The 45999-nt window shown below is 43.1% G+C and carries 43 protein-coding genes and 1 pseudogene (1 of these 44 cut by a window edge); 26 read left to right on the forward strand and 18 right to left on the reverse strand.

The features are described from left to right. A protein-coding gene (locus tag FTU90_RS09595) for a DedA family protein (RefSeq protein ID WP_074383709.1) crosses the window boundary here: on the reverse strand, positions 1-420 show its 5' portion. It extends 219 nt beyond the left edge of the window; only the first 420 of its 639 coding nucleotides appear in the window; the start codon lies at positions 418-420; its stop codon lies beyond the left edge, outside the window. A gap of 271 nt (positions 421-691) precedes the next feature. On the opposite strand from FTU90_RS09595, the gene FTU90_RS09600 reads away from it, so the two are divergent. Further along, positions 692-1054, forward strand: a complete 363-nt coding sequence (locus FTU90_RS09600) for a NirD/YgiW/YdeI family stress tolerance protein (RefSeq protein ID WP_005173783.1) — start codon at positions 692-694, stop codon at positions 1052-1054. 191 nt (positions 1055-1245) lie between these two features. Further along, on the forward strand, positions 1246-2814 hold the full coding sequence (guaA, locus tag FTU90_RS09605) for a glutamine-hydrolyzing GMP synthase (protein ID WP_005094597.1): 1569 nt from the start codon (positions 1246-1248) through the stop codon (positions 2812-2814). A gap of 336 nt (positions 2815-3150) precedes the next feature. On the opposite strand, the gene FTU90_RS09610 is transcribed toward guaA, so the two are convergent. Beyond that, positions 3151-4500 (reverse strand): GGDEF domain-containing protein, encoded by a 1350-nt coding sequence (locus FTU90_RS09610; RefSeq protein WP_180072484.1) that lies wholly within the window; start codon positions 4498-4500, stop codon positions 3151-3153. Between the two features lie 511 nt (positions 4501-5011). On the opposite strand from FTU90_RS09610, the gene FTU90_RS09615 reads away from it, so the two are divergent. Both FTU90_RS09615 and FTU90_RS09620 read left to right on the forward strand, forming a co-directional pair. After that, positions 5012-5959, forward strand: coding sequence for a pirin family protein (locus tag FTU90_RS09615; protein WP_180072485.1), 948 nt, complete (start codon positions 5012-5014; stop codon positions 5957-5959). 163 nt (positions 5960-6122) lie between these two features. Beyond that, complete coding sequence (locus tag FTU90_RS09620) at positions 6123-6773, forward strand: glutathione S-transferase family protein (RefSeq protein ID WP_180072487.1); 651 nt, start codon at positions 6123-6125, stop codon at positions 6771-6773. A gap of 39 nt (positions 6774-6812) precedes the next feature. Here FTU90_RS09620 and phoR read toward each other — a convergent pair whose 3' ends face one another. The 3 genes from phoR to FTU90_RS09635 all read right to left on the reverse strand — a co-directional run bounded on the left by phoR (position 6813) and on the right by FTU90_RS09635 (position 9834). Next, positions 6813-8171 (reverse strand): phosphate regulon sensor histidine kinase PhoR, encoded by a 1359-nt coding sequence (phoR, locus tag FTU90_RS09625; RefSeq protein ID WP_180001344.1) that lies wholly within the window; start codon positions 8169-8171, stop codon positions 6813-6815. Positions 8172-8196: 25 nt separating this feature from the next. Further along, positions 8197-8907, reverse strand: a complete 711-nt coding sequence (gene phoB / locus FTU90_RS09630; protein ID WP_005094589.1) for a phosphate regulon transcriptional regulator PhoB — start codon at positions 8905-8907, stop codon at positions 8197-8199. 249 nt (positions 8908-9156) lie between these two features. Then, entirely contained in the window at positions 9157-9834 is a 678-nt protein-coding gene (locus tag FTU90_RS09635; RefSeq protein ID WP_005173788.1) for a TetR/AcrR family transcriptional regulator, read from the reverse strand. Between the two features lie 223 nt (positions 9835-10057). Here FTU90_RS09635 and FTU90_RS09640 point away from each other — a divergent pair, with 223 nt between their 5' ends. Then, complete coding sequence (locus FTU90_RS09640; protein ID WP_005094585.1) at positions 10058-10906, forward strand: SDR family oxidoreductase; 849 nt, start codon at positions 10058-10060, stop codon at positions 10904-10906. A 97-nt stretch (positions 10907-11003) separates the two neighbouring features. Here FTU90_RS09640 and FTU90_RS09645 read toward each other — a convergent pair whose 3' ends face one another. Together FTU90_RS09645 and FTU90_RS09650 are read right to left on the reverse strand one after the other, a co-directional pair. Beyond that, the gene (locus tag FTU90_RS09645; protein WP_180072489.1) at positions 11004-12368 is read right to left on the reverse strand and encodes an MATE family efflux transporter; all 1365 of its coding nucleotides are present in this window, start codon (positions 12366-12368) and stop codon (positions 11004-11006) included. A gap of 128 nt (positions 12369-12496) precedes the next feature. After that, positions 12497-13651 (reverse strand): methionine aminotransferase, encoded by a 1155-nt coding sequence (locus FTU90_RS09650; RefSeq protein WP_180072491.1) that lies wholly within the window; start codon positions 13649-13651, stop codon positions 12497-12499. Between the two features lie 245 nt (positions 13652-13896). Between FTU90_RS09650 and FTU90_RS09655 the strand changes: the two genes are divergently transcribed. The 3 genes from FTU90_RS09655 to FTU90_RS09665 are packed head-to-tail and all read left to right on the forward strand — an operon-like array spanning position 13897 to position 19411. Then, the gene (locus tag FTU90_RS09655; RefSeq protein ID WP_180072494.1) at positions 13897-16734 is read left to right on the forward strand and encodes a type VI secretion system Vgr family protein; all 2838 of its coding nucleotides are present in this window, start codon (positions 13897-13899) and stop codon (positions 16732-16734) included. Positions 16735-16751: 17 nt separating this feature from the next. Next, positions 16752-18710: a LysM peptidoglycan-binding domain-containing protein gene (locus tag FTU90_RS09660; protein WP_180072496.1), complete on the forward strand. Its 1959-nt coding sequence runs from the start codon at positions 16752-16754 to the stop codon at positions 18708-18710. Between the two features lie 14 nt (positions 18711-18724). Further along, complete coding sequence (locus tag FTU90_RS09665; protein ID WP_100358038.1) at positions 18725-19411, forward strand: hypothetical protein; 687 nt, start codon at positions 18725-18727, stop codon at positions 19409-19411. A 44-nt stretch (positions 19412-19455) separates the two neighbouring features. Here the strand turns inward: FTU90_RS09665 and FTU90_RS09670 are convergent, their stop codons facing one another. Beyond that, positions 19456-20376, reverse strand: coding sequence for a Dyp-type peroxidase (locus FTU90_RS09670; protein ID WP_180072498.1), 921 nt, complete (start codon positions 20374-20376; stop codon positions 19456-19458). Between the two features lie 161 nt (positions 20377-20537). Here FTU90_RS09670 and FTU90_RS09675 point away from each other — a divergent pair, with 161 nt between their 5' ends. After that, positions 20538-21158 (forward strand): LysE family transporter, encoded by a 621-nt coding sequence (locus FTU90_RS09675; protein WP_180072500.1) that lies wholly within the window; start codon positions 20538-20540, stop codon positions 21156-21158. 91 nt (positions 21159-21249) lie between these two features. After that, a complete protein-coding gene (locus FTU90_RS09680; protein WP_100535451.1) occupies positions 21250-21504 on the forward strand; it encodes a hypothetical protein in 255 nt (84 codons plus the stop codon). Here the strand turns inward: FTU90_RS09680 and FTU90_RS09685 are convergent. Genes FTU90_RS09685 through FTU90_RS09700 form a run of 4 tightly spaced genes read right to left on the reverse strand, consistent with a single transcriptional unit; the run spans position 21487 to position 24038 of the window. Next, entirely contained in the window at positions 21487-21969 is a 483-nt protein-coding gene (locus FTU90_RS09685; protein WP_005094567.1) for a DUF523 domain-containing protein, read from the reverse strand. The genes FTU90_RS09680 and FTU90_RS09685 overlap by 18 nt on opposite strands. 3 nt (positions 21970-21972) lie before the next feature. Beyond that, entirely contained in the window at positions 21973-22773 is an 801-nt protein-coding gene (gene znuB / locus FTU90_RS09690; protein ID WP_100329705.1) for a zinc ABC transporter permease subunit ZnuB, read from the reverse strand. A 3-nt stretch (positions 22774-22776) separates the two neighbouring features. Next, entirely contained in the window at positions 22777-23559 is a 783-nt protein-coding gene (gene znuC, locus FTU90_RS09695) for a zinc ABC transporter ATP-binding protein ZnuC (RefSeq protein WP_180072502.1), read from the reverse strand. Next, on the reverse strand, positions 23541-24038 hold the full coding sequence (locus FTU90_RS09700; protein ID WP_005173814.1) for a transcriptional repressor: 498 nt from the start codon (positions 24036-24038) through the stop codon (positions 23541-23543). Before FTU90_RS09700 ends, znuC begins: the two co-directional genes overlap by 19 nt. A 146-nt stretch (positions 24039-24184) precedes the next feature. Here FTU90_RS09700 and FTU90_RS09705 point away from each other — a divergent pair, with 146 nt between their 5' ends. The 12 genes from FTU90_RS09705 (at position 24185) to FTU90_RS09760 (ending at position 34743) form a co-directional block, all read left to right on the forward strand. Continuing rightward, entirely contained in the window at positions 24185-25021 is an 837-nt protein-coding gene (locus tag FTU90_RS09705; RefSeq protein WP_005094557.1) for a metal ABC transporter solute-binding protein, Zn/Mn family, read from the forward strand. Positions 25022-25195: 174 nt separating this feature from the next. Then, positions 25196-25588, forward strand: coding sequence for an ATP synthase subunit I (locus FTU90_RS09710; protein ID WP_005173819.1), 393 nt, complete (start codon positions 25196-25198; stop codon positions 25586-25588). A 110-nt stretch (positions 25589-25698) separates the two neighbouring features. After that, a complete protein-coding gene (gene atpB, locus FTU90_RS09715; RefSeq protein ID WP_005094552.1) occupies positions 25699-26574 on the forward strand; it encodes a F0F1 ATP synthase subunit A in 876 nt (291 codons plus the stop codon). Between the two features lie 85 nt (positions 26575-26659). Beyond that, positions 26660-26905: a F0F1 ATP synthase subunit C gene (gene atpE / locus FTU90_RS09720; RefSeq protein WP_000424060.1), complete on the forward strand. Its 246-nt coding sequence runs from the start codon at positions 26660-26662 to the stop codon at positions 26903-26905. 39 nt (positions 26906-26944) lie between these two features. Then, positions 26945-27415, forward strand: a complete 471-nt coding sequence (locus FTU90_RS09725) for a F0F1 ATP synthase subunit B (RefSeq protein ID WP_005173825.1) — start codon at positions 26945-26947, stop codon at positions 27413-27415. Between the two features lie 12 nt (positions 27416-27427). Beyond that, a complete protein-coding gene (locus tag FTU90_RS09730; protein ID WP_005173826.1) occupies positions 27428-27964 on the forward strand; it encodes a F0F1 ATP synthase subunit delta in 537 nt (178 codons plus the stop codon). 43 nt (positions 27965-28007) lie between these two features. Continuing rightward, a complete protein-coding gene (gene atpA, locus FTU90_RS09735) occupies positions 28008-29552 on the forward strand; it encodes a F0F1 ATP synthase subunit alpha (RefSeq protein WP_074383695.1) in 1545 nt (514 codons plus the stop codon). A gap of 89 nt (positions 29553-29641) precedes the next feature. Beyond that, complete coding sequence (gene atpG, locus FTU90_RS09740) at positions 29642-30511, forward strand: F0F1 ATP synthase subunit gamma (RefSeq protein WP_004280996.1); 870 nt, start codon at positions 29642-29644, stop codon at positions 30509-30511. A gap of 26 nt (positions 30512-30537) precedes the next feature. Beyond that, positions 30538-31932 carry a F0F1 ATP synthase subunit beta gene (gene atpD / locus FTU90_RS09745; protein WP_004280997.1) on the forward strand — a complete coding sequence of 465 codons (1395 nt, stop codon included), beginning with the start codon at positions 30538-30540 and terminating at the stop codon, positions 31930-31932. Positions 31933-31958: 26 nt separating this feature from the next. Beyond that, positions 31959-32378 carry a F0F1 ATP synthase subunit epsilon gene (locus FTU90_RS09750; protein ID WP_064096955.1) on the forward strand — a complete coding sequence of 140 codons (420 nt, stop codon included), beginning with the start codon at positions 31959-31961 and terminating at the stop codon, positions 32376-32378. Between the two features lie 134 nt (positions 32379-32512). Further along, positions 32513-32998: a DUF2846 domain-containing protein gene (locus FTU90_RS09755; protein ID WP_180072504.1), complete on the forward strand. Its 486-nt coding sequence runs from the start codon at positions 32513-32515 to the stop codon at positions 32996-32998. Positions 32999-33366: 368 nt separating this feature from the next. Continuing rightward, positions 33367-34743: an NAD-dependent succinate-semialdehyde dehydrogenase gene (locus tag FTU90_RS09760; protein WP_180072506.1), complete on the forward strand. Its 1377-nt coding sequence runs from the start codon at positions 33367-33369 to the stop codon at positions 34741-34743. A gap of 28 nt (positions 34744-34771) precedes the next feature. On the opposite strand, the gene FTU90_RS09765 is transcribed toward FTU90_RS09760, so the two are convergent. The 3 genes from FTU90_RS09765 to FTU90_RS09775 all read right to left on the reverse strand — a co-directional run bounded on the left by FTU90_RS09765 (position 34772) and on the right by FTU90_RS09775 (position 37582). Beyond that, a complete protein-coding gene (locus tag FTU90_RS09765; RefSeq protein ID WP_100535455.1) occupies positions 34772-35776 on the reverse strand; it encodes a pirin family protein in 1005 nt (334 codons plus the stop codon). A 129-nt stretch (positions 35777-35905) separates the two neighbouring features. Beyond that, entirely contained in the window at positions 35906-36508 is a 603-nt protein-coding gene (locus FTU90_RS09770; protein WP_005173841.1) for a hypothetical protein, read from the reverse strand. Positions 36509-37036: 528 nt separating this feature from the next. Further along, positions 37037-37582, reverse strand: coding sequence for a glutathione peroxidase (locus FTU90_RS09775; RefSeq protein WP_005173845.1), 546 nt, complete (start codon positions 37580-37582; stop codon positions 37037-37039). A 191-nt stretch (positions 37583-37773) separates the two neighbouring features. Between FTU90_RS09775 and FTU90_RS09780 the strand changes: the two are divergent. Then, positions 37774-38670: pseudogene (locus FTU90_RS09780) on the forward strand (DMT family transporter). Positions 38671-39111: 441 nt separating this feature from the next. Here the strand turns inward: FTU90_RS09780 and FTU90_RS09785 are convergent. The 3 genes from FTU90_RS09785 to FTU90_RS09795 all read right to left on the reverse strand — a co-directional run bounded on the left by FTU90_RS09785 (position 39112) and on the right by FTU90_RS09795 (position 42109). Next, positions 39112-39681: an L-threonylcarbamoyladenylate synthase gene (locus FTU90_RS09785; RefSeq protein ID WP_074383691.1), complete on the reverse strand. Its 570-nt coding sequence runs from the start codon at positions 39679-39681 to the stop codon at positions 39112-39114. Between the two features lie 41 nt (positions 39682-39722). Continuing rightward, complete coding sequence (gene dprA / locus FTU90_RS09790) at positions 39723-40862, reverse strand: DNA-processing protein DprA (RefSeq protein ID WP_100329712.1); 1140 nt, start codon at positions 40860-40862, stop codon at positions 39723-39725. Positions 40863-40954: 92 nt separating this feature from the next. Next, positions 40955-42109: a LysM peptidoglycan-binding domain-containing protein gene (locus FTU90_RS09795; RefSeq protein ID WP_005094531.1), complete on the reverse strand. Its 1155-nt coding sequence runs from the start codon at positions 42107-42109 to the stop codon at positions 40955-40957. A gap of 119 nt (positions 42110-42228) precedes the next feature. Here FTU90_RS09795 and def point away from each other — a divergent pair, with 119 nt between their 5' ends. From def to FTU90_RS09810, 3 genes are all read left to right on the forward strand, one after another. Beyond that, the gene (gene def / locus FTU90_RS09800; protein ID WP_005173860.1) at positions 42229-42759 is read left to right on the forward strand and encodes a peptide deformylase; all 531 of its coding nucleotides are present in this window, start codon (positions 42229-42231) and stop codon (positions 42757-42759) included. Positions 42760-42851: 92 nt separating this feature from the next. After that, complete coding sequence (locus FTU90_RS09805; protein WP_159138879.1) at positions 42852-43265, forward strand: DUF2946 family protein; 414 nt, start codon at positions 42852-42854, stop codon at positions 43263-43265. Between the two features lie 70 nt (positions 43266-43335). Further along, complete coding sequence (locus tag FTU90_RS09810; RefSeq protein ID WP_180072507.1) at positions 43336-45369, forward strand: TonB-dependent copper receptor; 2034 nt, start codon at positions 43336-43338, stop codon at positions 45367-45369. Positions 45370-45999 lie beyond the last annotated feature (630 nt).

A 45999-nucleotide genomic window follows, 5' to 3' on the forward strand; every position in this document is an offset into this window, starting at 1 on the left:
AGCGACAAAAGGTGCAAAGGTACGAGCAAAAGGCACAAAACGCGCAAAAATAATGGTTTTACCACCATGTCTGGCAAAGAATTGCTGAGTTGCCAATAAATGTTTTTTATTGATAAAGCGCGATTCAATCTCGAAAACCCGCGGCCCGATATATTTGCCAATATGGTAATTCAGGGTATCGCCCAATACTGCCGCAACAAATAAAAGCGGAATCAGTACCCAGGGATCCATCACACCTGTAGACGCTGCCAAAGCACCTGCTGCAAATAGCAAGCTGTCGCCGGGCAGGAACGGCATCACCACCAAACCTGTTTCCACAAAGATAATCAGGAAAAGAATGGCATAAATCCAGATCCCGTAATTGGTGATAAATTCAAGCAAGTGATCATCAACATGCAAGATAAAATCAATCAGTTCCATGAGCCCAGTACAAGCAAAAGTGTGCTCAAATCCTAACAGCGATCACCTATAAAGTCAGTAATAAAAGTCGACTATTTTGCGGCTTATTTTTCTGCTGTCGGGCGAATCCCTTCACTTTTAAAATAGATATATCAGCGTATAAACATATTTTTATTGGGGCTTTTTGAGCAGATGACACAAGTTCATCATGGTGTTACACAACGTCTGCGGCATCTATTTCGGCTTTCTGTTTAGATCATGGAATCATCATAAAAATAGCAGGTCAAAACACATGAAAAAATATATTCTGGCGACACTGGTTCTGGCAGCTGCCAGTCCGGCACTTTGGGCTAAATCAGATCAGGCTATTCTGGAGGAAGCAAAACAGAATGTGGTCAGTATTGCTCAGGCACATAAAATGAAAGATGAAACTGGCGTGACCTTAAGGGGGCAGATCGTCAAACAGCGTGCAGCACAAAGTGACGAATTTGAATTAAGAGATAAAACCGGCAGCATCATGATTGATGTGGATGACGACCACTGGAAAAGATTAAAACTCAAAGCAGGCGATCGGGTAGAAGTCTGGGGCGAGGTCGATACGCACCGCAACAAACCCACCGATATTGAAGTGATTCAGATTGAACGCGTGAAATAAACCATTCATTTGGCTGGAACAGGAAAGCAGCGAAACTCTGCTCTCCTGTGAACCAGTCAAAAATGAGGGCATTATTTTCTGAAATTTCTTAACTGTTTAATATTTAAACCAATTGGAATAGTGTGCTTAAACACAAGAAAAATGCTAGAATACGGCGCTTATCTTTCGTTTGCCTTTCATAGTTGTTCGTCATGACTACCAATACTCAAATTACTGAAGATCGTATCCTGATTCTGGATTTCGGTTCTCAATATAGTCAGCTCATTGCACGCCGTGTCCGTGAAGCTGGTGTATATTCTGAAATGTATGCCTATGATATGTCTGAAGAAGACATTCGTGCATTTAATCCAAACGGTATCATCTTGTCTGGTGGACCTGAGAGCGTTCACCTTGAAGGCAGCCCGCGTGCGCCACAAGTGGTATTCGAGCTCGGTGTACCGGTATTGGGTATTTGTTATGGCCTGCAAACCATGTGCGAACAGCTTGGCGGTAAAGTCGAGCCAGGTACTGTGCATGAGTTCGGTTATGCAGAAGTTGATATCGTGGTACGTGACAAGCTGATCGGTAATTTACAGGACCGTGAAAACCAGTTGCATGTCTGGATGAGTCATGGTGACAAGGTTGCCCGTATTCCAGAAGGCTTCCAGATCACTGCACAAACTCCAAGCTGTCCAATTGCGATGGTGTCTGACGAAACTCGTGGTTTCTATGGTATTCAGTTCCATCCTGAAGTGACACATACCTCTAAAGGGGCAGAATTACTGTCGAACTTCGTTCATCAAATTTGTGGTTGCCGCGGTCTATGGACGCCAGAACACATTATTGATCTACGTGTAGAACAGCTTCGCCAACAGATCGGTGATGAAAAAGTATTACTTGGTCTTTCAGGTGGTGTGGATTCATCTGTAGTGGCAGCGCTGTTGCATAAAGCGATTGGTGATCAGCTGACATGTGTGTTTGTCGACAATGGTCTGCTTCGTTTGAACGAAGGTGATCAAGTGATGCAAATGTTTGCTGACAATATGGGGATTCGTGTTATCCGTGCTGCTGCAGAAGAGCGTTTCTTGACTGCACTTGCAGGCGAAGTTGATCCTGAAGCAAAACGTAAAATTATTGGCCGTGAGTTTATTGCAGTCTTTGCTGAAGAAGCACGTAAATTAGATGGGGTAAAATTCCTGGCTCAAGGTACGATTTATCCAGACGTGATTGAATCTGCTGCAAGCAAACAGGGCAAGGCACATGTGATTAAATCGCACCACAACGTGGGTGGTTTACCAGCAGACTTGGCTTTTGAACTGGTTGAACCATTACGTGACTTGTTTAAAGATGAAGTACGTAAATTGGGTACCACTTTGGGCTTGCCACACAGCATGATTTACCGTCATCCATTCCCAGGCCCAGGTCTAGGTGTGCGTATCTTGGGTGAAGTGAAAAAAGAATATGCAGACATTTTACGTCTTGCTGATGACATTTTCATGCAGGAACTTCGTGCCAGCGGTTGGTATGACAAGACTGCTCAAGCATTTGCGGTATTCCAGCCGGTGAAATCTGTCGGTGTTGTCGGTGATGGTCGCCGTTATGCATGGGTGATTGCACTGCGTGCAGTAGAAACTGTGGACTTTATGACTGCTCGTTTCGCGCATCTTCCTTATGATCTAGTCGATAAAATCTCGACTCGTATCATGAATGAAATTAAAGATGTTTCTCGTGTTGTGTATGACGTATCGTCTAAGCCACCTGCAACTATTGAATGGGAGTAAAATCGGGATTTCTAAAAGCGATAGCTTTTAGCCGATTTTACGCCAAGAGCTATGCTCGCGGCAGTGAGGGATTTCATGAAGCACGGCTTCTTGCCTGAATTACTGCCAAGGCTATGGCTGCGCCAGTCAGTGTTTCAAGTAGCACGGCTTCTTGCCTGAATGATGCCAAGCGCTATGCACGTAGTAAATATCTGGTTGATCGGAGATATCCCGATAAAAAAAGAGCGCTTCGGTGCTCTTTTTTATGAGGATTTTTTCTTCGTGATAGAATATGCAACTTTTCCATGTAAAGTTTATAAAAATTTAAGCTTTCACTAATATTCCTGATTTCATTATTTAAAGGGCGGACCAGAACTGCTTGGTTTGATTGGCCTTTGAATGACCTTGCTGGGTCACGGGCTTAAAGGCATTCCAGGGATTGGCTGGAGCAGGTTTGGGCTTTTCCAGCATTTTGGAATGATAAACTTCAATCCGATTTCGGCCTGATTTTTTCGCCTGATATAAAGCGATATCGGCTTGCTTGATCAGCTCCTCCAGCTTTTGCGTAGGCGACTCCAGTTCTGCTATACCAATCGAAATGGTAAAACGAATGGGCTGGTTCGGTTTGGCATAAACAAATTGTTTCTGAATTGCACAACGAATTCGCTCTGCAATCACCAGACTGTCTGGCAGCTGGGTATCTTCCAAGAGAGCAATAAACTCTTCACCACCAAAACGTGCAAGTACATCGCTATGGCGCATTTCTTTACGGGTTACCTCAGCAATCAGCTGTAGCACACGATCACCGATGTCGTGGCCATAGTTGTCATTGATATTTTTAAAATGATCGACGTCAAACATCAGCAGGCAGGTGCTGGCATGTTTGGGCCATTTATGAATCGAACGTTCAGCCATATCGACAAAATGGCGACGATTATACAACTGGGTCAAATCATCGGTATGTGCCAGATTCTTTAAGGTTTGATAGTTCCACTCATCGAGTAGTGATCGCAGGAAAGAACGTCGTACATTCAGAATATTATTCCAGTTAATATAGATGCTAAAAAACCAGAGTGGACTAAAAACCACAGTAAAGATAAAGGCTTGAGAAGCAGTCATTAACTGGGTCACCCCAATCGTGATAAACAGCGCAATCAGGATAGAACAGTACACTGCTACTTTAAACTGGATCTGCACACATAGATTGGCAATCAAGATAAAGATTGCAGAGGCATAGATATAGGTAGCCACATGGGGACTGCTTGAAAGTAACAACAGGCTAATCCAGCCCGCTGCAGCCAGGGTGGTGCCAATTGGCAAAATCCTGTCCAGAATCTGAATATTCTTATTTTTTTTGAACAGGTAATAGCAGCAAACCATGGCGCCGAGTACCAGCACCACACGCATCAGGCCGGAAATAAAAAACATGTCCGGAATAATCAGAATGTCGGCAAAGAAATACAGCAGAAAAGCAATTTGAGCCAGATAGTTAATTTGACGCAAGTTATGATGAGTATTGGTATAGACATAGTCATGGAAATATTGCTGAAATTGGCCAGGAATACGCGCCTGAGTATCGGTCAGCGCTTGTTCAATCAGCTGACGGTTCTGCAGGTCACACTCAGACAGTTTTAGTGATTTATCGGTCATCGAATTTTGAAAAGATATATTCGCTGCTGAATATATATTCTCATTTTTAGAAGACATGTCCATGGTCCGGTATTATTGTTCTAGGTGCCTATTATGCCGTGACTGGGTGAAAAATAACCTCCCTATAATTGGGTATCTGACATAAATTTAAAGTTAAAACGTAACAAAATTTATGTTTATTAAATGCAGAAAAGTTATTGAAATCACTAAAAAATAATTTTTATCCGCTAAAATTTTCTAAATTATGTTATTCGTTTCACGTGAAACATAAGGTAATTAGACCAGTCTGGTTGAGGTCAGTTCGAGTTCATATCTGGCAGCCTATACTTAAGCATTTAGCTGTTTATTTTCAGGTTTTGGCAGGGTGACATTTTAGATTGTATACGCAATGCAGGAGTATAGCGGTTCACTGCAGGAGCGTTTTATACGTATCTAAATATTTCCAGAGATAGATTTTGTATGGAGACCCTGTACATTGTCCTGAAGAGAGACATCTTGCAGCAGTCCAAGGGAAGCATGTCTTAAATAAGCCAAGATCTGGAATAAAAATGCCGAGGTGAGCTCAGCCATGTCGAACAATAGTGATATTGAACTGTCCAATTCGGATGATTGTGAAAAGTATATTAACCAGTTTATTCAGGAATTTCCTTTACGCCGTGCCGAAATCGGGCAGGGTACGGTGATTAAACGTGCCTTGCCTAGCCGGCATAAACGTATGATTGGTGCCTGGTGTTTTCTGGATCACGCCGGTCCGGCCAGCTTTCCTCAAGGTGATGGGCTGGATGTTGGGCCACATCCGCATATTGGTCTGCAGACCTTTACCTGGATGCTCAAAGGCACCATGATGCACAATGACAGTCTGGGAAATCAGCAGCTGATTCGGCCTAAACAGGTCAATCTGATGACCTCGGGCTATGGTATTTCACATACTGAGGTTTCACCGGAAAGTGAAACCCATATGCATGCGGCGCAGTTATGGATTGCCTTGCCGGATGACAAGATCAATATGGCGCCGGGTTTTGAGCATTATTCCGAATTGCCAGTGGTACATGATCAAGGCATTGAGTTTACCGTGCTGGTGGGCGAATATTTAAAAACAGCATCGCCGGTTAGAGTGCATAGTGAACTGCTGGGCGTAGATCTGTATGCCGCTGAAAGTACAACTGCGCGCTTGCCCCTGAATCCGAAATTTGAATATGGTTTTATGGTGCTTGAAGGTACAGCCAGTATCAATGGACATGAGCTGACCGAAGATAATATGCTGATTCTGGAGCCGGGCTTGGCGCAGGTCAATGCTGAAATTCATGCCGGAAGCCGGGTGTTATTAATTGGTGGAGAGCCATTTGAAAGTCCGATTTTACTGTGGTGGAATCTGGTCGGGCGGACTACCGAGGAACTTAAAATCGCACGGGAACAGTGGATCGAAGGGCATGAGCGTTTCGGTTCCATTCCTGCTTATGACGGGCCACGTTTAGAAGCTCCAGCATTTCCCGACCGGATGCGTGCCTCCAGATAAATGATCAAAATGACAGGGGGGGATGGAACCCTGTCGGATTTGAACTAAAAATCGTGAATTTGCAATCGAGGGAACATATCATTACAGTCATCAAAACATGAGCTACATTCCGCTGCTTTTTGCTATGCTCAGTGAGCAACAACAATAAAATCATGAGTCTAATATGCGTGTCTTACATCATCTCGAACAATCACGATCATTTCGTATTCTCTGGGCCATGGAAGAATTAGGGCTGGATTACGAGGTTAAATATTATCAGCGCCAGCCTAATCTTTCTGCGCCTGCTGCCTTAAAACAGATTCATCCCTTAGGTAAGGCACCAATTCTGGTCGATCAGGAGCAGGTACTGGCTGAATCTGCAGCGATTCTGGAATATTTACAGGAAAGCTATGATGAACAGCAGCAGTTTCGACCTCAGGATGCGGCCAATAAGGCCCAGTACCGTTACTGGATGCATTATGCTGAAGGTTCGTTAATGCCGTTATTTGTGATGCAGCTGGTGATGACCACCGTGCCTAAACGTACCACCTTGCTGATTCGACCTGTGGCCAAGAAAATCTGTGAGGGAGTGAAAAAGCAGTTTGTACAGAGCCGCTTAAAAGATCATATCCAGTTTCTGGAAAGCTATTTGAGCGAGCATGATTATTTTGCCGGGCATTTCAGTTTTGCCGATATTCAGATGAGTTTTCCTTTGGAGGCCATGCAAAGTCGTACCGGTCAAAGTTATCCTGCGATTCAGGCCTACCTGAAACGGGTATCACAACGTGCTGCCTATGCGCGGGCACTGGCGAAAGAGAAACAGATCGCATCCTGAATAAAAAAGCTGCCGATGGCAGCTTTTTTAATAGGAATATTAGTCTGGAAAACTGAGGCGTTCTTTGGGGAAAATTACCTTAAAAGTAGAGCCCTGGTTTTCCTTGGATTCGATTTCCAGATGTGCCTGATGCTGCATTAATACATGTTTCACAATCGCCAGTCCCAGACCGGTACCACCAGTACGCCGGCTACGGTCTGAATCAATGCGGTAAAACCGTTCAGTCAGACGTGGCAGGTGTTTGGGGTCGATCCCGATGCCGTTATCCTGCACTACAAAATAAGCCGATTCGCCGTCATCATGCCAGCCCATGGTGATGGTGCCACCTTTGGGGGTGTATTTGATCGCATTGGTGATCAGGTTGCTAAAGGCACTGGCCAGTTCCATGTCGGAGCCAATCAGATCACAGTGACTGTCAATATCCAGATTCAGGGTGTGGCCATAATCAATATTATAGGCCTGTGCATCATCAAACAGCTGGTTCATCAGACTCGGCATTTCAATGATCTGGTTTTTGGCAATATTCTTGTCATTTTCCAGACGTGACAGCAGCAGCAGGTCATTGACCAGGGCATTCATGCGTCGGGTCTGCGATTGCATCTGGTCAAAGGCGCGTTTCCAGCGTGGATTGATGTCTTCCTGATCGGTAAAGGTTTCAATATAGCCGCTGAGTACGGTCAAAGGCGTCCGTAATTCATGTGAAATATTGTCGACAAAATCTTTACGCATCTGTTCCAGATTATGCATCCGGGTCACATCATAAGCCACCAGTACCCGACTTTCTCCGCCAAAACGGGTCATTTTGACCTGAACATAATGGTCTTCAAACAGTGAAGAACGCATTTTCAGGCCATCCGGGGATTCATCAATATGATGATAATATTCAATAAAACTTGGTTGACGCAATAAGGTTAAAATATTGCGGCGACGGTCATCACTGGAAATGCCGAGTAGCCGTTCGGCCGCCGGATTCCACCATTCAATCTGCTGGTTTTCATCAATCAGTACCACGGCTTCTTGCAAGGCCACCAGTGAAGACTGGGCGCGATCGATCAGCTCGACCATTTCAGCCTGAACAATGCGTTCCTGACGCTGGGCGCGGTAGACATTGAATAACAGTGCGCCCCAAATTCCGCCAATATTCGGTGGAACATCATAAGGGCGATTGGAAATCCATTCATTGACCAGATATAAAGAGCGCATCTGGGTGCTAAAGAACGCCACAAAGGCAATGACGATACAAATCCAGAAATACCCAATCCCAAAACCGATAAGGCTGGCGATGATCAGGAAAAAAGCCAGTAAGCGTAAATCCTGTTTGGCAAAATCCCATAAACTGCTGTAACGGATTCTTTTGTGCTCACGTGCCAGTTCGGGGACAGGGTAGGGTTCATACATAAAACAAGATTTACCTTAAAAGACGTTAACCTAAAGCCACATCTGCACGGGTTGAAAAACGGTAACCGGTTCCACGTACGGTTTGTACATAGCGGTTTGCGCCATAAGGTTCCAGCACTTTGCGCAAACGGCGTATATGGACGTCAATAGTGCGGTCTTCAATATAGACGTTGCCGCCCCAAACCTGATCCAGCAATTGCGCACGGGTATAGGCACGTTCCGGATGGGTCATAAAGAACGCCAATAGACGGTATTCAGTTGGCCCCATTTCCAGAATTTTATCGCCAAAATTAACCCGCTGACTGACCGGATCCAGAATCAGGCCATTGGCATCAATGGTTTTTTCACCGCTGAGTGCATTGGCACGGCGCAGGACAGCTTTAATGCGTGACACCAGTTCCCGGGTCGAGAACGGCTTGGTCATGTAATCATCGGCACCGGCATCCAGACCTTGTACTTTGTGGTCTTCTTCACCGCGTGCGGTCAGCATGATCACCGGAATTTCTGACAGGCTTTCATCACGTTTCAGACGACGACATAGATCTACACCGCTGATCCCGCCCGGCATCATCCAGTCCAGCAAAATCAGTGCCGGACGCTGATCCACAATCATCTGATGAGCCTGCTTGGCATCTTCGGCCTGTAAGCATTGAAAACCGGCCATATCCAGAGAGGTATGGATCATTTCCCGAATCGGGAGTTCGTCATCGACGATTAATATGTAGTCATCTTTCACAACGCAATACCCTATTTCATGTAAACGGTGAACCGTTTTATATTTATGACAGGCTTATTACAAAGACTAATTATGACAGTATCATTGCAGAAAGGGAAAAACTGCTGAAATTCGCAAAGATTTGTGACAATTTTAGTAAAGAAACTTGTTAAAAAATCATAAATTAATTTTACTTTTATCGATGCTTCAGCAGAAACCTGCAATCTGTTTTAGAATGCAGAAAATCTGATTAAACCTTCGATTTAACAGCTATTTTTTGTCGGAAAATGACTCTAATAGTGCCAAAAATACCACACTGCACGATGATAAAACTTCCTCCAATGACTGCTTGAATCCGCTCATGACCCAGCGAATAGCAATTTGGGTGACATAGCCATTTAACCCGGTTGACACCAGTGAAATTTCCTGCTCACTACGATTTAACTGCGGCATCATTAACATGACAAAGGCATGAATCATGCGGTCGAAGCGCGACATGGTTTCATGAATGGTGGCCTGATTATGCAACTCCTGTACCAGCATGGCATCAATATAAATGATCCGTGCCATACGCGGATTGTCACGCAAGGTGCTAAGCAGGGCAGTCAGACCCGCTTCAATCATTTTTTTCGGATCAGTGGATGCCTGCATCATGGCCTGCATGACATTCTGTTGCAGTTCATCAATCAGTTTTAAAAAGATGGTCTGAAACAGGTGCTCACTTTTTTTAAAAGATTCATAAAAATAACGTTCGGTCAGTTTGGCTTCATTGCAGATATCTTTTACGGTTACTGAAAAAAAGCCATGGCTGCCATAAGCTTCAATGCCGGCTTCAATCAGCTTTTCACGACGTACCTGCTGTCGCTCAGCCATCGACAGGCCTTTAAACTGACGTTCCTTGCTTTTGGGTGGTCGTGATGGTGCTGCTGCATTGATTGAATCGGTCATAAGGCCTGGCTACTCATCTGCATGAAGATTTTGAATATCTTAGCAATAAATCACGCTTTGACCTATGTCGAAATTCAGCAGAGGAATTTGGCCGCTAAGGACATCGGATAATTATTGACAATCTATATTGTCAAAATTATATTGAGGATCTGTGCTAACTCCTGAAACAACAGAGCAAGATCCTGCTGTCATGGAAGAGCAGTTATTTACATAAGGAAATTCAATGAAAAATTTTAAGAATAAAGTCGCTGCCATTACCGGTGCCGGTTCAGGGATCGGTCAGCAACTGGCAGTTTTGCTGGCACAGCAAGGCTGTCATCTGGCACTAAGTGATATTAATGAACAGGGACTGGCACAAACGGTTGAATTGTTGCAGGGCAGTGATGTTCGGGTGACGAGTCAAAAAGTCAACGTGGCCAAGCTACAAGAGGTACGCAACTGGGCAGCACAGGTGGAGCAGGATCATGGCAGTGTCAATATGATCTTTAACAATGCCGGCGTGGCACTTGGCTGCACCGTAGAAGGTGCGAGCTATGAAGATCTGGAATGGATCGTCGACATTAATTTCTGGGGCGTGGTGTATGGCACCAAAGAATTTTTGCCTTTAATCAAGAAAACCGGCGATGGTCATGTGATTAATATTTCCAGTCTGTTTGGTTTAACCGCGCAGCCGACCCAGTCGGCATATAACGCGACCAAGTTTGCAGTGCGTGGTTTTACCGAATCCTTGCGTCAGGAACTTGATCTGCAAAATTGCGGTGTGAGTGCACTTTGTGTACATCCGGGGGGAATCCGTACCAATATTGCCAATGCTGCGAAAATGAATGACAGTATGCTGACCTTGGGCATGAATCCGGAAAAAGCCGCCCGTAATTTTAATAAACTGCTGCGTTGCCCGCCAGTAGAAGCCGCTCGTCAGATTCTGGAGGCGGTACAGAAAGACAAACGCCGTTTATTAATTGGTAACGATGCCAAAGCTGTTGATTTGATTCAACGGATCTTGCCAAGCGGCTATCAGCATGTCACTGCACTGGCAAGCCAATTCGGCAAAAAGAAGAAAAAATCTGCTTAAATCATTGGATATTAAACCCGCAAAAGCGGGTTTTTAATCTTTTATTGTAGATCAGGAGTGAGTTGCTGTAAGGCTGTAGGCATGTAAAATAATGAAGCTAAACCAATATTTTAATGGTTTTTTTCTTCCAGACCAACTGATAATACAGTCCCTGCAAAATACACATGCTGACAAAGGCCAATGCATAGGCATACCAGATCCCTTCCAGCCCCCACCACCGGCTAAACAGATAAGCGGCAGGAACTTCAATACAGAGAATTGCAAAAATATTGATCAGCATCGGTGCAGTTACCGTACCACTTGAACGCATAATTGACGCAAAAATGGCGCTGGCACCAAAGAATAAAATAGACCAAAGCACAATGAATAAAAGTTGCTGACCCAGCACCACGACCTGAGGATCAGTAATAAACAGTGCCATTAAATATTTTGAGAACAGATAGGCCAAAACTACCAAACTGCCAGTAAACAGAATATTCATACTGAGTGCAGTCCGTGTGACTTTATTCAGTAAATCGGATTTTCCTGCACCAATCGCTTGTGCACCAAACACAGAAGCTGCAATCGCAATCGACAGAGCAGGAAACTGGATATAATTTAACACCTGGTTGACCGCACCATAGGCAGCCGTTGCTTCTGCGCCATAGCGGTTGACCAAGCCGACAATCACCAGACCGGCGACAGAAGTCGTGATCATCTGTATTCCAGTCGGAACGCCCAGACTTAAAATAATTTTGCTTAATTTAGGCTGATGGCGGATATGTTTTAATAATGCCCAGTCGAGCCTGAGCGGATGTTGTTTATAATTTAAATACAGGACTAGAAACAACAATACGGCCAGATTACCCAAAATGGTGGCAATTGCCGGCGAGATAATACCCATTTGGGGAAAGCCAAAATATCCGGCAATTAATATCGGGGTGACTACCAAGCCCACGCCAATGGTGAGTGCGGAAGCAAACAGCGGTGTGGTGCTGTCGCCTACACCGCGCAAGATAGAGGTATAAATAATATAAATAAAAATTAGGGGACTACCTGCCAGCATCCATTGCACATAGGGCAAGGATAAATGCATCACCTCCGGATCTGTACCGAGCACCAAGAGGATATTTTCGGCAAAAATCACACCAAACAGCGCGATCAAGCTTCCGCCAATCAAGGTCATAAATAAAGTTGAACCGACCACACAGCGCACTTTTTCGATATTTTTTGCGCCCCAAGCCTGTCCAATAAGTACAGTAGAACCGGCAGATAAGCCAATGACAAAAGCCATCAAACAAAACAGGATCGGGAAAAATACCGCAACCGCAGCAATGGCATTGACTCCCAGCATTTGCCCGACAAAAACCGTATTAATCGTGCCTGAAAGGCTTTGCAGGATGTTGGTTGCAATTAATGGCAACAGAAATACCAGAAAGGCCTTCCATAAATTCTGTTGTTGGATCAGTGATTGCTGTGCCATGCCCTATCCTGTTATTGATTTTTCATCTATTTAATTATGTCGCTATTATTGAATAAAGCAGAAATAAAGGCCTTAGCTTTTAAGTAACTAAGGCATTTATTTTATAAGAATTTTAGTTAAAATTTGAATTAAACCTTTGAAAGAATTTGACCTGCCTGAATCAGGGTCTGTTCTTTTTTTGCAAAACAGAACCTGAGCAGGCGTAAATCGGCAGGCGCTTGCTGGTAGAACACAGAGACTGGAATTGCCACGATCCCGTGTTGCTCTGCCAGAAAATGACACATCTCTACATCATTTAAATCAGGCCGGATAGCCGAATAATCGAGATTCTGGAAATAAGTTCCTTGAGAGGGCGTCCATTTAAAACGTGATGTTTCTATTGATGAATTAAATAGATCACGTTTGTTTTGATAGAACCGGGAAAGTTCGCGTATATGTTCAGGATGCTGTTGCATGTATTCCGCCAAAGCCACCTGAATCGGAGTCACGCCACAGAAGCTGGCAAACTGATAAATCTGTCTGAACATTTTCATGAGTGGCGGTGCCGCAATACAAAAACCGGTTTTCCAGCCGGTGACATGAAAGGTTTTACCAAAAGAACCAATCACGAAGCTACGCTCGCGCAGTTCAGGAAATGACCAGGCTGAATGGTGCTGAACGCCGTCAAAAACCAGATGTTCATAGACTTCATCGGATAACACCACAATATTGCGCTCACGGATCAGCTCAATCAGATGCTGCCAGTCTGCTCTTGACCAGACACTACCGCTGGGATTATGTGGGGTATTGACCACTATCATGCGGGTATGGTCATTGATGGCATCTTTCACCTGATTCCAGTCCACAGAAAACTCTGGATGCTGTAATGCAATATGTACGGGCGTTGCACCAGCCAGCTGTACTGCAGGTGCATAACTGTCATAGCTCGGATCGAAAATAATCACTTCATCACCCGCACGAACTGTGGCCTGAATCGCACAAAAAATCGCAATTGTGGCGCCGGAAGTAATCGTGATCTCTTCTAGCGGGGCAATGCTCAATTGATCGCGCTGTTGATACAGATCGGCCACCAGACCACGCAATATCGGCAAGCCATCTCCAGGTGCATACTGGTTAAATCCGTCACGACTGGCTCGGCTCAAAGCCTCAATCAATGCCGGTGGCGCAGGAAAGTCTGGAAATCCCTGTGAAAGGTTCAATGCGCCGAGTCTTCGTGCCAGGGCCGACATGGTGCTAAAAATCGTGATGCCTAGATCAGGCAGTTTAGAGGGGAATTTCAGCATGTCCTTGGCCTTGAAAATAAGATTGAATCCAGTGTAGCAGCAAGTTCTACTCTGGATAATCAGAAAATTCTGAAATATTTGGCATTATTTTTACCTCTATTTTTCAGAGATTTATTGAATAGGTGCAATTGAATTACTGAAAATCAAATGCCTAATTATGTGAAATGCACACCGAGCTGGACGAAATGGACAACTTTTCCTAGAATTTGCTCCACAATAATAATGCTTAAAACTATAACTATAAAATGCCAAAACATATTCATCTGCTGCTGGAGCAACTTGGGCTGAACCGGCAGCATCGTGCGCTGCATCTGCAGTTTTCACATCTGCTCTTAAATCATCAGGTCCTGATTCAGCGGATTGATGGCCAGCATCAGATTAATCAGGGTCTGCAGGCAGAACTGATCTGCCTTTCTACGCAGGCCAATCTTGCTTTAAAGCAATTTATAGGCTGTCAGGTGGCAGTAGATCAGGTAACAGATCGTGGCGAACTTTTTCGAACCAGTGGCATTATTACCGCAGCCAGTCAGGGACACAGCGACGGTGCCTTGAGTCTGTATAAACTGACCATGCAGGATGCTACTGCACTCTGGCACAAACGCCGTAATAGTCGGGTGTTTATGAATAAGAGCGTGCGCGAAATCAGTGAAATATTATTTAGTGAATGGCAAAGTAGAAGTGCATTATTTGCAGCCAGTCTTAGTCTGGACCTGACCGGATTAAATCGGGATTACGATGTACGCCCTTTTGTGATGCAGTCCAATGAGTCGGATTATGATTTTTTAACGCGTTTATGGCGTAGTGAAGGAATAAGCTGGCTGATTGATGAAAAGCACTCCATTGTTCCGGTGTCCGCTACTGAGATTCAGCCGCAGAACCTGCGTTTAATCGATCATTCTCAAGCCTTTTCAGCTTTAAAACGCCGTTCAATCCGCTTCCATCGCAGTCATGCCACCGAGCAGTTTGATACGCTGACCAGTCTGATTGCCGTACGTCAGCTTAATTCCAACAGTACCCATACCCAGCGCTGGCAAGCGCAGCACCTTGCGCAGGATCAAAGCCAGTCCTTATTAAATACTCATCAGCAAAGTAGCGTGCAGGATACGGCCAGTCTGAATCTTGAAGATGCCTGGAACATTAGTCCGGCCTGGACAGGTGATTTGAATGCCGAGGATCAGGTGACGGCATCTGGTACGGCACAACTGGAACGACTGAATCAGCAGCTCAATCATTATCATGCGCTGCAATCCAAATATTTTAAAGCCAGCAGCAGTGTACGTGATGCTCAGGTCGGGTATTGGTTTGAATTAAAACAGCATGCTGAAATTGATCAGCATCCCGTGCATGAGCGTGAATTTTTGATTTTGGGTAAACGCTTCTATAACCAGAATAATTTACCTAAAGATATTTTATTGCAGCTAGACAGCTTGCTCGGTCAAAGTGATTGGCAAATTTCGGAGGAAGAACGGCAGGCCAATGAGTTGTATATCGTCCGCCGTGACATCCCAGTCGTACCTGAATATCAGCCTTTTATGCATCGCCCCGTTGCATATCCGCAGCGAGCTCGAGTGGTCGGGCCTGAAGGTGAAACAATCCATGTCGATGCTTGGGGAAGAGTGAAAATTCATTTTCTATTTACCCGAAGCGATGACCATCAACATGATGCCGGTGCAGGCAGCAATGACAATGATAGCGATTCGGCCTGGATTGATGTATTAACCCCTTGGGCTGGTGAAGGTTATGGAGTCAGATTGCATCCACGAGTTGGTGAAATGGTGGTGATTGATTTTTTTGAAGGCGATATCGATCGGCCCTTTGTTATGGGACGGATTCACGAAGCAGAACGACATCCAGTGATGTTTGATGCGAAGGGACAATTACCAGCCACCAGAAAACTCAGTGGGATCCGTTCCCAAGAAGTAGAGGGTGAGGGTTTCAACCAGCTGCGTTTTGATGATACGACGGATCAGATTAGTGCGCAGTTACACAGTAGTCATGGGGCTAGCCAGTTGAATTTAGGACATCTCAGTCATCCTAAAGAAACCGAATCGAGTGAAAGTCGTGGGGAAGGGTTTGAACTAAGGACAGATCAGTGGGGGGCAGTACGAACAGGGCAAGGTTTACTGATTTCGACCTATTCGCAAGATGCTGCAGCAGGTAATCACTTGGATGCTAAGCCTGCCAAGAACCAGATGGAATCAAATCTGAATAACACCAAAGTTCTGAGTGACATGGCAGAAGCTCAGCAGACTGATCCGCTTGAGCTTTTTAATAGCTTAAAACAATTTCTGAATCAACTTGAAACTGAAGATGCGAACAAAGCCACTGCATTTAAACAGGCTGTTATGGTATTAACGGCACCACATTCGATTGCGCTGAGTACAAATGAAAATATTCATTTATCTGCAGACCAGCAGATAAATTACAGTGCAGGGGAAAATATCCATCTATCGACTCAACAGTCTCTGATTGCACATGCGCAGCACAAGATCAGCCTATTTGCTGCTCAGAACGGAGCACGCTTATATGCAGGCAAAGGTAAAATTGAAATACAGGCCCAAGATGATGCCATCGAAGCAATTGCACGGAAGGTGATTAATCTGATTTCAACTGAAGACAAAATTGAGATCACCAGTCCGAAAGAGATCCTGCTAACCGCAGGAGGGTCTCAAATAAAGATTAATAGCAGTGGAGTGTGTGTCACAACTGGTGGGAAATTTGAGTGTAAGGCGGGGCAGCATAGTTTTATGGGAGGGGCTAAAACTTTTTATGATTTACCTGAGTTGCCTAAAATTGGTCCATATGCTGTAGATTTTTTATTTACTAGTTTGGGCGGTACAGGAATTGAAGGTGCAGAGGTAACTATGTTCACACCTGAAAATAAGGAAATTTTATGGGAAGGTAAAACTGATTTAAAGGGTAAGTCTGAATTATCTATTTTTCAAAAATCATTAGCTTATGAAGCATTAGTAGGATTTAAACAATGGTCTAGTAGCTTTGAAGATTTGGAATTTAAAGTGCCTGATATAGAAGATGAGTTTGATGTGGGAGAGCATGGAATTCAGTTGGAAGATATTGAATAATTATAAAGGTAGTCTCTGTGAATTATTATATCGTAAAAAAAGGAGATACATTATGGGGTATCTCGAGAAAATTTAATATTACTGTGAAAAAAATAGCAGAAATTAATGAATTAGATACTTCTATGATCCATAAAATAAGAATAGGTCAAAAAATTTATATTAATGAAAAGAATAAGATTAATGCTGAAGTGGTTTTAAAAATCATATTATTAGATTTATCTTTTAAGTCAATTCCAAAAGGTACTGTAAAGCTAGAATATGATGATAAGTCAAAAGAAATAATTTTTAAAGATGGTGTAATCTATAATATAGAAATATTAGACCATTTAAAAGGACTAAAAATTTATTATAAAAATATTAAAGGTGCCTTTGATCTAATAGCTCATCATAAAAAATTACCTATAGGAAAAAAAGTTTTAAGATTAACTTCAAGACAAATGAAGGTTTCAGGTGTACATTATCCTAAGTCTGGTATAGCCCAACAGACATTAGATGAAATTAAACAATCATTAAAAAATTTAGCAGACCCAGTTATAATGGGAGGAAGTAAAAAAATAGATGAGCTACATACTAATAAATCATCTTTGCCGGAGCCAAGAAGTGATCAAAAAAGGACTGATTCAGGTAATAGTACTCATATAATTGCAAGCCAATTTACAGAAGAAAACTTTATTCTAAGTAGCGTCAATAATAAATATAGAAAATTCGTTATAGAGGCTTCGAAGCGGCATAATTTTACACCTCATAGCCTCGCAGCTTTAATTCATGCTGAGGCTGCAAAAAAAAGTAATGGTGAATGGGATCCGGAAAGTTTTAATGCAAGTACAAATGCTGCTGGACTAACACAATTTTTAAAAAGTACTTGGCTTGAAATTTGTAAAAATCAACATACTCTAATAGGACAATATGCTTCAAAAAATAAGAAGCTCACTGAGAAGCAACTTCTCAATTTGAGATTCATTCCTGAATTCTCTATTGATGCAGCAGCAGCTTATGCAGTCGTTAACTTTAAATGGTCAAAATTGCCTTATCAAAAATTAACAGAACCAAGTTCAATAGCGAAATTTGCTTATCTATTACATCATGAAGGAGCGGGTGGTACTAGGTCATTCATACAAAATAGTTTTTCTCAACAAAGAGCGAAGAATTTGTTATTTGCACAATTTGGAAGTAAAGGTAAACAAAGAGCCTCAGATTATTTGAAAAGATATAATGATGATGCAAAAGCTGCCTATGGAGCATGGTTAAGAGCTTATATTGATGCACATATTAATATTTATGATTATGTACTGGATAAATCAAAAACTTCCGGGGTAAATTTATCTTTAGAAGAAACAATAAAAATTTTATTAGAACAAACTTCTTCACCAACACCAACACCAACACCAACACCAACACCAACACCAACACCAATCTTAAGTAAAGAAGTACAAGAAAATAAACCTGTAGGAGGAAGTGAAATATGGGTAGATCCTTTAGCAGTAAATAAGTTAAGAACTGCTGGTCTTGCAAATATCAAAAGTGCCACTTTTGGGAAGGTTAGAAATGGAGGTACAAGAAATCATCAGGGTATAGATCTAGCTGCTGACTCAGGTACAAATATTTTTGCAGTATGTAGTGGCATTATTGCTGTTGCAAAGGATAGTGGAGGGCCATATGGTAAAATTGTTGTATTAGAAGTAAACATTGATGACCTGCCTATACAACAAAAAAATTATGCATTAAAAAACATTATAAACAGTAATTTTATTTATTTTTTTTATGCACATCTATCTACAATAAATGTTGAAAAGGGAGATGCTGTGGATGTTACAACAGTTTTAGGTAAAACAGGTTCTAGTGGAAATGCGAGTGGAATGACTACTATTTCAAAGGGTGGACATTTACATTTTGAGACAAGAAGCTCGCCATTATTGGGTAAAGGCCTACAAGGAAGATTTGATCCTATCCCCTTTTTTTTAAATAAATTAATTTAGGCTTTTTAAAAAATATGAAAATAATTAAATTCCTAGTAATAATTAGTACTTTTTTTTCATTATCGTGTCATTCGAATAATATAGATTGGAATGATTATCAGCAAAGTGCTATACAAACCAATGAGCCAATTTTGTTTTTAGATCAATTTGGTAGTTTTTCTCAATTAAATGAAAACTTAAAGTTAGGTTTGGTTGATTACGGTAATAAAAATAAAAAATATTCTGGTGGAAATTATATTCTTAAAAGTTATGGTGTTGAGGTCTTTAATAATCAAATAGAATATACTTTGTTCCAAAGTACAGTGCCTTTAAAATCTAGTGTCGATTTAAAGATACTATATCAAGATGAAAAAATAGTAGCTTTTCGAACAAGAGAATTTAGTGAAATAGATTATGTGAAAAGAGCTTATAAAAAATTTAGTTCTAATATATTTATATATAATAAATTATCAAATTTAGTAGTCGAGGTTCCAGTAGTAGATTCTTCATCTAAGAGTTTAGAAAGTAATTATTTAAATATATTGGCTGGTGATAATTTTTCTTATTTTGTCAAAGAAAGAGAATATCTATATGAGGCGGATATCAGCGAAGGTAACGGTAAAATTAATAATTATAAATTAGTATTGAATTTAGAATTAAAATGTTTATTCTATACATTAGGTTGTGAAAATATAAATTCTAAGAAATTACTGAAAAAATAAGTTACTAGATTGCTACATCATTAATGTAGCAATCTTTTTTAACTTCACCCTTCCAAAACTTCTTCCAACAACTCTTCACTCGGTGCAAAGTAATATGCTCCATCTAGTGGAGTGACGAAGTGTAGCAAGCGGTCATGGATCCCATCGCCAGACGTACCAAACATACGCTCTAACATGGCATCAATAATAGTTAAATCTTTGGTATAGGCAATGAAGAATAGACCTTGGTCACCACGGCCATCACCATAAGGCAAGGAATGACGGAGAATCTCCATTTCTTCGCCTTCTTCATCTTCCACTACAGTACGTGCAACGTGAGCATTTGCCGGTTTAACCTCATCCTCCAGTTCAATCGATTCCAGTTTGGTACGACCCATCACTTGCTCTTGAGTATCGACTTTCAGCTTTTTCCACTTTTTCAGATCATGCGCATAACGCTGGGCAAAAATAAATGAACCATCCTGGAAAATGCCCGTATCTTCACCAAGTAATGCCACCTCAGCACGATCATCTGGGAATTGCGGATTTTCAGTGCCATCAATAAAGCCTGTCACATCACGGCCATCAAAATAGCGGAAGCAGACACGTTCATCCAGAACTTCAACCTGATCCTGAATTCCTTCAAAAAAAGCCTGACTCAGCGCAAAACAGATATCCGCCCGTGCACTGGCAATATGAATCAGAATATCTGCCGGAACAACCGGCATTGCAAATGAACCCTGAATCGGTTCAAGCTGTTTGAAACCTGCAGGGCTTTGTGAATAAAGTCTTGACCAAAGCTCAGGACCAAAAGCGACCGCTGTTTTAATTTGTGCTTGAGGATGTTGCGTAATCAGACGATCACGAGAAGTAAAAAGATGTTCTAATTTTTCTTTGAGTGCTTCAATATTTAAGTCTTTAAGACGCAATACAATAAAGCGAGCATGATCTGAGGGGAGGGGCAAGATTACCGATTGGGCTGTCATTCATGGCTCCTGTAATGATAAATCCTGTTTTTTAATGCACATATTGTGCCTGAAGCTCTGCAGAGTGAACAGTGCAGCGCCTTATATTTAAGCAATTTTTTAGCCTGAATCTATTGGATAAGTCCTATAATATTGTGCAAGTTTTCCAGAGTTCAATGTTCATGTCCTACCAAATGTGGTTTGCCTATATGCTGGCCTGTTGGGTGATTAGTGTTTCACCCGGTGCAGGGGCAATTTCTTCGATGTCGAGTGGGCTGAATTATGGTTTTCGGCATGGCTACTGGAATGCATTGGGTCTGCAACTGGCATTACTGGTGCAGATTGCAGTGGTGGCAGCCGGAGTGGGGGTGCTGTTTGCGACCACGCCATGGGCATTTTTGGTGGTGAAATGGTTTGGTGTGGGCTATTTATTATATTTGGCTATTTTACAGTGGAAAGCGCCACTACAATCCATTGAAATTAAACATGAATTGGCACGTAAGTCTGCGGGGAAACTGGTTTTATATGGTTTCTTGGTGAATATGAGTAACCCCAAAGCCATTGTGTTTTTACTGGCTGTATTGCCACAATTTCTGGATTTATCCAAATCACAATGGATTCAGTATGTGATTATGGCGCTGACCATGATCACGATTGATCTGATTGTGATGGCGGGCTACACGGGGCTTGCTGCAAAAGTTTTACGATTGCTCAAGTCACCAAAACAACAGAAAATTCTAAATCGTACATTTGCCGTATTATTCGGTTGTGCTGCTAGTTTGTTGAGTTTGGTACATCAATAACAGTATGGAATACATTTTTAAGTCTATTAATTGATTTTTAAGCGTATTTCATCTAGTTTGATCGCATGAAAACAACAATAGGCAAAGCAGCATGTCAACGCCATTATGGATTTTGATCTATGTCTTACACTGCATTTTAACCAAGTGGATTATTTCGTGGGGCGGGGCAGCATATATTAGAGGCTGGAAAACATGGTTTGTGTTTAACATATCTCAATCTGAAGAATGGACGAAAGATCAGGTAATTATGATGGCGTGGTTCTTTTGGATTGCATTCACGATTTTATTTTTGATTGGGCTGTTTAATCCTGAATTTCGCTTTTATAAATTAAAGAATAGTCTGTGATAATTGCGCCAAGAATTCATCTTCAGTCATCACAACAATGCCATGTTGTTTAAAGAGTGCAGCGGTAACACCATCGCCCTGAATTTTATGTCCTGAAAATGATCCGTTATAAATCAAATCACTACCACAAGAGGGACTGTGGGCTTTAAGAATTGCATGTGTGGCGTGAAAGTCTTGCGCAACTTTTAAAGCGAGATATGCACCTTGTATAAAAGCTTGAGAAACATCATTGCCTAGAATATCTATAACTAAAGATTTTTGCGCAAGTACATCTAAGCCTGAACCATTTTGAATTTCGGCAGGTGGACGTGGAATCGGTAGTCCACCTGAGATTTCAGGACACAGACTGATATATTGATTTGGAACTAAAGATTCGAGCACTTCTTTGACAAGGCAATCCTTGCCATCGTAACGAACTTTTTGACCGAGCAAACAGGCACTCACAAAGTAGCGTTTAGTCCCCATGTCCTAGCTCAGCTTTTTAAATTTTTGAAAGATAAACATCATTGCAAATAACACTGCCATGGTCAGCACAATGGTCAGCCCAGTTGAAGTATTAAGGCCTGCGCTCGACCAGAGGCCTACTGTCACACCAATCTGTGCAATCACGAATGCCCAGATCACCATTTGGCGTGGAGAGTTTGCCAGAAGGCGAGCAGTCAGAGCAGGAATAACCAACAATGCACCCATCAATAGGGAACCGACCGCGCGTAAAGCCAGTACAGTAAATAGCGCAAGCAATAACATAAAGATCAGGCGTTGCCATTTGGCATTTACCCCTTCACTGACCGCCATATCCGGATCAATCGCGATCTGAATCTGGGCTTGCCAGCTTTTATATAAAACACCTAAGGCCAGAATGATCACAATGGCGAACGTGGGCAAGTCCGTCCAGGAAATGGTCAGTAGATCACCGAATAAATAGCTGAGCAGTTCAGGTCTTAAACTTGGTAAATGTTGAATAAACAATAAACCCGAGCAAAGTAAGGTCGCTGAACACAGTGCAAGCAGGGCATCATTGGGGAGGCGGGGATCATGTAGCACCCACAGAATGGCAACCAGCAATAATGCCAAGAAGGTCACGCCCATCCACAGCGGTAGACTTAAGGCGCCTGCAATCGCAACACCCAGTAAAGTACCATGTGCCATAGTATCAGCAAAAAATGACATACGACGCCACAGCATCAAGCAGCCTAGTGGTGCCGTCAGAAACACCAGTAGCGTGCCCATAATCCATGCAGGTAAAAGGAGTTGTAACCAATCCATCATGGTTTAAGCTTCCGGCTCGGGGTGAATATGAGGGCGCGTATCATGCTGACACGGCGTAGCAGAATCGCCATGCGCACAATGATCATGATGATGCTGATAAAACACCCGATTGGTGCCAAAGATTGCCTGATATTCCGGATGCTGCTGTACGCTTTCTGGCAGGCCACTGCAACAGATATGCTTGTTCAAGCACACCACCCGAGTCGTACCTTGCATCACCCATTGCAGGTCATGTGACACCATTAATACGGCACAGCCATATTTTTCCGGCAAGTTACGCACATATTCATACAGTTCAGCTTCGGATTGAATGTCCAGACCTTGCATCGGTTCATCCAGCACCAGAATATCCGGCTGGCGTAATAAGGCCCGTGCCAAGAGCACCCGCTGACGCTCACCGCCTGAGAGTTGCTGAACTTTGGAATCTTGCAGTTTACTAATGCCAGTATCGCGAATAATTTCAGTTTTGATTTTGGATGGACATTTTTCCAGCGCCAGTAAATCTTTGACCCGCAGCGGCAAGCTATGCGATGGATTGAATTTTTGCGGCACATAAGAGAATTTCAGTTTACGTGCAGTTTTGATCTCACCGGATTGCGGTTTCAAGATGCCGAGCATGACTTTAATTAAAGTCGACTTGCCTGCACCATTCGGGCCAATCAGCGTGACAATCTCTTTTTCTTGCAATGAAAAATTAATGGCTTTTAAAATATCACGCTCATCAATCTTGACCCAGATCTGGGAGAGCTGAATCAGGGGGGAGGCACTTAAGCTTTGTTGCGACACTGCTGACAGATTCCTGAAATTTCAATAATGCTGTGATGTGCGCTAAAGTCATCCGAGCTTGCAAGTGCATCAAGTTGGTCAAGCAGACCTTGCGCTGATGCTTCTGTCACCGCTTTACATTCGGTACAGATTAAAAAAGCCGCCTGATGCCCTTCACGTGGATGGCAACAAGGAATATAGGCATTGATCGAGGTCAGGCGGTGAATCAGCCCTTTACCCAATAAAAAATCCAGAGTTCGGTATACCGTAGGTGGCGCCGCAGGACGATCACTGGCATTTTTCATTTGTGCCAGTAAATCATAAGCCCCCATCGGGCCAGTCGCATTTAAAATGAGTTCCAGCACTTCTTTACGCAAAGGGGTAAGGCGTGCGCCTGTTGCTGCACAAAGACTTTCCGCTTCAGCAAGACGTTGTGCGACATTGGGATGGTCGTGCACGCCGTGCAATGCGTTGTGGTGTTCGTGCGAACAAGAACCCATAGTTCACCTCAAGTGCGAAACTGAAAATTAATAGATTTCAAATCTTAACATGAAGCGTTCAGAGTTTCGATTGGGCATAGGTATTTTTGTATTTTTGTTATATTATAACACTCACTAATTTTCTCGTTTTTAAGTGATTTCTACTCATGTTCCGTCTCCTTGCAATGGGTCTTTTGGCTTTGTTCAGCACACTCAGTTGGTCACAAAGTCTGGTGGTCTCGACTCAGCCGATCTATCTGATTGCCAAGAAAATTACCCAGGGCGTGGAACAGCCGACTTTATTACTAGCCAATCAGAGCGGACATGATGTCAGTCTGACCCCGGCACATCGTAAAATCATTCAGGATGCCGGTCTGGTGATCTGGCTGGGTCAGGCGCATGAAGCACCGCTGGCCAAAGTGCTGAATGACAGTCATAAAGGTATCGCTATTTTGGAATCCGGTATTTTGACCACATTGCCGATGCGTAACCCGCGTGGTGAGGCCTTAAAAAATACCATTGATACGCATGTCTGGCTCGATCCAAATAATGCCGTAAGGATTGGCTTCTTTATTGCGGCGCTGCGTTCGCAACAATTGCCGGAGAACCGTGAACTGTACTGGAAAAATGCACGCGACTTTGCGCAAAGCATGTTTGCGACGGCCCAGCGTTATAGTTCCAGCACTAAAGCCAAAGCTTACTGGTCGTATCATGATGCCTATCAATATCTGGAACGTCCCTTGAATCTGAAATTCATGGGCGCACTGACCGATGATCCACATGTCTCGCCAACTGTGGCACAAATCAAGTTCTTACAGGATCATCGCCCACAGCCTAAAATGTGCCTTCTGGCCGAAGGTCATGCCAGTGAAAATCAGTACCGAAAACTGAAACCGGTGGTGTTTCAGCATGTCGATGAAAGCATGAGCGGGGCAGGGGACTTTGTGCAAGCCTGGCAGCAATTAGCAGCAGAAACCCAGAAGTGCGTATTAAATGCACGCTAATGATTTAAAAAATAGACAGATTTTGATTAGTTTAACAGCATTGCCCAGATTTAAAAAAACACGACTAAGGTCGGGAAAAGATTGCATGTTCAGGGGTGTAACTCTATAATGCCTGCGATTAAAAATAATCACCTGTTAAACTTGTCAAGCATGATTGCTGTGAGTGAATAAATAATGAGCCGAACTAGTCGCTTGATTGACCGACGATTAGCGAAAGCTTTGGTCCTCCTGCAAGCCTGTATGATCCCTGTTTCAGCCTTGATCGGCTGGGTCGTGAAAGACTCAACCGCAGCCCTGAGTGCAGCATTAGGTGCGCTCGTTTGTTGGCTTGCGACTTGTTATTTTTCGTGGCAATCGTTTCGAGCAGCAGGAGCCCGCGCGTCTAAACAAGTTCTTTCGAACATGTATAAAGGCTTAATGGGAAAGTTTGCAATTGTGATTGTTGGTTTCATTTTAATTTTAAGCAATGTCGAACCGTTGTCAGCGGTGGCGTTGTTTTGTGGTTTTATACTTGTTCAAGCCATGTCGTGGGTCGCTCCGTTTTGGGCGTCACGTCTACAAAAATGAGTATAGACACAACAAGAAATTGAAAAGTTTTTCAGGAGCAGGCGAGATATCAAGCAGCACGCGATATTCGTTTGTTCTATTAGTTTTTTGACATTGACCAGGTGTGATTTATGGCTGCTGAAGAACATGCCCTTACTTCGACCGAGTATATCAAGCATCACTTGACCAACATGACCTATGGCAAAATGCCAGATGGTACATGGAAATTGGCCGAGAGCGGTGCTGAAGCTCAACAGATGGGGTTCACTGCTATTCACTTGGATTCAATGGGTTGGTCTATCGGACTGGGTCTGATTTTCTGTTTGTTATTCTGGTTGGTTGCGAAAGCGGCTAATGCTGGTGTTCCTACCAAGTTCCAGTCTGCAATTGAAATGATTATCGAGTTTGTAGATTCAAGTGTACGTGATACCTTCCACGGGAAGTCTCGATTAATTGCACCCTTAGCTTTAACCATTTTCGTGTGGATTTTCCTCATGAACTTGATGGATTTGATCCCTGTTGACTTTATTCCTTATGTAGCTCAACACGCGATTGCTTCTATGCTGGGTGTAGACCCTCATCAGGTTTACTTTAAAATTGTTCCGACTACAGATCCAAACGTTACCCTCGGTATGTCTATTTCTGTATTCTTCTTGATCATTTTCTATAGTATTCGTGAGAAAGGTGTTGGCGGCTTCGTTGGTGAGTTAGCACTTAACCCATTTAACCCAAGTAACCCAGTTGCTAAAGTGCTTTTGATTCCATTCAACTTATTGTTGGAATTGACCACTTTCTTGGCGCGACCAGTTTCATTGGCTCTACGACTGTTCGGTAACATGTATGCGGGTGAGTTAATCTTCATTCTTATCGCGTTATTACCGTTCTGGATCCAGTGGGCGTTGTCTGTGCCTTGGGCGATTTTCCACATTTTGATTATTACGCTACAAGCATTCATTTTCATGATGTTGACTATCGTGTACATGAGTATGGCAAGCGAAAAGCATTAATGGTATTGCCTAACTGTCAACGGATGGTTGGGCACACAATTTTTTAACTTAATTTGGTATAAAACCTAACCTCTGAGGAATTATCATGGAACTCACTTTAGGTCTAGTTGCAATTGCATCTGCTATCTTGATCGCTTTCGGTGCTTTAGGTACTGCGATTGGTTTTGGTCTTCTAGGCGGCCGTTTCCTTGAAGCTGTTGCTCGTCAACCAGAATTGGCTCCGCAACTTCAAACTCGTATGTTCTTAATCGCAGGTCTTCTTGATGCTGTGCCTATGATCGGTGTTGGTATTGGCTTGTTCTTCATCTTCGCTAATCCATTTGTAGGTTAATCAGCTTAATTCCGAAATTCACTATTTGAGGAATTTGCAATGAATATCAACCTCACATTGTTTGGCCAAGCGATTGCGTTTGCGATTTTTGTCGCGTTCTGCATGAAGTTTGTATGGCCACCACTAATCAATGCGATTAGTGAACGTCAGCGTCGTATCGCTGATGGCTTAAATGCTGCTGAAAAAGCGAAAGCTGACCTTGCAGATGCGCAAGCACAAGTGAAAGCTGAACTGGACACGGCAAAAGCACAAGCGGCTCAATTGATCGAACAAGCGAACCGTCGTGCAGCACAGTTGGTAGAAGAAGCGCGTACTCAAGCATCTGCTGAAGGTGAGCGTATTCGTCAACAAGCGAAAGAAGCTGTTGATACCGAAATCAATTCTGCTCGCGAAGAATTGCGTCAACAAGTGGCTGCTCTTGCAGTGACTGGTGCTGAGAAAATTCTTAGCCAGCAAGTTGATGCAGAAGCTCACAATGCCATGCTGACTCAGCTGGCTGCTAAACTTTAAGAGAGGCAGATTATGGCTGAACTCTTGACGTTAGCACGCCCTTATGCAAAAGCAGCATTTGCTTACGCTTCTGAGCAGGGTGCAACTGACTCTTGGTCAACTGCACTTGAATTGCTCAGTGCTGCGGTGCAAGACGAAGCATTTTCAGCTTATCTAAATCGCCCGGAGCTTACACCTGCTGAGCAGGTGTCTCTTTTTGCCAAAGTTTTAGGTGAAGACCAAACTGCAGCAGTGTCTAACTTCCTGACATTGCTTGCTGAAAACAACCGTTTGACGCTTCTTCCTGAAATTGCTGCAGAATATGAACAGCTCAAATCACAGAATAACAATACTGTGGATGTTGTGATTGAATCAGCATTCCCATTAACTTCTGTTCAGGAACAATTACTGACGCATGCATTAGAGAAGAAATTCGAAGCTGCAGTAAGTGTTTCTGTAGAAGTGAAACCAGAGCTTATTGCTGGTGTAGTTATTCGTGCAGGCGACCAAGTGATAGATGATTCTGCGCTTAACAAGCTTGAGAAAATGCGTACTCGTCTTCTTGCTTAAGAAATAAGAAGACTGAACTTTAAAAAGATTGAGGTATAGCGCAATGCAACAACTGAATCCATCCGAGATCAGTGCGCTCATTAAACAGCGTATCGGCGATCTGGACACCAGCGCAACCGCTAAGAACGAAGGGACCATTGTTATGGTTTCCGACGGTATTGTGCGTATTCACGGCCTTGCTGATGCAATGTACGGTGAAATGATCGAATTCGACGGCGGCCTTTATGGTATGGCACTGAACCTAGAACAGGATTCAGTGGGCGTCGTTGTTTTAGGTAACTACTTAAGCCTTCAAGAAGGTCAAAAAGCGCGTTGCACAGGTCGTGTATTAGAAGTTCCGGTTGGTCCAGAACTTTTAGGCCGTGTAGTAGATGCTTTGGGTAACCCGATTGATGGTAAAGGCCCGATCGATGCTAAATTAACTGATGCTGTTGAAAAAGTAGCACCAGGCGTAATTTGGCGTCAGTCAGTGGATCAACCTGTACAAACTGGTTATAAATCAGTAGATACAATGATCCCTGTAGGCCGTGGTCAGCGTGAGTTGATCATTGGTGACCGTCAAACTGGTAAAACAGCAATGGCGATCGACGCGATCATCGCTCAGAAAAACTCTGGCATTAAATGTGTATACGTAGCAATTGGTCAAAAACAATCGACTATCGCTAACGTAGTACGCAAGCTGGAAGAAACTGGCGCTATGGCGTACACCACTGTTGTCGCAGCAGGTGCATCTGATCCAGCAGCAATGCTGTATTTGGCTCCGTACTCTGGCTGTACAATGGGTGAATACTACCGTGACCGTGGTGAAGATGCGTTAATCATTTATGATGACTTGTCTAAGCAAGCTGTTGCGTATCGTCAAATTTCATTGCTTTTACGCCGTCCACCAGGTCGTGAAGCTTATCCAGGTGACGTGTTCTATCTACACTCGCGTCTACTTGAACGTGCTTCTCGTGTATCTGCTGACTACGTTGAGAAATTCACTAACGGTGAAGTTAAAGGCCAAACTGGTTCATTAACTGCATTGCCGATTATTGAAACTCAAGCGGGTGACGTATCTGCATTCGTACCAACCAACGTAATTTCGATTACTGATGGTCAGATCTTCCTTGAAACATCATTATTCAACGCAGGTATTCGTCCTGCTGTGAACGCGGGTATCTCTGTATCTCGTGTTGGTGGTTCAGCGCAAACCAAGATCATCAAGAAATTGTCTGGTGGTATCCGTACTGCTTTGGCGCAATACCGTGAATTGGCAGCATTTGCTCAGTTCGCTTCTGATCTTGACGAAGCAACTCGTAAGCAACTTGAACATGGTCAACGTGTAACTGAGTTAATGAAGCAAAAACAATATGCTCCATACTCAATTGCTGACCAGGCTGTTTCAATTTATGCATCTAACGAAGGCTACATGGCTGACGTAGACGTTAAGAAAATCGTAGACTTTGATGCTGCGTTAATTTCTTACTTCCGTTCAGAACATGCTGCGTTAATGCAACAAATCGATGCCTCTGGTGATTACAACAAAGACATCGAAGCTGCAATCAAAGCAGGTATTGAAAGCTTTAAAGCGACTCAAACTTACTAAGTTCAACCTTAGTTGAATTTAGTGTTGGTTTGGTTCACGGAATCAACCTTCGGAAGCTCGCAAGGGCTTTCGAATACTAGGTTAAGCGTATGGCAAATTTAAAAGAAATTCGCGCCAAAGTAGCTAGTATCAAGAGCACGCAAAAGATTACTCGAGCGATGCAAATGGTAGCAGCTTCTAAGATGCGTCGTGCGCAAGAGCGCATGGCTCAAGGCCGTCCGTATGCCGAAAATATGCACCGTGTAATTGCTCATTTGGTCCAAGCGAACCCTGAATACAAACACCGTTATATGGTTGAACGCCCGGTTAAGCGCGTTGGCTATATCATTGTGTCTTCAGATCGCGGCCTTGCTGGTGGTTTGAACATTAACCTGTTCAAGAAAGTGGTAAAACACGTTCAACAGCAACAAGAGCAGTCAATTGAAGTTCAATTTGCTTTAATTGGTCAAAAAGCGGTTTCGTTTTTTAAAAACTACGGCGGTAAAGTGCTTGGGGCGACGACGCAAGTCGGTGATACTCCGAGTCTTGAGCAGTTATCTGGTTCTGTACAGGTGATGTTGGATGCTTATGATAAAGGCGAGTTAGATCGTATTTATCTAGTGTCAAACGGCTTTGTCAATGCCATGACTCAAAATCAAAAGATCGAACAACTTGTTCCTTTGGCTGCTGCTGAAGAAGACAAGACTCTTAACCGTCAATACGGTTGGGATTATATCTACGAGCCTGAAGCTGAAGAGCTTTTAAATGGCTTGTTGGTTCGCTATATCGAGTCTGTGGTGTATCAAGGTGTGATTGAAAACATCGCATGTGAGCAGTCTGCACGTATGGTCGCTATGAAAGCAGCGACAGACAACGCAGGTGAGATCATTAAGAGCCTGCAACTTATTTATAACAAGCTGCGTCAAGCCGCGATTACTCAGGAAATTTCTGAGATCGTTGGTGGTGCCGCTGCCGTTTAACATTATTTTGAATTGAGGAGACAGCAATGAATAGCGGTCGTATCATTCAGATCATCGGCGCGGTTATCGACGTCGAGTTTGAACGCAACAGCGTTCCTAAGATCTATGACGCTCTCCAAGTAGATGGTACTGAAACTACTTTAGAAGTTCAGCAACAGCTTGGTGATGGCGTAGTTCGTACTATTGCAATGGGTTCTACTGAAGGCCTTAAGCGTGGTTTGAACGTAGTTAACACTGGCGCGCCGATTTCTGTACCAGTAGGTACAGCGACTCTAGGCCGTATCATGGACGTTCTTGGTCGCCCGATCGACGAAGCTGGTCCTGTTGCGACTGAAGCGCGTTTACCAATTCACCGCTCTGCACCTTCTTATGCAGAACAAGCAGCTTCTACTGACCTTTTAGAAACTGGTATTAAAGTCATTGACTTACTTTGCCCGTTCGCTAAAGGTGGTAAAGTTGGTCTGTTCGGTGGTGCCGGTGTTGGTAAAACTGTAAACATGATGGAATTGATCAACAACATCGCGAAAGCTCACTCAGGTTTATCTGTGTTTGCTGGTGTTGGTGAGCGTACTCGTGAAGGTAATGACTTCTATCACGAAATGAAAGATTCTAACGTTCTAGACAAAGTAGCAATGGTCTACGGTCAGATGAACGAGCCACCGGGTAACCGTTTACGCGTAGCGTTGACTGGTCTTACTATGGCTGAATATTTCCGTGACGAGAAAGACGAAAACGGTAAAGGCCGTGACGTACTATTGTTCGTAGATAACATTTATCGTTATACACTAGCGGGTACTGAAGTATCAGCACTTCTAGGTCGTATGCCATCTGCAGTAGGTTACCAGCCTACACTTGCAGAAGAGATGGGTGTTCTTCAAGAACGTATTACATCGACTAAGTCTGGTTCTATTACGTCAATCCAAGCGGTATACGTACCTGCCGATGACTTGACAGATCCATCGCCTGCTACAACGTTTGCTCACTTAGACGCAACTGTTGTATTGAGCCGTGACATCGCATCTTCTGGTATTTACCCAGCGATCGATCCACTAGACTCAACTTCACGCCAATTAGATCCGTTAGTTGTTGGTCAAGAGCATTATGAAATTGCACGTTCTGTACAGAACGTATTGCAACGTTATAAAGAGCTTAAAGACATCATCGCGATTCTTGGTATGGACGAGCTTGCTGAAGAAGATAAACTGGTTGTTTACCGTGCGCGTAAAATCCAGCGTTTCTTCTCTCAACCGTTCCACGTAGCTGAAGTATTTACTGGTGCTCCTGGTAAATTAGTATCTCTTAAAGAAACGATTCGTGGCTTTAAAGGTCTTCTAGCTGGTGAATACGATCACATCCCAGAACAAGCGTTCTACATGGTTGGTGGTATTGACGAAGTGATTGCTAAAGCTGAGAAACTTTAATTAGTTCCCTAATTTAGGAGATTCTCATGGCGACTATGCAATGTGACGTTGTAAGTGTTCAAGAGTCTTTGTACTCAGGCACTGTAACTATGCTAATTGCTAAAGGTGCTGGCGGTGAGTTAGGTATTATGCCTGGTCACGCTCCGCTGGTAACTTTGCTCCAACCTGGCGCGATCCGCGTTATTTTGGAAAACGGTACAGAAGAGTTGATCTATGTATCTGGTGGTGTTCTAGAAGTTCAACCGCATGTTGTTACGGTTCTTGCAGATACTGCAGTCCGTGCAGAAAACTTAGATGAAGCTGCAATTATTGAAGCGCGTAAACACGCTGAACAATTGCTAGCAAATCAAAAGGGCGATTTGGACGCTGCTGCTGCTTTGGCTGCTCTTGCAGAAACTGCTGCTCAGCTGGAAACGATCCGCAAAATCAAAAACCGCGCTCAGTAAGAGACGGTTTGAGATTGAAAAAACCACCCGAAAGGGTGGTTTTTTTATGCGTAAAAATTAATATCCTTTATTAGGAAATAATTTATATTTTTGTTATATTTCGGTTTCTTAAAAATAAATAAGGGGATTCCGGGGTGTCAAATAAAGTAATTTTACCGTTTTTATTGTCAATAGGCTTTGTTGGTTGTGCATCGGTTCCGAAAGCAAATCTACAAGCAGTAGAACAACAAAAAACTGTACAAGCACCACAAGTAGGTCAAGCAGGAATCTATGTGTACCGCTCGAAGAATGTTGTAGGTGCAGCACTTAAAAAAGATATTTGGATTAATGGTGAATGCTTAGGTGAAACTGCTCGTGGTGTATATTTTTATAAAGAGGTAGAAGGAGGTAAAACGCACACTGTTTCCACTGAGTCAGAGTTTTCGCCTAATCATCTGAATCTATCTACAGAGAGCGGGAAAAATTATTATATTCAGCAGTATATTAAACCAGGTGTATTCGTTGGTGGTGCAAACGTAAAAGCGGTTGATGAAGCTGAAGGTAAGCAAGCGATTGAAAAATATAGTTTAGCAATAGGTGGAAACTGCTCTAAGCCTTCGATTCAACTTTCAAAATCATAAGTTTTAAAAAATGAATTTGCGATTATATAAACAATAAATCGCAAATTCCCCATTTCTTAATATTTATACTTAAAAATCTTATTAAAATCTGCATCTAAGCTTGCCACTTTAAGTATCTTATATATCGCTTAAATACATACCTTAGGAAGGTTATCCTTTTATTTATAGTATCAGATCATACCTTATTGTTGTACCGCTCGATATAACTTTTACCCTTTCTCAGTAATATTTTGAACCAATCTGTAAGCAAACATACACCATAAAAAAATCAATGATAAGTTAAATAATTCGAACAGATACTTGCTTGTTATAACTTCATTTGACTGGGTTCAGAACAGGCGAAACTTATAATTGAAAAAGGGAAAATCATGGCTTATCAATCTATCAATCCATTTACCAATCAAAAATTGAAAGACTACCCCTCCCATAGCGATCAAGATATTCAAAATGCCCTCGATACCGCAGAAAAAATCCTGAAATCGGAATGGGCTCAAAAGGCCGATACCCGTATTGAGGTACTGCGCAAGCTGGCTAGCAGTATGCGTGAGCGAAAGTCGGAACTGGCCAAGCTCATGACGCTGGATATGGGTAAACTGATCAAGCAGAGTGAAGGTGAAATCGAAACCTGCGCCAAAATTGCTGAATACTATGCTGATCATGCCAAAGAATTTTTAGCGCCTGTGTCCTACGAAACGGAACTGGGAGAATCTTGGGTTGAGCATCATCCATTGGGCATTGTTATGGCAGTTGAACCGTGGAATTTTCCGTTTTATCAATTAATGCGGGTTTTTGCACCGAACTGTGCCATCGGTAATCCGGTTCTGGCAAAACATGCCGGAATTGTACCGCAATGTGCCGAAGCTTTTGAACAACTGATCTTGGATGCAGGCGCACCCAAAGGTGTCTGGACCAACCTGTTTATTAGCAGTGATCAGGTTGCTGAGGTGATTGCAGATAAACGTGTACGTGGTGTGGCACTCACAGGTTCAGAAGGTGCGGGCAGTGCTGTCGCTGAGCAGGCCGGAAAACATCTTAAAAAATCAACACTGGAACTGGGCGGTAATGATGTCTTTATTGTGCTGGATGATGCTGATCTGGAACGCGCAATTAAATTAGGCTGTCAGGCGCGCGTCAATAATGCCGGCCAAGTCTGTACGGCAGCAAAACGCTTTATCCTGCATGAAAAAATCGCTGAACAATTCAAGGCTGGCATGATCAAGGTATTTGAAGGGTTAAAAATTGGCGATCCGCTTGATCCTGAAACCACATTGGGTCCACTGTCTTCCGCTGACGCTTTGGAAAAGCTGACTGAACAGGTCGATAAGGCGGTAGAACATGGTGCGAAAGTGGTCACTGGTGGTAAGCCGTATGAGCATGCAGGCAATTTCTATCAGCCGACGATTTTGGAAAATATCAGCCGAGATAATCCGGCCTGGTATGAAGAATTCTTTGGTCCGGTTGCCCAGATTTATGTGGCCAAGGATGAGGATGAGATTGTTTCGATTGCCAATGATTCCAATTATGGTCTGGGTGGCGTGATCCATGCTCAGGATATTGAGCGGGCGAAAAAGCTAGCGTCACGGGTAGAAACTGGCATGATCTGGATCAACTGGTTTACCGATACCACGCCGGAATTACCATTTGGCGGGATGAAGAACTCCGGTTATGGCCATGAACTCTCGATTGATGGTTTCAAAGAATTTGTGCAAAAGAAACTGGTCGTGGTCAAAAGCCCGAAGAAATAAAATATTGACTCGACAAAGAAGCCACTATTCAGTGGCTTCTTTGTTCTGGATATTCTTCGCGTTGACCACCGTCATAACTGGCAAAACGAGGTTGTTCTCGTGGAAATGATGGTTCAGCGTTTGGCCAAGGCCAAGCACCAAACTGGGTGTCACGATAACGGCGAAAAGCAGCATCCAGTTCCTGCGGAGTATTTAACACAAAGGGCCCGCGCATCGCCACGGGTGCACCAATCGGTTCACCTTCTAGCCATAAAATATGTGATTCCAGTAAACCACCTTTGAGATGAATATCCTGATCTGGTTTGAGTTCTATCAGATGCTTGACCTGTATTTTCTGTCCTTCCAGCTCCAGGCTTTTGCCTTGGTAGAAATAACAAAAACGCGTCGCGCTCGCAGTACTTGCCGGAATAATCAGCTCTGCCTCAGGCGCAAGTGTGATCAGGTAAATATTGACCCTGTTTTCAGCAGGTGCTGCCCAAGAATGGGGTGGACGATCCAGTGCTTCGGTATCTTTAAACTGCCCTGAAATGACCCGAATATCCGCTTTAGGTCCGGCTGCATTGGCTGAAAATACATGCGGAATCTGTTCACGCCACAACATTTTATAATCGGCCGGCTGCTTTTTCTGTTCCGGTGAGGAATTCAGCCAGATTTGAAACAGCTCCAGAGGATTATCCTGATCTTGATGAACTAAGGGAAACATTTCGCAGTGCTGTACCCCATTGCCGGTGGTCAGCCATTGCACATCACCTGCGGCATAACGTCCCGAGTTTCCGAGCGAGTCAAAATGGTCGACATAACCGCGCTCGACAATGGTAATGGTTTCAAAACCGGTATGCGGATGCTCCGGAAAGCCGGGAATTTGCTCGCCATAATACATGTCATATTCATGCTGATACGGCGGTGTAACTGGCCCTAATTGGGCATTGCCTTGTGGATAATGATCCTGATGGTGAACAGTAAAAATAAAGGGATCTTTCAGGTCAAGTCGGGATTCGACCGGAACAACAGAATACAGCACTGAATTCGACATGATTGAACTCCTGATTATTTTATTAGATATAAGCTTTTAATTTAAATTAGTTTTTATAATAAATCACAGTGTAAAGCAGATAAGGCGATTGAGGAAGATGCTTTCCGATCTATCGCCTTAGATGAAGGTTTAGGTATTTTCCTGTTCAGTCGTACTGTCTGATTTTTGCTCTGGATTCTGGATCAGCAGCCCCGCCAGTTTGATCATTTCAGCTTGCACATTGACCATCTGCGATTCAATTTTTTTCAGGTCGATCTGGCTTAAATCCATGTCACCATTCAACAGCGGTGAGGCCAAGACTTGCTGATTGGCACTCATGATATTGCTGCGGATCTGGTCAATTTCCTGACTTTTTAAGTTCAGGTTGCCGAGTACCTGATTAAAGCTGTTGAGTTGCTGTTGTAACTGGGTTGCGGTGGACTGCAGTTGCTGAGTATCCTTGGCTTCTACTGCACTTTGTAGCTCAGTCTGAGTCTGCTTCAACTGTTCCACATAACTGCCTGCTTTCAGCTGTAAGTCAGCCACATCACGAACCATATAAAACATATTGCCCGATCTAAGCTCAGTTGGTGCGGTAGCGCCAGTTTGCGGCTGGCTGGCAGTGTCAAGATCGGAACTACGAGTTTCCGCTTGCTCAGTGGGTGCTTCAACTGCCTGTTCACATCCCATCAGTAAAATCCCTGAGCTAAATAATGCAAAAGGAAGAACGGCATTGGCAAGAATCTTGGACATGGAATCAGGGTCTCGGTGCAGGTGGAAATATTTCATGATTTAATATAGGGACAAACTATGGAGATAAAAAAGATTGTTGCAAAGTTATAACAAATTTACTGAAGCGCAGACCGTCTTCGATTAAAAATGCTTAAAAAATAAAGATAAAACTCACGTTTTCAACTCAATAAATTGTTTGGGCTGTAATGATGTTAAGAAACGGAGAGTTCTGGATATGCATGCTTACATTCTCCCTATTCACTTGATCCAGTACGGGTTTCTCATACGCGTAGAATGCATTTGATATAGAAAATACGCTTGCTTTTACTCAATGGTTTATTGCTTCAAGTGTATTGTTAATCTAACCGAGGATCGTTGCAGATTAGGCCTGTTAGATTGATGAACAGGCGACGAACTATAGCCAAAAATAAAAGTTGAGGGCGACTTATAGATAGGATTTATATGAATCATTATGTATTTAACTCGCTGTGTTTAAATTACAAAGTAAGTATCTATTGGGTAAATACATACTTACTTTGCGATTAGCAATTATTTGGCCAGTTCGGCATTTACCGCATCCACAATTCGCGGATCATCTGCAGTAATGTCAGGCGCAAAACGTGCAACCACTTCGCCATTTTTATTGATCAGAAATTTCTCAAAGTTCCATAACACTTCAGGCGGTTGGTTTGGAGTCAGGCCATAATCGACCAGATCTTTCCACCACGGGCCTTCACCGATCCGCTCTGGTACAGCTTGAGTCAGCGTGGTATAGAGCGGATGCTTGTCTTCGCCCGCCACAGAAATTTTAGCAAAGAGCGGGAAGTCGACCTGATAATTGACAGAGCAGAATTCCTGAATCTCTGCTTCGCTACCCGGTTCCTGCTCCAGAAAGTTATTGGCAGGGAAGCCCAGAATTTCCAGACCTTGCATTTTTTTGTCTTTATACAGCTTTTGCAAACCTTCATATTGCGGAGTCAGACCACATTTCGATGCCACGTTCACCACAAGCAATACCTTGCCCTGATACTGGTTTAAGGTGGTTTCCGGGCCTTGAATGGTTTTGACTGGAATGTCATATACAGAGCGAGTCATTAGATTTCCTGTTTATTCAGACTGAATCGATCTTTGTTTTAACGGGTATTTAGATTCAATACAAGTAACAGCTGCTGAGGCAGGAGGCTTAAATCGGTAAATTGCCTGAATATCATGTGAAAAATCTATTATGCTAGGGTGCGCAAATAGCAATCGCTAAATAACAAGACAAGCGACACATGGATGAGGGTATGACACAGCAGCACAAAGCAGTCTGGTGGGCAATGGTATTGCCATTGGCTGCAGTTTTTATTTGGTCCTTAAACATGACGGTGACACGTTATGTGGCGGATTATATTTCTCCCATCAGTATCAGTTTTTACCGCTGGGTACTGGCACTGCTAATTTTAAGCCCATTTCTGTTGCCCAAGGTCAAAGCAGCCTGGCCAGAGATTCGCCCACATCTTGGACACTTTGCAGTTTTGAGTGCCTTGGGGATGGTGCTGTATCAAGGATTGGCCTATAGCTCTGCACACTTTACCACTGCGACCAATATGGGGCTGATCAATGCCTTTATTCCTATTTTTACCATTATTGTGGGTATTTTTGTTTTAAAGATTCGCCCGACACAGGCTGCAGTGCTAGGGAGTCTTCTGTCCTTTATTGGTTTGATGTATGTCATGGCACAAGGGCAGGGCTTGCAGTTTTTAGCTGTCGGTGAAAGCTATATTGGCGATCTGTTGATGTTGATCGCAGTATTTTTTTATGCGTGTTATGGCGTGTTTCTGAAGAAATGGCAGATTTAGATTCCACTCTTAGTGAGCCTGTATATCCAGATTTTTATGGCCTGTCTCTATCATATTCCGTTGGTACTTTACTTCGGTCTGGACAGTATCAATAGCCATAATGCAGCCAGTATTGTTTATGCCGGAATTTTTCCTTCTATTTTAGCCCCGTTTTTTTGGATGATGGCGGTACAGCAACTCGGTCCAAATCGTAGCAGTATTTTTATGAATCTGATGCCGGTTTTTACCGCGATAGTCGCCTATCTCTGGTTAGGTGAAGCCTGGACCATGTATCACAGTATTGGAGGTGGTATCATTTTACTGGGAATTATATGGGCACAATATCCGGGAAGAGCAAAGTGATAAGCTAAGGAACAGTTTATCAAGATATTAATTGTTTGAATATTAAGCAAGCAATCAAGGTTTTTTAATTGAAATAGCCTGTTAAATCCCAATTTTTAAATGTGAAAATAAATATAAAAATCTTAATTTATTTTAAAACTGGAATAGAAAGAGCAAGATAGTTTGAATTTTGGTTAAAAGTTGCCTAGTATTAATAGAAAATATGTATTAATTGAGTTTTTTATTGTACTTGTCGTTGCACTAATTTTCTCTCATAATGCATCCATCGAGAATGATTAAACATATTTTTCCTTGTTTTATCAAACTCCCAGAGATTTCTGAACCCTCTGGATGTGATTTATGCACATCCTTTTTTATGCTCAACCATCCCTATATGGTTGAGCTTTTTTTTGTCTTAAAACTTTAGTCGAGCTTGAATATCTGCGTGGACTCTGAAAAAGCTCAGTCGCGAATAATCGCCCCACTGACGGCGTCAATAATCCGGCTCGGTTGCTGGCTTAACCCTAAGTCACCATTCAGATAATTCAGATTCTGATCAAAGTAGCGAATCGCATCTTGCAGTGAACGCGCCGGTTCTAATCCTGCAGGATTGGCGCTGGTAGACACAATAAAACCGCCAAAGGCCTGACATAGTGCCATACAGAGTGGATGGTTGGTAACGCGAACCGCCACTTTGGGATGATCGCCCTTAATCCAGGCCGGAATCTCCTGATGCGCGGGAAGCAGCCAGGTGATGGCGCGTTCAGCGGGTCTGTCATTGCTCCAGGATTCAATCACTTGTTCACGCATTTCTGTAGTTAAATCTTGCAGCAGATGTTCCACCTGTGAAATATGCGCTGCCAATAGAATCACCCCTTTTTCAATCGGGCGCTGTTTCAATTTTAAAATCTGATGAAATGCCTGTTCATTATAAGGGTCGCAACCCAAGCCCCAAACAGCCTCTGTAGGATATGCCAAGACTTGTCCGTCTTTAAGACATGCTGCTGCTTCAGCAACAGAGGTAGTAATCATGTGAATACCTTATACAAAACAACAAAGCCCTATTGTGAACTTTATTTCAGTGGACGACAACGCTGATACATGCCCGCTTGTTGAGTACTCAAGCCGAGCAGCTCAAGTTCCATCAATTGACTGGTCAAGGAAGATACTTCCTGTTGTAAATGAAAACTGAGCTGATCCAGACTCTGTCCGACCCAATCGAGTTGATTATAAAGATGAATTAAATGGGGCGGGATAGTGCGCTCTTGCTCAGGATAAGTATCTTTTTTGAAGTGATTTGCATTCGCTTGCCACTGTGTTGCTAGGGCTAAATCCTCAATCACTTGCTGTGGATGGTCAATTAAAATCGCACCTTCACGAATCAGTTGATGACAACCTTGATGATGTTCACTGTAAATATGCCCCGGAATTGCAAATATGTTCTTGCCTTGTTCCGCTGCCCATTGTGCCGTAAGCAATGAACCACTTTTTAAAGCAGCTTCTGCCACAATCACCCCAAGACTTAAGCCGCTGACAATTCGGTTGCGCCGTGGAAAATGCTGCTGCAAGGGTGGGGTAAAAGGCAAAAACTCAGTAATAACTGTACCACCGTGGTTAATCATTTGCTGACGTAGTGCTTGATGTACAGCAGGATAGGTCTGTTCGATCCCTGTACCCATCACTGCAATCGTTCGTCGATGTTGTAGCGCAGCCCGATGTGCTGCTTCATCAATCCCTTGTGCCAAGCCACTATTAATATAAAAACCTTGCTCACTCAGATAAAAGGCAAAGTCATAGGCGACTTGCTGTCCGTGCGGACTTGGCTTGCGACTGCCAACAATTGCAATTTGTGGCTGGAGTAACTGATCTGCATGTCCCTGCCCGAACAGAATTGGCGGCTTATGCTCATAATGACTCAGTTGTTGTGGATATTCAGCATCTGTATGCAAAAGCACAAAATCACTGTGCAACTGAATCTGTTCTAGACTGTGCTGAAAATGGGTTTGAGATTCGCTGCTTTGAAAGTCTTTCAGGCGTTGAATATGATTTTTATGAAGGCCGAGCTTTTGCCAGGTCTCGATTTGAGAACAATGGACTGCATCCGCAAGATCTGCATAATGCCGACTGATTTTATAAAAGCTGGTGAGGGAATGTTGCACCAAATACCACAGCGTGATGGCATTGATTTGTGATGTCGACAATCTGTTCAACATAGTGAGACCTATTTTTGCGTCTTCTTATTATTGGTATGAATGAAAATAATTGAGATGATGCTGATCTATCAACATCATCCCACTTTGCAACCTTAGTCTTCTAACAAAGGAGGCTGAATGCCGGCACCCACTTTAATTGGAAGCTCGCTATCCAGCACATAGGCATAGCTCAATTGATCGAAGGCTTTAAAGACCATGACCTGACCAATACGCTCACCTGGCAATTGCACCCGTTCTTTAGTCTTCGGATCAGTCACCACTTCACCTTTCTGGTTTACGCTAAAGACATGACCTGTCTGAACGCCATGTGCCGTACCACGGTCAAGGGTGACGACACTATGACGTGCTGCAGTACCAATCGACCCCAATACACGCACAATCTGACCACCAGGCACAATACTTTCTGCATTGGTTGGGTAGAACAGCGTCGGTAACATCGGGTCGTATTCAGCGAGTACGCGGTCACCGCGACGCACCTCCGCGTTATAACTGTCAGTCAGCTCCAGTGTGGTTACCTCACCTTCACTACGTACCGCAATACCAGATGCCACCTGTTGCAGCTCGAGTGCAGCAGTATATTTCTTGCCATTGGCATCGGTAAATACATAAGGCTCAGCTTCACGATAAACGGCATAGCGTTGACCAACGACCAGACCGTTACCACGTACATAGACTTTCTGGCCTTTGCCCGCCAGTACGCGCTGATCTGCAGTTCCAAGAATGTATGGGGTGCCTTGAACTGAATCAGGCGCCATCAGGGTATAGCGCTCTAGCCACTGTTTGATATGTTCTAGTGGAATCACTGGAATGGTATTGTTTAAAGATTCAACCCGAATCTGAGGTTGCAGAGAGGTGCTGCCCAGATAGCGGCTGATAATACCGTCACAACCATCACCTTCATCTTTGCCAATAATCGGACGGCCCTGGTAATCACACATCAACAGGCGATCGCCCGGGAAAATCCAATGTGGATTTTTCACATGCTTGTTGCTGGCCCAGATTTCAGGCCAACGCACCGGGTTTTTCAAAAAGCGTTTTGAGATGTCCCAGAGGGTATCGCCTTTTTTGACCACATAAATATTGGGTGCACTGGCTTTTAATGCCGGCGGATTGACATTACGTGCAGGTGCGGCCTCGGCAGAATGAATAGTCCCCATACCGACACCGACACAAACGGCGAGTGCCAGCATCTGATTTTTAAACCCCAAGGCACTAAAAAATGGCATGCCCTTCAAAACCTTTTTCATTATCATAATTCCTAAAATTATGTGCGTAGTTGCGTTATAATAACGATCTTACACACATTTTTTGATGAAGCATTCCCTTCATTTGGTTTTTTGATCAATGGCATAATTGAGGACGCAGTATGGCCTTATTACCTATTTTAAGTTTCCCGGATCCCCGTCTTCGTACCATTGCACAACCTGTCGAAGATGTGACTGATGAAATTCGTCAGCTCGCTGCAGATATGTTTGAAACCATGTATGAAGCACCAGGTATCGGACTTGCCGCGACTCAGGTGGATCGTCATATTCAGCTGATTGTTATGGATCTGTCTGAAAATAAAGATCAACCGATGGTGTTTATTAACCCCAAAATTACACCATTGACTGAAGAAACGCAGCCCTACGAAGAAGGCTGTCTATCAGTTCCTCAAATATACGATAAAGTTGACCGTCCGTCACGTGTAAAAATCGAGGCAATTAATCTGGAAGGTCAAGCATTTGAACTCGAAGCTGACGGACTTCTCGCTGTGTGTATTCAACATGAAATGGATCACTTAAGTGGCAAATTATTTGTTGATTATTTATCGCCATTAAAACGTCAACGTGCACGTGAAAAAGTAGAAAAACTGGTACGCCAGCGTAATAAAGACAAGGTGGCAGTTAAACGCTAGGATATTTTTTTAATTTATTTTAATGATCCAACAAAGCCCAATTCTGATTGGGCTTTGTTATAATCGACATGAGCATATTTTAGGAGTGGCCTGTGTTTTTACGCGCGGGGCTGCTATTTGCATTTGCAGCTGTGTTTCTACAGATTGCTGTATTTTTACAGCCTTTGTTACCGAAGCAATATCAGATTGCTCCGGTCTGCGAAACCATCACGCGTGCGCTTTTTATAGCGACAGATACCCACACCCATCATAGTGCTGCCGAACATGCCATGCAGTCTGTTCAGGCGACGCATACCTCACATGAGCATCATGATGCCAATCATCAGTGTCAGTACTGTACCGTCTACGCAAATCTGCTGTTGCCACCTGATCTGGACATCAAACAGGTTCTTGACCGGATTCATGTCCGTTTAATTGCTTATCAAAAAACCTTTAAGCATGTCTGGTTTGTCCTTCAGCAGCTCTTTTTAATTCCTCAGGGACGAGCGCCGCCACTGCCTGCATAAACCTGCATTTTTCGCTTGGGTTGTTATTGACTCAAGCCATGCTTTTTTATGTATTCAGTGAGATAAAAAAATGGCTCAGCCTAAATTTTTTTTACAGCCACTTGCGGCTGCGATTTGTGTTATCTGTTATTCACCAGCCACAATGGCAAATGAAACGATGCCCGTGCAAACTTTGGCACCGATTGTGGTGACTTCTACAGCAGGTAATGATGCCAATGGACTGATTGTCCGTGCTGATCCGAAACAGCCGATTCAACCGATTCCGGCATCAGATGGTGCAGACTATTTACAAAGTATTGTCGGTTTTAGTGCAGTGAATAGCGGTGCCGGCACCAATGGTGATGTGACTTTCCGGGGTATGTTTGGTTCAAGAATTAAAATCCTGACCGATGGCACTGAAAACCTGGGGGCCTGTCCAAGTCGGATGGACTCACCCACCTCATATATTTCCCCAGAAAGTTACGACCAGATTACGGTGATCAAAGGCCCGCAAACGGTTCAATATGCCAATACTGGATCTGCCGCAACCGTGATTTTTGAACGCAGTCCGGAACAGTTTAAAGATGATAAAAACTATCGTGGTCAAACAAGTGTCTTGATGGGTTCATTTGGCCGACTGGATCAGAATATTGAAGTGGCAGCAGGTGATGAGCAGAAATATATCCGTCTGAATAGCAACCGTTCTGTATCTGATAGCTATCAGGATGGAAGTGGTAATACTGTGCCATCAGACTGGGAGCGCTGGAATGCCGATCTGGCTTTGGGTCTCACGCCCGATGAAGATACCTGGGTTGAATTGACCGCAGGTAAAGCAGATGGTGAAGCGGTGTATGCGGGCCGGGCAATGGATGGCTCAAAATTTGGCAGAGAAAGCCTCGGTCTAAGATTTGAGAAGAAAAATGTCACTGATGTAATCAAGAAAGTTGAAGCTCAAGTGAACTATAACTTTAATGATCATGTGATGGATAACTTTAGTTTACGTGAGTTCCAGCCCACTCCGATGATGAATATGCCGATGGCAACCAACGTGGCACGTAAGACTTTAAATGCCCGGGTTGCGATGACACAGGAGTGGGATGATATCGAGCTGATTACGGGGGTCGATACGCAGAATAATGAACATAGTATCCGTAAAGGCATGCATAACAGTTATAAAGACAAAGCTCGCTCTATTGATATGGAGTTTCAGTCCTATGGCGGTTTTGGAGAGTTGAGTTATCAGCTGGGCGGAAATAATAAACTGGTATCCGGAGTGCGACTGGATCATGTTGAAGTTCTGGATCGACGTGCTGAATCTCTTCAGGCGGATTTGAATGTAGAGCGTAGTAAAACGTTGCCAAGTGCATTCTTACGTTTTGAAAATACCCATCCTGAACATGATGATGGCAAAACTTATATCGGTTTAGGTTATGTCGAACGTATGCCGGATTACTGGGAATTATTCAGTCCTAAAACAGGGAATGGTAATACCAATACCTTTAAAAGCATTGATACTGAGAAAACCCTACAGTTGGATTTAGGTTACCAACATGAACATGGAAACCTAAGTTCATGGGTATCTGCCTATACAGGCTTGATTCAAGATTTTATTTTGACCAAATACAATGCAAACGATCAAGCTGAAACACGAAATGTCGATGCTGTCATTGCAGGTGCAGAAGCGGGCATTGGTTATCAGTTTAGTGATGCGATTCAGGCTGATGTCAGTGCCATGTACGCATGGGGTGAAAACACCACTGATAATACGCCGTTGCCACAGATTTCACCTTTAGAGGCTCGGGTGAATTTACGTTATATCCAGGATAATTATACTTTGGGTGCTTACTGGCGTTTGGTCGATGGTCAAAACCGAATTAGTGAGCGTGAAGGGAATATCGTTGGTTATGATGTTAAGAAAAGTGCAGGCTTTGGCGCACTGTCTTTAAATGGCACATATCACATTACGAATGGGGTAGATCTTTCTGTGGGGGTCGATAATGTCCTAGATCGTACCTATGCCGAGCATTTGAACAAGATGGGCAGTTCTGGTTTTGGATTTGCTGCCAATGAGCAATTTAACAATATTGGCCGTAACTACTGGGCAAGAGTCAGTATGAAGTTTTAATTGTTGTCTAATCTTTTGAAAAAGCCATTGCTCTTAAGCAATGGCTTTTTTAATTTTAAGGTCGGAGTTTATTTTGCATATTTAAATAGAGTGCCAATTTCTAGGAAGAAGGCCGTATAAAACAAGTTTTTTCTATATAAGCGTCAGGGCGGTGAAGAATAAAACAAGAATTGACTACGCCTTAAGCAATAGGGAGTGCGTAATAAATGATTTTTTTAAATAATTTTAATTAAAACAATTGGTTGTAATTACTTGGGTGAGAGTTCTTAGCTAGATTACATGAAAATCAAAAATAATTAAAATAAATTTTATATAAAAAACAATTATTTATATTTTTATTGGTTTATAAAACAAACACACGATAAAAAATCTTTGCAAGAAGTGTTGCAAGCGCTCTGAAATGCTGTAGAATGCACATCCATCGGCAGTGATGAAGATTAAAACTTCTGATAAAACAGTAACTTAGCACGAAGTGTTAAGATTAGGTTTTGTTGGATAAGTTTAAATTAATTTGAATTACGGATTGACACTTTAGAAATTCAGTGTAATATAGCCGACCTAGCTTGCTGGTGACGAATCAGCAAGAAGATCATTAAGAGCTTATGAAGAACAACTTGTGTGGATTTTTAC

This window comes from Acinetobacter sp. YH12200 (assembly GCF_013418175.1).
Lineage (GTDB): Bacteria > Pseudomonadota > Gammaproteobacteria > Pseudomonadales > Moraxellaceae > Acinetobacter > Acinetobacter pseudolwoffii.

Excerpts from the sequence above, each read along its gene's own strand:
- FTU90_RS09600 (WP_005173783.1), top strand. The coding sequence starts at position 692 with ATGAAAAAATATATTCTGGCGACACTGGTTCTGGCAGCTGCCAGTCCG.
- guaA (WP_005094597.1), top strand. The coding sequence starts at position 1,246 with ATGACTACCAATACTCAAATTACTGAAGATCGTATCCTGATTCTGGAT.
- FTU90_RS09610 (WP_180072484.1), bottom strand. The coding sequence starts at position 4,500 with ATGTCTTCTAAAAATGAGAATATATATTCAGCAGCGAATATATCTTTT.
- FTU90_RS09615 (WP_180072485.1), top strand. The coding sequence starts at position 5,012 with ATGTCGAACAATAGTGATATTGAACTGTCCAATTCGGATGATTGTGAA.
- FTU90_RS09620 (WP_180072487.1), top strand. The coding sequence starts at position 6,123 with ATGCGTGTCTTACATCATCTCGAACAATCACGATCATTTCGTATTCTC.
- phoR (WP_180001344.1), bottom strand. The coding sequence starts at position 8,171 with ATGTATGAACCCTACCCTGTCCCCGAACTGGCACGTGAGCACAAAAGA.
- FTU90_RS09635 (WP_005173788.1), bottom strand. The coding sequence starts at position 9,834 with ATGACCGATTCAATCAATGCAGCAGCACCATCACGACCACCCAAAAGC.
- FTU90_RS09640 (WP_005094585.1), top strand. The coding sequence starts at position 10,058 with ATGAAAAATTTTAAGAATAAAGTCGCTGCCATTACCGGTGCCGGTTCA.
- FTU90_RS09645 (WP_180072489.1), bottom strand. The coding sequence starts at position 12,368 with ATGGCACAGCAATCACTGATCCAACAACAGAATTTATGGAAGGCCTTT.
- FTU90_RS09650 (WP_180072491.1), bottom strand. The coding sequence starts at position 13,651 with ATGCTGAAATTCCCCTCTAAACTGCCTGATCTAGGCATCACGATTTTT.
- FTU90_RS09655 (WP_180072494.1), top strand. The coding sequence starts at position 13,897 with ATGCCAAAACATATTCATCTGCTGCTGGAGCAACTTGGGCTGAACCGG.
- FTU90_RS09665 (WP_100358038.1), top strand. The coding sequence starts at position 18,725 with ATGAAAATAATTAAATTCCTAGTAATAATTAGTACTTTTTTTTCATTA.
- FTU90_RS09670 (WP_180072498.1), bottom strand. The coding sequence starts at position 20,376 with ATGACAGCCCAATCGGTAATCTTGCCCCTCCCCTCAGATCATGCTCGC.
- FTU90_RS09675 (WP_180072500.1), top strand. The coding sequence starts at position 20,538 with ATGTCCTACCAAATGTGGTTTGCCTATATGCTGGCCTGTTGGGTGATT.
- FTU90_RS09680 (WP_100535451.1), top strand. The coding sequence starts at position 21,250 with ATGTCAACGCCATTATGGATTTTGATCTATGTCTTACACTGCATTTTA.
- FTU90_RS09685 (WP_005094567.1), bottom strand. The coding sequence starts at position 21,969 with ATGGGGACTAAACGCTACTTTGTGAGTGCCTGTTTGCTCGGTCAAAAA.
- znuB (WP_100329705.1), bottom strand. The coding sequence starts at position 22,773 with ATGATGGATTGGTTACAACTCCTTTTACCTGCATGGATTATGGGCACG.
- FTU90_RS09700 (WP_005173814.1), bottom strand. The coding sequence starts at position 24,038 with ATGGGTTCTTGTTCGCACGAACACCACAACGCATTGCACGGCGTGCAC.
- FTU90_RS09705 (WP_005094557.1), top strand. The coding sequence starts at position 24,185 with ATGTTCCGTCTCCTTGCAATGGGTCTTTTGGCTTTGTTCAGCACACTC.
- FTU90_RS09710 (WP_005173819.1), top strand. The coding sequence starts at position 25,196 with ATGAGCCGAACTAGTCGCTTGATTGACCGACGATTAGCGAAAGCTTTG.
- atpB (WP_005094552.1), top strand. The coding sequence starts at position 25,699 with ATGGCTGCTGAAGAACATGCCCTTACTTCGACCGAGTATATCAAGCAT.
- atpE (WP_000424060.1), top strand. The coding sequence starts at position 26,660 with ATGGAACTCACTTTAGGTCTAGTTGCAATTGCATCTGCTATCTTGATC.
- FTU90_RS09725 (WP_005173825.1), top strand. The coding sequence starts at position 26,945 with ATGAATATCAACCTCACATTGTTTGGCCAAGCGATTGCGTTTGCGATT.
- FTU90_RS09730 (WP_005173826.1), top strand. The coding sequence starts at position 27,428 with ATGGCTGAACTCTTGACGTTAGCACGCCCTTATGCAAAAGCAGCATTT.
- atpA (WP_074383695.1), top strand. The coding sequence starts at position 28,008 with ATGCAACAACTGAATCCATCCGAGATCAGTGCGCTCATTAAACAGCGT.
- atpG (WP_004280996.1), top strand. The coding sequence starts at position 29,642 with ATGGCAAATTTAAAAGAAATTCGCGCCAAAGTAGCTAGTATCAAGAGC.
- atpD (WP_004280997.1), top strand. The coding sequence starts at position 30,538 with ATGAATAGCGGTCGTATCATTCAGATCATCGGCGCGGTTATCGACGTC.
- FTU90_RS09750 (WP_064096955.1), top strand. The coding sequence starts at position 31,959 with ATGGCGACTATGCAATGTGACGTTGTAAGTGTTCAAGAGTCTTTGTAC.
- FTU90_RS09760 (WP_180072506.1), top strand. The coding sequence starts at position 33,367 with ATGGCTTATCAATCTATCAATCCATTTACCAATCAAAAATTGAAAGAC.
- FTU90_RS09765 (WP_100535455.1), bottom strand. The coding sequence starts at position 35,776 with ATGTCGAATTCAGTGCTGTATTCTGTTGTTCCGGTCGAATCCCGACTT.
- FTU90_RS09770 (WP_005173841.1), bottom strand. The coding sequence starts at position 36,508 with ATGTCCAAGATTCTTGCCAATGCCGTTCTTCCTTTTGCATTATTTAGC.
- FTU90_RS09775 (WP_005173845.1), bottom strand. The coding sequence starts at position 37,582 with ATGACTCGCTCTGTATATGACATTCCAGTCAAAACCATTCAAGGCCCG.
- FTU90_RS09785 (WP_074383691.1), bottom strand. The coding sequence starts at position 39,681 with ATGATTACTACCTCTGTTGCTGAAGCAGCAGCATGTCTTAAAGACGGA.
- dprA (WP_100329712.1), bottom strand. The coding sequence starts at position 40,862 with ATGTTGAACAGATTGTCGACATCACAAATCAATGCCATCACGCTGTGG.
- FTU90_RS09795 (WP_005094531.1), bottom strand. The coding sequence starts at position 42,109 with ATGAAAAAGGTTTTGAAGGGCATGCCATTTTTTAGTGCCTTGGGGTTT.
- def (WP_005173860.1), top strand. The coding sequence starts at position 42,229 with ATGGCCTTATTACCTATTTTAAGTTTCCCGGATCCCCGTCTTCGTACC.
- FTU90_RS09810 (WP_180072507.1), top strand. The coding sequence starts at position 43,336 with ATGGCTCAGCCTAAATTTTTTTTACAGCCACTTGCGGCTGCGATTTGT.